Origin of the sequence: Nostoc spongiaeforme FACHB-130 (assembly GCF_014698475.1) — a bacterium.
GTDB lineage: Bacteria > Cyanobacteriota > Cyanobacteriia > Cyanobacteriales > Nostocaceae > Nostoc_B > Nostoc_B spongiaeforme.
Genome location: NZ_JACJTB010000033.1, coordinates 1 through 57,671 on the forward strand (window position 1 = coordinate 1; position 57,671 = coordinate 57,671).

Here is a 57,671-nt window from a genome sequence, read left to right on the forward strand (position 1 = left end):
CAAGTTAATCAAAAGACTTGGATATGGCTTTCGCAACTTTAGTAATTTCCGCTTACGTAGCTTATTAACTTGGCACTTTACTACTAATTCTCCATAAAATTACCGGAAGAACCTTAATTTATTTTTCCAATTTGATAAATTTTTAATAAAAATCAACTTTTTGTATTAACTCTTTGGCAAGATAAAGTAATTTTTATGTATATGTGCAGTAAAATAACAAAAAATAATATTTTTATTTTATAAAACTTAAATTTGTAAACTATAATCTACAAAATGTAAGTTATAGTCTGTAGATTTAAAGCTTTAGTTTATTAAATATATCTAATGTGGATATAAAACTGCGTTTTGGTCGATCTGTAAGAAAGCGAAGACGAGAACTAGATTTGTCTCAAGAAGAATTAGCTGAAAAAGCAGAACTTCATCGTACTTACATTTCAAGTATAGAATCAGGAAAATGTAATGTGTCGTTAGACAATATAGAAAAATTAGCTAAAGCCCTAAATATATCCATACCTGATTTGTTTGCTAACTCAGATACAAATTCATAATTTTAGAGTATGGATGAATACATTAAACAAAAAATTAAGGAAAATCTTAAAAAATCAATTAGAGCTTTTTTCAAAAATAAAGAAGTAAAAAATTATCAAGTATTAGATGATATTTTTCCTGTTGAAAGACGAATACGCTCTTTAATTGGTGGCTTAGAAACAAGTTTAGGAACGACTTGTTGGGAACCGATAGCTAAAAGTTTAGCAGAATTAAATGGATTTGAAATTATAACGAAAAAAATATTACGTCCTGAACCATTTCCTTTAGAATTGCAGACTGAATTTAATAAATTAGTTCATGAACGTGAGAATAAAACAAATAATAAGAGAATTACAACAGAAGAATGTATACAAAGGTTGAAAGAGGCAGCTTTAAAAACTAATCCTCAAGATATAATTCAATACACATCTCCTCCATCTGGAACTGGAGTAGATATTCATTTTTATAAAAATGGTATTGAATATATTTTTGATATAAAAACTACACAGCCTAATCAAGCTAATTTTAAAGGATTTAATCGGCAACTTCTGGAGTGGTACACGTACAGATATGCCGATGATCCTCATGCAAACTTAGAAGCTCGTATTGCTATTCCTTTTAATCCTTTTACAAAACCTTGGTATGAACAACAAAAAAGTATGTTATTTAATTCTCCTTTGGATATGAATAAAGATATTTGGGTTGAAAATGAATTTTGGAATTTCTGTTCTGGAAAAGAAAATACATTTGAGCAACTTAAAGAACTGTTTGTGGAATTAGGTCAAGAGAACTTTGCAGAAGAATTTCATGATATTTTTTATCAAAACCAATTTAATAAAAACATGAACTTAATGATATATTTGATCTTTTTTTTTAGAGGTACAATCTAGACTTCAATAATGTTAAGCAGTTCTTTAGCCACATACTCAACAACAGGTACTGGAACAGCATTACCGAACTGTTTTTTAGCAATATCTTCTTTTTCATGATATTCAAAATTTGTAGGGAAACCTTGTAACTTACAAGCGTGTTTTGCAGTAATAGGGATATATTTTTTCTTTTTATATATTTTTTCTAAAAATAAGCTTTTGTACTCTTCAGGATGACTAGCATGAACGGATATTGTTGCTATATAGTCTTTAGCACCAGTAGCAGTTAATGTTGGTATAATATCAGCAGTCGGTAGAATAATTCGATATATATTATTAATACCAGTCATGTTTTTAGAATTAACAAATTCATACTTACTATCATTTGTTAAACGAAATATTCCTTTATCTACTAGTTTATTTAATTCATTTGCTTGTATATCAGGTATGATGTCTTGAAAATTATTCAAAGACAAGGGATTTCCATCCTTATGTCCGTATTTTTTACTTCTTCTATGCTTCAAAAGAGTTAAACAAATCACTTTTTCTCTATCGGTAGTTTCTATAATATCCCACGAGTGGATTGTTGTATGTCCATTTCTTAAATCAGAAAAAATGAAAAAATCATTTAACTCGTCATCTTTTTGAAATCTAGTCCTTGATGGTGGAATCACACCTTTGAATAAGGTATGTGGATCTAACTTAACTTTCTCAACAATTTTTATGTTTTTAAATTCGTCTAAAATGTCCAAAACCTTTGGATGTACTTTCAACGTATGGGGAAATTTATATTCTTGGCATTTGTCTATATCATTTCTAATTCCCACAATAAAAACTCTATCTCTATTTTGAGGTAAACCGAAATCATAGGCATTAAGAACTTTCCATTTAACACAATATCCTATACTTTCTAATTTTTGCAATATTAACTCTAAATTATCTTTATTTTTAGGGCTTGCTAATCCACTAACATTTTCAAAAATAAAACTTTTAGGTTGACTTTTATTAACAAGCCTAATTACGTCAAACCATAATTTGCCTCTGGGATCTTCAAATCCTCGTAAACAACCTGCAACAGACCAAGGTTGGCATGGAACTCCACCAACTAGTATATCCAAGTTATTAGGCAGTTCAGTAATTTTTGTGACATCTCCCAATTCAATTTCATCTTTATTTAAGTAGCTGATGAAGTTTTTTTGATAAACTTTAATAGCTTGTTTGTCTATTTCAGAATAACCTAAGCACTGTCCACCTAAACTTTCTAAAGCTATTCTAAATCCACCAATACCTGCGAATAAATCTATGAAGGTAAATTTTTTATTATAAGTTACTAGTTGTAGAGGTAATTCTATTTGTCGTGGTATGTTTGAACCTACTAATTTCATGTTTGTTAGCCAAAGCTATTAACTAACTATTTGAGTCTGGTATGGAATTATAACATTTATTATTTAATAAATAAATAGTTAGCTGATGTTTTAATTATAAGGATTAAATGAAATCTGATTAATAACATATATAAATATTAAGCCTGCTTTGGCAGGCTTAGTTACTGAGTTTCACAAATTGTGAAAGAGACTAACTCACCAAATCAGGAAAGACTTCTTGCACAGCAGGATGTACAAGGCGATGATTCTGCACATTTACACCTTTGGCTAAGGATGGATTAACATCTAGGGCTTTGATGCCTAGATTTGCTAACTGCACAACGAATGGTAATGTGCTGTTATTTAGGGCTTGAGCAGATGTCCAAGGTACTGCACCTGGCATATTGGGAACGCCATAATGGACTACGCCTTCTTCAATGTAGACGGGGTTGGTATGGGAGGTGGCGTGTAAGGTTTCCACACAACCGCCTTGGTCAACTGCAACATCTACAATTACTGACCCAGGCTGCATTTGTTTAACTAATTCGCGGGGTACTAAAATTGGCGCTCTGCGTCCCAAGACTAAAACAGCACCGATGAGTAAGTCAGCTTGTTTAACGGCAGCTTCTATATGGGCAGAGTTACTATAAAGTAATTCCACTCTCGAACCAAACAAAGTTTCTAAATAAGATAAACGTTCTACATTTACATCTAAAATCTGCACAATAGCACCCATCCCCACAGCAATTTTCGCTGCTTCTGTGCCGACTACACCGCCACCTAAAATCACAACTTTACCGGGTCTAACACCGGGTACACCACCTAAAAGTACTCCTCTACCGCCTTGCTGACGTTCTAAAAATCTCGCGCCAAACTGCACTGATAGCCGCCCAGCGATGACACTCATGGGTGTGAGTAGGGGTAGTCTGTTGGGGCCTGGTTGTTCGACAGTTTCATAGGCGATCGCACAAGTGCCACAATCAATTAGATGTTCGGTTAATTTGCGATCGGCTGCCAAATGCAAATATGTAAACAATATTTGCCCTTTTTGCAAAAATTTATATTCGCTCGATAATGGTTCTTTGACTTTTACGACTAATTCCCGATTCCATGCGGCTTCATCTGTCGAAACAATCTCTGCCCCCGCATTCATGTAATCTGCATCTGTAAAACCAGCACCATGACCTGCTTGTGTTTGGACAAAGATACTATGACCATTTTCCCTTAGTACTCTGACACTAGAAGGACTTAACCCGACTCGAAACTCTTGATCCTTCGTTTCTTTGGGAACGCCAATTTCCATATAACGCCTCTGATGAATTTTTGGTTTAATTTAGCCTGCCAGTCTCAGACTGACAGTTCCGTATTAGATATAGCTATCTACAACCTTAGTTTTCCCTTTCACGGTAACAAAGCTGAAAACTCTTACCCTTGACTATTGACACAGTTGACTACAATATATAAAGAATAATTACAAAATGTTAACAGAGCCTCTGCACAGCTACATTTAAGAAGCTGCTCCTAGGTTCATCTGGCTCCAACCTGACCAAAGTCCAGATTCAAGGCTATTACTTTTAAGTCCCGTTTGCCGAAAAGAGGTTTATTGAACATGACACAACCACAACCCACAGTTACCCCCAAATTAGAAGAACCCAAATTTGGCTTTAGTGAGTATGCTGAACGCCTCAATGGTCGTGCGGCAATGATTGGCTTTGGCTTGATGGTGATTATTGAATATGTCACCAATCAAGGTGTGCTATCTTGGCTCGGTCTCAAGTAGTACGATTCAAAAGCAAAAGCTTTCTAGATGTAAGCTAGTAAGTAGAACAGGTTTAACCAGCTGGCATAGTCGGCTGGTTAAAACTTTATCAAGAGAACTATCTTGGATAATTTGCTGTCTATATCTTTGTAGGCTTGCAAATCAGCAAGAAGACAAATTGTTACAATCCCTCACCTACTGATCCAAATTATAATATTTAGATGTCTTTTTTATAAAAGACAACTGGCGGTGAGGTATTCTCGGTAAACTGACACAAAGGTGATTTGGATAAACCAAGCTGTGATGAATGCTGCATTACCTCGTTTTTTGAAATCAGCCTACAGAAAAGAGCCAATTATCAGTATCTTGATAACAATGGGCGTAGTAGATGCTGTGATTGGTGGATTTGATGATAGTTGGTCATTGTTAGCCCTTGGGTTGGGAACAGCAGGTATTAGTCTCGCCTTTAAGTTGTGGCGAATGCAGCAGCATCGCCCCATCCCAGAGGAACCTGTGGTACAACATTACTTACCTTCCCGTTCATCGAGTCCCACGCTACCGATATTAACTGTTGCGAAGAAAAAACCACCCCGTTGATAGTGTTGAGTCACAAATGTGAAGTAAATTGACTTAACTATTCAAACAGTGAGGAAAAATTTGTGAGGAGTGAGGGAAAAAAGGGGAACAGCCTTTTGCTGCGCCCGTATATTTTCTTGGCTTTTATAGCAGCCTTGACTCTGCCGCTAACTATTTGGCAAAGTTTAGAGATTTATACTGCTCATGCTGCGATCGCTCAAATACCAGATTCCCCATCTCAACCTAATTTTGCCAATTTCCGCTTAATTTATAGCTTGGTGGGACATTCTGGAACAGTGAAATCTCTGGCTTTTAGTCCCGATGGCAAAATTCTCGCCAGTGGTGGTGCAGAAAATGAAGGTGCAATTCGCCTGTGGAATCCTTTAACTGGTAAAAAGTTGGCGAATAGCAAAGCACACAAAACCTCTGTAGAATCCTTAGTGATTGCGCCAGATGGGCAAACTCTAGTTAGTTGTAGTACTGATCACACCATTAATATTTGGAATCTTAAAAATAATAAATTTCGTCGTTCCTTTGTCGGACACACCAGCAACGTCTTATCTTTAGCGGTATCTCCTGATAGTAAAGTACTGGTTAGTGGTGCTTTAGACGGAATTCGGGTATGGGATTTGTTACAGCAACGTCCATTGACAACTTTAGTCAAAGTCAGTGACTCAATTTATACAGTAGCTATCAGCCCTGATGGCCAAACAGTTGCTAGTGGTGATAATAAAGGTGAAATCAAGCTTTGGGACTTGCAGAGTGGTAAATTAATTCGGTCATTTTCCGCACATTCTCAAGCTGTGAATGCTGTAGCTTTTACACCCGATGGGACAACCTTAATTAGTGCCAGCCGCGATCGCACCATTAAACTTTGGAATCTGGAATCAAAAAGCCTTTCCCGTATCCTCAAAGGACATAATAACTGGGTAAATGCGATCGCAGTTAACCCCAACGGCCAAACATTAGCCAGCGCCGGCAGAGATGGCATTAAACTGTGGGATTTAACTACAGGCGAGTTATTAAGTACACTTTATGGACATAGTGATTGGGTAAATGCGATCGCTTTTAGTCCAGATGGCAGATTGTTAGCTAGTGGCGGTTTTGACGGCAGAGTCAACATTTGGGGAAATATACAACCAAAACGGAAGTAAAGTGACGTGCCGATTATTTTTCAGACCCCTCTCCAAACCTCTCCCCGCAACAGAGAGAGGCTTTGAATCTTGCTCCCCTTCCCTTGTAGGCAAGGGGCTGGGGGTTAGGTTTAAGAGAAAGTTACACACAGTTTTGAACCCGCGTATGCGGGTTTTGTCTGTGTAGCCGAGCCAGTGCGTTGGGCGGGTTCCCCGACTTGAAGCATCTGGCGTGCGACTTCAGTCGCTGGGTGCAAGATGTAAACATACACCCCTACACCCAGTCTCACAGTCTTGTTTGTAACAAAATCTGTAACAGCAATGGTATTTCAGTTTTTACTCGACTAGATTGGTGAAAAATCTACGGGTAATCCCTGAATATATTGGTAATGTTGCTGAAAGATATACGGGACTATCAAATTCTATTTCTCGGTTCATTTTTAGTCTTGGGAATTGGCACCAGAGATTGGACGCTGCACCCAGAATTTATTGGTGTAGTGATTGTCTCTTGTTTATCAACGCAGTGGATATTGTCAAAGCTCAATAGCCAAGAGCCAGAACAAAAGCTAAATCTGCGTAGTGCCTTGATTACTTCCCTCGGACTGAGTTTGCTCTTACGGGCTGACCATTGGACAACAATGATGTTAGCAGGAGTGAGTGCGATCGCCAGTAAATTTTGCTTCAAAGTCGGCGATAAACATTTCTTCAACCCAGGCAATTTTGGCATTATCACCGCTTTAACCCTCACCTCAGATGCGTGGGTATCTCCCGGACAGTGGGGTGAAGAATGGTGGTATGGGCTGTTATTTGCTGGGACTGGCGGTTTGATTTTACAACGCATTGGTCGTTGGGATACAACAGCCGCTTTTTTAGGTTCCTACTCTTTGTTAGAAGCCATACGCAACCTTTGGCTGGGCTGGACTTGGGACGTATATTGGCATCGCTTAATGAGTGGGTCTTTGCTGCTGTTTGCTTTATTTATGGTGACAGATCCGCGCTCAATTCCCAACGCTAAAATCGGGCGGATAGTTTGGGCTATCTGCATTGCCAGCTTAACTTTTATCCTGCGAAATAATTTCTTCATTTCTACAGCAGTATTTTGGTCATTGTTTGCCCTTGCGCCATTGACCATTGTGATTGATTGGCTGTGGTCATCACCCAGGTTTTCTTGGCTAGAAGCCAAGGAAGAAGATAAAACTCAAAATTCAGCACTTCAACAAGAGGTATAAAATGAAGCGATTTAAAATAGTAATTTCATCATTATTAATTACTGTATTGGCTGTACTGTGTTTCGCCCCGACAGCCTGGGCATTTTGTGGATTTTATGTTGCCAAAGCCGATAGTAAATTATACAACCAAGCCTCTCAAGTAATTATGGCGCGGGATGGCGATCGCACCGTCTTAACTATGGCTAATGACTTTCAAGGCGAAGTCAAAGATTTTGCAATGGTTGTACCTGTACCAACCGTCATAAAAAAAGAACAAGTCCGTGTCGCACCACCCAAAATTGTCGAGCGTTTAGATGCTTTTAGCGCACCACGCTTAGTAGAATACTTCGACTCTGACCCTTGCGTTGAATATGACAGGGTACTTAACGAAGCTGTACCCGCACCAGCAGCTAGACCTAGAGCCGGAGCAGCCAGAGGTAGCGCGAGTGATTTAGGCGTAACCGTCGAAGCACGTTTCAACGTTGGCGAATATGACATTGTGATTTTAAGTGCAAAAGAATCCGGTGGACTGGAAACTTGGCTAAATCGCAACGGTTACAAAATTCCCAGAGGAGCGAAACAGCTACTCCAACCTTATGTCCGCTCTGGGATGAAATTTTTTGTTGCGAAAGTCAACCTCGATAAATTTGAAGAATCTGGCTATCAGTTTTTACGTCCGCTACAAATTTCCTACCAATCACGCAAATTCATTCTACCCATTCGTTTGGGTATGATTAATGCCAATGCTGCTCAAGATTTAATTGTCTATGTCCTCTCACCCAAAGGGCAAGCAGAAATCACCAACTACCGCACCGTGAAAGTTCCTTCCGATGCCAATATTCCAGTATTTGTCAAAAATGAATTTAGTGATTTTTACAAGTCGATGTTCCAAACAGCATACCTAAAAGAAGACAGAAAGGTAGCTTTCTTGGAATATGCTTGGGATATGAGTAGTTGCGATCCTTGTTCCGCAGAACCACTGAACCCAGAAGAACTCAAACAAGCGGGTGTATTTTGGCTAGATAATAATTCCAGTAATGACGAGCCATTCCCGTCCAGTTTCCGTCGTCCGCCAATTGTTAGTAGCAGCGTTTTCATCACTCGCTTACATATTCGCTACACCCGCGACAAATTTCCAGAAGACCCAATTTTTCAAGCTACTTCTAACCAAGAATCTTTCCAAGGGCGATACATTTTACAGCATCCCTTTACAGGCGAACTCAAATGTCAAGCTGGTAGAGAATACAAGCGTTCTTTACCCAAGCGGTTTGAACAAGAAGCCCAAACCTTAGCCAAACTCACCAATTGGAATATCCAAGATATTCGCCGCAAAATGAAATTGACTGTGGGTGATTTAAATTCTTCTTGGTGGGGAAACTTCTTCTCGTGGTTGGTGGGAATGTAAATAGGAAGTACGCACAAAGATTATCGGTTAAGACTGGATGTAATACCAATTCTCCTAGAAACTATAGCGGTTCTTACTTGCTTTTAATACAGTCGGAACCCCACCCCGCATTTGCTGACGCAAACGCTCCCCGCAAGCGGGGAGGGGTTGGGGGTGGGGTTGAAATGTACCTCATCCAACCGAAAACCGCTATATATTCTATAAAATCCTGTAGAGACGTTATATATAACGTCTCTACAACAACCGATTAATTGCATCTTGATCAATAAATAATGTATGGACAAAATCAAATCAAATTTTCAAATATCCTCTAAAGCTATACTTATAATAGTGCCAGTATTTGATGTAAACTTCTAAAAATTTAGCAATTGGTATGACTGTACAATCTCAGACAGAGAAAGATAAATTACAAGCAAACACTAATTTAGCGATAAATCAAGAAATTTCAGCAGAAAAAATTCTCTGTCCTCATTGTTTGCGTACTGCTAAAAATGGGATTAAATGTAAAGGCATTTGTGTCGCTGACAGTGATTATTAAGGTATACCGCCTATTCCTATTGTAGTGAGCATTTCCCAAAAAGACCGATAACGTTTAACTCCAGGAATATGATTACTAAATAACCAAGCTTCCCATTCTTGATTATGAGTCACTTGGGGGTTGAGTAAAATAACTTCACCATCCAATACATCACTAATTTGTAGGGTTGTTTGTAGATACTCTACACGTATATCTTGCTCTAAATTTTTTCCATATATCAAGTATTGCTCATCAGATATGGGCGGTAAACTTCTCAAGCTTTCTGTCCAGATGTCAATCCAGTTCTGATGCTCAACATAAAACCAGTCAATTTCTTCCGTCATCTTTAACCTTAAAACTCCTGGATATCCAGGCCAGCCATTTGTAACCTTTAAAAATTCCCGGTAAGATGAGGGTAATTTTGTCCTCAAACGAGCTTCAGTAGCAGTAATTTCTTTTTCTGATGCTCTTGGTAAACCTAACCATTCTGATTGAATTGCTTCATCTGGAAAATCTACAACTGTCCAATATATTTCCCCATTTTCGTAATTATCAAGCACTTTTTTACTTTCCTTTTTAAGAAAAGAATACCAATTAAAATTATTCATAATTGAACTACCCATCTCCCTTGCAACCTGCACCACTGCGGCCTCAATGTGCAGAATAAATACTGAACAGCTTATATTACCCGACACATCAATAAAATCAATCAACCAATACCCTAAATCCTGTATTTAAAATTTTTGGTTGACAAATCCGATATATCGCAATATATTTAATTTAACGATAATGATATATCGTGATACTTCAAATAAACACAAGGAGTTACATTAATGTTTGGACAATTTTATTCACATTTTCCTGTACCAGCCCATGCTGGAGAAGGAATTGGCCATCAATTTTCGAGAGGTAGACGGCGACGTGGATACAGAAATTCATCAGGTGATGACTGGCAAGATGAGCCATGCACCCGTCGCGGTGACATCAAATTTAGACTGTTGGGACTTTTATCTGAGCATCATCAATTTTCGATGAGTGGGCGACATGGACATGGACACCGGGGTTCATTTGGTGGTGGCTGGGGAGAGGAGCCACGCACCCGTCGCGGTGACATCAAATTTATGTTGCTGGGGCTTTTATCGGAGCGTCCCCAGCATGGTTATGAACTGATTAAAGAGCTAGAAAATCGCCGTGGAGGCTTTCGCAAGCTGAGTCCAGGTTCAGTTTATCCAACGCTACAAATGTTGGAAGAAGGCGGTTATTTGACTAGTGAACAAGTCGAAGGTAAGCGTGTCTACACAATTACAGATAGTGGTAGACAATTATTGAGCGATCGCCAACAGCAATCTCATTCACAAAATCCTCAAGATAGTTGTACAGAAAACAAGTCTTCGGAATTGATGGAGTTGCGCCAGACTTTAACACAGTTAAATGATGCAGTTGCACAAATTGCTCGCAGTGGCAATTTAGAACAAGCAAATCGAATCCGCGAATTGCTTGTTCAAGTAAAGCGTGAGATTTACAAATTGCTCGCGGAACAGTAGCCTACTTTGCTAATGTTAACGATATTGCTGGGCTTGAGTTTCATATAGGTAGGCGTAGCGATTACCCATCTGGATCAGTTCATTATGAGTCCCACTTTCAATAATAGTGCCGTTTTCCATCACATAAATGCGATCGGCCATTTTGACAGTAGACAAGCGATGGCTAATTAAAATCGCCGCCTGATTTTGGATAAGTTGGCGGAATTTTTCAAACACTTCATATTCCGCTTTCGGATCCATTGCACTGGTAGGTTCATCTAAAACTATCAACTGGGAATCTCTTAAGAACGCCCGCGCCAAAGCTATTTTTTGCCATTGACCAATACTTAATTCTTCTCCTTGGTCAAACAATTTACCCAAAATTGTGTCATAACCTTTGGGTAAACTGCTAATTACATCATCTGCACCAGAACGACGCGCTGCCGCTATAATACTATCTCGATTAGCTGGCAAGTCAATATTAGCTAACCAAATATTTTCCTGGGCGGTAAAGTTGTATTTAGCATAGTCTTGAAAAATTATGCTGATGTCGCGGCGTAATTCAGAGATTTGATAATCTTTAATATCAACACCATCAATTGTGATGTAGCCAGAGGAGGGGTCATACAAGCGACATAACAATTTAATTAAAGTCGTTTTTCCCGAACCATTCTCACCAACCAGTGCTACTACTTCTCCTGGTTTAATGCTCAAATTAATATTATGTAGTGCCTGACGAGTGGTAGTAGAATATTGAAAACTCACATCATGAAATATAATACCAGACTGCATTGGTCTTGGTATTGGTTTGGGATTTATCGGCTCAACTAATCTGGGTTGGAGGTCAAGAAATTCGTAGAGATTACCTAAAAATAAATTATCTTCGTACAGTGCTGAAACGTTGGCTAATAAACTTTTAATATCGTTTTGTCCTCGTTGGAGTGCTTGGTAATAAAGAACTAAATCACCCAAACGTAGAACACCATTGATCGCTTGATAAATAATTAAAGCATAAATCGCAAATATGAGAACCCCGGCGATCGCTTCGGCGAAAAAGTTAGCAATAAAGCGCCTTGTGAAAATTTTTAGGCTTTCTTTATAGATTTGTCTGCGGATACGAAGATACCAATTACTAAAGTAGTGACCTAAATCAAATAAGCGAATTTCTTTGGCAAATTGGTCTGATGTCAACATCCAAGCTAAATAAAAGCCTTGGCGTTGCATTGGTGTCCATTTGCGCTGCCAATCATACATCACGCGGCTATATTTGATCCGCACTAACATAGCAGGCAAAGCAGCTACAAATAAAACCCCAAGAATTCCCCAATGTAGTGTTAGCAACAAACCAATCATTGCTACTAACGAAATACTATTTTGACCAATTTGTGCTAGACGATTGAGAATTTGCGGTGGTCGATACGGTGCTTCTTGTTGCGCTCTTTGTAAGGTATCGTAATATAAGGGATTTTCGTAATACTCCAGATCAGCCGCAATCGATTTGGCATTAATAATTCCTTGCATATAGTCAGTTACCCGTTGAGAATGGGCAGTGGTGACTAGTTCTGTTAAGGAGTTAGCCAAGGTAGTTAATAAAGTAACTCCACCAGCCAGCGCAATTAATACTAAGACATTACGAAATGCTACGGTCTTATCAGCTAGGCTCAAGTTAGCAGCGACCGCATCGATAATCAGTTTTGAGAGATAAATTGAGACTACAGGTAAGATACCTTGAATCGTTAGTAAGACAACACGGGCGATCGTCCAACGGGGGCTACTTTGCCATACTAGACGCAATGCCGGCAAAAGTCGCAGAGTATTTTGTAGTTTATCTCGAATTTTTTTGCCTAGTTGCATATTTAAAATGGCGATCGCACTAAATTTAATTTCTTAAACCTTGATTGTAACTGGGGACAAGTTTCTTTCAGCCAAATCATTTTCCACTAACTTCACCAACTCAGGTAGTGCAGCTAAAGAACGTTGCCGTCGTAAACTACAAATCGGCACCTGTTGAACTACACTCATACATTGCTGGAAATGTGCTTTGAGAAATTCTGGTGCTGTCAATGCTTGCATTTCTCTAGAATGTCGGACTAATTCACCAAAGCTTGGTTTCGCCTCTAAAGGAACGATTTCTGGGTGGGTTCCGCCAGCTAACACATAAATCTTTTTCAGGGGTACAGATTCTTGAAAGAACCCATCTTGCAGTCGGTGAACCCGCTTGATAGTTTGGGAATTTAGTAAAGGTAAACTATCTGGGACATGACCAAAAGAAGCTGCCGCATCAGGCCACAGCTTAATTTGCGGAAAGCCCGGAATTACTAGCGGCTGTTGTTTACCAACTTGAATTGCCAAAACATCATCTGTCAAAATGCTATATCCGTGAGTGTGAAAACATTCTGCTAAGGTTGACTTGCCAAAACCTGAGTCTGCCATAAAGGCAACTGCACTACCATTAATGACTACACTACTAGCATGAAGTACCAGCAAGCCCCTCTGTCTGAGCAATACGCAAATAATCACACCCAAGAGAAAAGTCCGAATTAATGCTTCATCAACACCAGGGTTGGGATCAAGAACAATTTCTTTACCATCTTTCACCAGCACCATACCGAATTCGTCAATTCTCGCGAATAAGTAATTGCCCCCATCACTACGCTTTTGTTGTGGATCATTGAGCTTACCAAAACGGATCACTACATCTGCTGGTTTGTCACTGGGGATGAGTTCAGGTAAGGGTAGTTCAGAGTGAATGCCTAAGTTGTATGCGGTGTAAACGTGCATCGGAAATATTGTTGGATGAGGAGTGAATAATTATTTTACTTACGCAAAACTCAGTTCGACTAACACTTTTGAGTTGACAAAACCCTGACAATCTGTAATAAAGGAAGCCATCAGGAAATAGCGTTCCTGATGTTTCCAAACATCTCATTTAGATTTTGCAGTAATCCTAAAAAAGCTAGTTTTTAGGATTACTTTATTTACTAGCTCTAGACTTGATTTAGGGATAATAGTATTCAGTGATGCTATTACACCTAGAACTTTGCTAAAGCTATTATTGGGGAATAAGTACCCCATTTTGAGAACCATCTAGTCCTAGTACTTCGCCAGGAATCTGAGTAGGATTGGTACCGATTTGGAAAGTATCTTTTGGGCCTGGTCTACCAAAAGCATGGGTAATGTTTTCAACACTACCGTAGTTTGTTAATTTGGGTGCTTCATAAGTTTTTTTCATTGTTTGAGTCTCCTGTTGGTTTTTTGATTTCTTAACTAAACTAGTGGCTTTGATACATTCACCAACTCAGTCTAGGTAGGAGCAGGTTAAAAATAAACTGCCCCTAGTCAGACTTATGGTTTTAATGGGGATATAATTCAGACCAAAAGCAAGTGTTAAATATTTATCTTCCTCGATTGTTACCTACGGGAATGAGTATTCCATCTGGACAACCATCTAGCCCTAGTACATCACCAGGAATAAGAGTAGGATTATTTCCGATTTGGAAAGTATCTTTTTCACCTGTTCCGCCAAAGGCATTAGTAATATCTTGAACATTACCGTAGTTTGTTATTTGAGGAGTTTCGTAAACTTTTTTCATATTTTCTGTCTTTTGCTGGCTGCGTTTATCTCTAACTGGAACATCTAGCCGTAGTCACTTAGGGTAGGTCAATCTTAATTACTCACAGCCTTATTGGCTTGGAGAGCCTACCAAATTCAGTCTAGGTAGGAGCAGGCTATAAATGCACTGCCCCTAGTCAGACCTATGGTTTGTTTTAGTTATGATTTAGCCAAAGAACGAGGGTAACAAATTACCAAATTGGTATTGTTTCGCTGTTCTTGGTCTTAGCGATTGGGAATAAGTACTCCATTTTGGGAACCACTGAGTCCAATGGTTGAACCAGGAACAGGAGTAGGATTACTTCCAATTAAGAAAGTGTCTCTTCCACCTGCTCTACCAAAAGCATTAGTAACGCTTTGAACACTACCGTAGTTTGTGAGTTGAGGAGCTGCGTAAGCTTTTTTCATTGTTAAGTCTCCTGTTTGTTTTGTTGGTTTTTGACTGGACTAGATATTGGCTTTGAGATTTCACCAAATCAGTCTAGGTAGGAGCAGGCTGAAACTGCACTGCCCCTAGTCCGACTTATGGTTTTTTGGGTATGATTCAGCCACAGAGAAAGTGTTAAAGCTTTCCAAACTGGTAATGTTGAATCATCGTTTATCTCCTCTGTTGTCGATATCAGGTTGTTGTAGAATCTGTGTAGGGATTTGAGATCCACAAATTCTTGAATATTACTGGCATCACTAGTCATCACCTCATCTAGTAGCTTGCGATCAAGATGTAATAACCCGCGTTGGAAGTTTGGTGTCATATCTGTTTTGCCACCACGCCATTGCACTTCTTGGGGAAGAATATTATCTAAGGCTCTCCGCATAATGAAGCGAGACCATCCTTGATGGAGTTTTTGCTCTGGTGGTAAAGATAGGCAAAATTCAATCAAGCGTTTATCCATAAAGGGATGGCGCGACTCTAGAGAAAATGCCGCAGCACATAAATCTCCCAGTTCTAGTACTGTGGTAAACAAGGCGGAATTTAGGGTACGACATTGTTCTTCTCTAACTGTGACGGCTTGTTCCTCGGATGGTGTGAGGGGATTTATGCCGACTTGTTTAGCGAATTGCGGGTTGATTAAAGAAGTGACTTGGGGTTGATTTTGTTTATAACCCCGGAGCGATCGCCAAATCTTCAAGATATACTCAGGAACTAAGGGTTTAATTCCATATCTGACAAACAATCTCCGCCGCGAAACTCGAAAGTGTTGTCCAATTTGCCAAGCAGTCTTCCCAAAGGTGAGATATTTTCTCTGTTTGACTAATTCTTGTAAGTAGGTAATGACATATTGATAAAAAAGGGCTGCTAGTGATGTATTAAAGTGTTGAGATATGGCTTTAGCTTCTTGGATAAATTGCTGCCATTTGCCTTGACGTGCTAATTCTGCAAAGTATGTCACGCCATGAGATACGGTGGTATCACCATCAAAACCATCCAAAGAAATCCGAATACCTGCTTGTTGGGTGGCACGATTTAATCCCCACACAAGAAAATGGCTAGGCCCAATAAAGGGTTCTTCCATATATTTATAGTAGTTCTGCCATTCTGATAAGGGGCCTGATTGATCAGCATGGACGTAATGAGGGACAAATCCACCTTGATTCAATACAGGGTTAATGTATTGACGTTCGTCGCATTCTGGAACTTCTTCAAAAATGTTGGAGAAAGTGTGCAGTTTGATACCTTTAGCTTGCAAGATATCCTTAGCTACACAGGCGATTGCAGAAGAATCTAAGCCACCACTCAAATGACAGCTGACAGGAAATGCACTGCGTAAACGACAACGCACTGCCTCGGTAAATATCTCACGAAAAGCGGCGGCATATTCGGCATCAGAGTTGAGTTTTAACTCTTCACCGATTTCTAAAGACCAGTAGGAGCGAGTTTTTAATTTACCTGTGGCACTCACTGTCATTGTGTGCGCCGGAGGCAATCGATGTATATGTTTGTAGGAGGTAATCGATTTATCTTCCGTGAATGGATGCAGGTGATTAGCGATCGCAATTTCATTCACCTTTTTCGGCACTTCTGGTAAACACAACAGTGCCTTCATTTCTGAAGCAAAGTAAAATTTCTTGCCTGGTTGATAGCAGTAATATAAGGGTTTGATCCCAAAATGATCTCTCGCACAGAATAATTTCTGTTGATTTTGATCCCAAATCACAAATGCAAAGTCACCAAGCAATTTGGTTGGGCATTGTTCACCCCATTTGTCGTAAGCCGCTAGTACTAACTGGCTGTCTGTGATTTTTTCGGGTGGGCAGTGGTTAATTGATAATGCAGAGATTAGTTCATCACGGTTATCTATGCGTAAATCGGCTGTAATGACTAACTTAGCGGTGTGATCAACAAAAGGTAATTTTTCTAGCAGTGATTCTGGTGTTGTCCACAGCATCCGATGTCCTAAGCCAACTGCACCAGCACACCAGATATCTGCACCATCTGGCCCCCGATGAGCGATCGCATCTACCATCAAGACCAGCTTTTTCTGTTCAATTGTCTGATTATCTAGATTGTAAATGCCAACTATACCGCTCATGTTTTATATCCTTGCCAAAGACGGTAATGGAGTAAAGCGCGAGAGATCAGGTAGGTAGCCAATGACAACATACCCTTGAGTTTCAATCCAAGCATGAGCTTCTAAATTGCCAGCTTCACTTTTAACAACTCCGATTCGCAATTCTGGTTTGTAACCATAACGAGTCATTAATACTTGGCAAGTCAAAGCCCGTGCTAGGCACTTGGCTCCCCCTGGTGTGTAGCGCGTGCTAACATTTATTGCCCAAACAATTTTGTGCAGAGAAATTGGTTCTAACTGGAAATTTGGTTTACTGATTTTGTTGATCAGTTTTCTTAAAGTATTAAACGATAGTAACCACATTCCTAGCCGAACTAACCCCAGCAAAACGAACGTCCTCAATAAAAATTGGCGATCGCTGTTGCTTAGTTGCAATAATTTAAGCAGACGCTTCATTGTTTATTTCTATCAATCCTTTAGTTGCTAAATCTTCTAGCAAAGCGGATATATCACGTTTGCATACCTCTGCATCTACTTCATATTCCGCTAGGATGGCATCTTCAATTTCTGGGACAGTCTTTGGTGATTGGATGAAGTTCCATATACTGGCTCCTACTTGATTCAATCCATAGTAAGCACCAGATTTAATATCAAGGATTACTACCTCTCCTTGCAAGTCTGAACAGATTTGCTCTCTAGAGGCTACTACACTTAAACTTTCTGATGAACTTAGTTTTGTTGGCATTTTTATAGTATAATCACTGATTCTTAACTGTTTATACTAAAGACAATTTATATCACCCTTGTGGAAATTACTGTTACGCAAGTTGGATATCTTCATCCTTTGTTTTAAAAATCGCTAACTTTATAAAGCAATTGTGAAGTAATATAAATACTCAAGTAGTATGACTGTCAATAATCAATTACTCTCTTCATTGATCACTACCAGATTGTGAGAGTAATTCAAGAGCATATTCAAGTAATCAATACATCAAATTACCAATACAGCTATTTGCATCACAGATAATTAACATCTCTCAAATAGAACGGCTCTAGTCAAAAATTAACTCCACGTATGTAAACAGCAAAAAATATTCTTGGTAATAATTCAGCACTGAGTAAAAGACAGTGACATAGGCGAATTTTCGGACATTCGCGTAACTATTGTTCAGCAGTCAGACTTAAAAAATCAGCCTGATTAATCTATTAATTGAGAAGAGCTTGGCTCAGTTTCCCCACATTCTGACTCCTGAATTTTGACTATACTTGTAATCTTATCTATCAATAAAAATGGTGTAAATTGATTGGCTTTGAGTCAATATATCTTTTGAATGATATTTAAATTTGACAACAAGACAATTTAGCTTTGTAGACCGAATAATCCACAAAAAGTTCCCTTGTAAGTATAAGGGCGTAAATAATTGTACTTAGGAAAAGGCAGGCGGTAGTGGTTTGGCTAGGCTGAGGACAAGCTCATCAACCGGAAACAGAAAGCAGGAGGGAAGAGGGTTGTAGCTTAATTAACCTTTCTTAATATAGTTTTGTTTTTTCCCACCGACTTAGTTGCTTACAATCAACAGTCACATTTTATCTCGCGCAGAAGCGCAAAGAAGAGTTTTAGAGCAATACAGTTCAGTTAAGCATTTCTTCCTTCTCTTTGCGTCCTTGGCGTTCTTGGCGGTTCGTTAAAAAATCTGACTTTGATCAAGAGTTTTAGCCTTAAGTGAACCGTATTGAGTTTTAGAGGTGTTGCCATTGTCTTTGGGAAATGCGATCACTGCATCATTTCTCAGCATTTCTTATTCCATAATTAAAATACAAGAGACAGTGGAGGCGGTCATGACTGTGCAGTTATTAAGACGTAAATTCACAGTGCAGCAATATCATAAAATGATTGAGTCGGGTATTCTTACAGAAGATGACCGGGTGCAACTGATCCGAGGAGAAATTGTTGAGATGTCGCCTATTGGGACAAAACACGCTGCTTGTGTAAAGTGTTTAAATAAACTCTTGTCTAGTAAGTTAAGGGATAGAGTTCTCATTGCTATTCAAGACCCTGTGGAACTGAGTGATAATTCACAACCACAGCCAGATGTGGCTTTACTCAAACCACGTGATGATTTTTATGCAGATGCACATCCCCAACCACAGGATATTTTCTTACTCATTGAAGTTGCTGATTCGACAATAATTTATGACAGGGAAGAAAAGATTCCTTTATATGCAGAAGCTAATATAATTACAGTTTGGTTAATAGATATTAACGAGCAAGTCGTGGAAGTTTATCAGCAACCAACCGCCACAGGATATCAGTATATACAAAAGTTTGCTGGTGGTGAAACTTTATCAATTCCAGGGTTTGCTGATGTCACAATTACGGTTAATGAAATCTTCGGCAGATAAATCACTGCTTAATAATATTACTGCGATCGCTCTTTTCTCTCCCTCTGTGTCGCGCCAGTTGCTTCAAGTATAAATTACCTCCTGCCTCCTGCCTCCTGCCTTTGATTACTGTGCTATTCGCCAAATTTTGATGGTATTATCCTCGCTGCCACTGACAATTGTCCTACCATCAGCCGTAAAACCAACAGATGTCACGGTATCTGCATGACCTGTCAAGGTATTCATCACTTCCCCTGTGGCTAAATTCCAAAGTTTGATGGTACGATCGCGGCTGGCACTGGCTAAGGTCATCCCATCTGGGCTAAAGGCGACACAAGTCACGGTGTTAGCATGTCCTGTAAAGCTGCGAAGCACTTCGCCGGATGCAACATCCCAAAGTTTAATGGTGCGATCGCGGCTGGTACTGGCTAAAGTTGTACTATCAGGACTAAAGGCTACTGATGTGATGGTATTTGTATTACCCTTGAGGGTGCGGGCTGGGTCATCTTGGTAAAGATGCCAAAGTTTAATGGTTTTATCAAAACTCCCACTAGCTAAGTTACGCCCATCGGGACTAATCGCCACTGAACGCACCCAAAATTTATGTCCTTTCAGGGTGCGGATGAGTTTTCCTGTGCCTAAATTCCAAACTTTGAGGGTGTTATCATCGCTACCACTGACCAAAGTTTTGCCATTGGGACTAATAGCTAAAGTTTGAATTGAATCTGTATGTCCTTCTAAGGTGTAAACGATTTTACCTGTTGTCAAATTCCAAACTTTAATAGTTTTGTCATCACTCCCACTCACTAAAGTTTTGCCATTAGGACTAATAGCCACAGCATTGACTTTTTGCGAATGTCCATTCAGGGTTAAGATTTCTTTTCCTGTGGCAATATTCCACATATTAATTATCCTCTCCCCTTCGCCACTGCTGGCAATTGTTTTGCCATCGGGACTAATGGCAACAGAAACTACAGATTTTGCAGCACCTTGGAGGGTAGTAGCTAAAGCAATATTTTTAACTGGAATATTCGGTGATTGACCAAAAACAACTTCATTTTGAGAATGACTGTAATTTGTTGGCTTGAGTTTTGATAACAAAATTGCTTGAATTTGGCGATATTGTTGATACCAAGTATCACTAAATCCAAATAACAAAACAAAAGCTGCTGCTAAAACTAAGATTTTTACAAAAGCGTATTGAAATGAAAAAGTTGATTTTGGTTGAGTTACCGTAAATGTGCCTGATGATTGACCTGCGGCTGGTAAGGCGCGTGGTAAGGCAGGAATTAAATCTTTAATCACTTCATCGGCTGACTGATAGCGTTGACTTAAGTCTTTTTGCAACAACTTATTCATGACGTTATCTAATTCTGGCGACAAGGGACTCCGCAAATATTGTCGCCAACTGTTTGCCCAGCCATAGCCATGTTCCATCCACAATTGAAAGGGGGATGTTCCTGTTAGCAAATGAAAACAAGTAGCTCCCAAACTAAACAAATCACTAGCTGGATAAGCTTTGCCATCTCGAATTTGTTCCAGTGGAGAATAACCATGCGAACCAATGGATGTGCCACTTTTGTTCTTGACTTTTTCGGTTAATTGTTTAGAAGAACCAAAATCAATCAAACTGAGTCGCCCATCATACCGACAGCGAATTAAATTTTCTGGTTTAATGTCACGGTGAATTACACCGCGATCGTGAATGAATTTAAGTACAGGCAATAAATCAAATAAAATAGCTTGAATTTCATTGGCTTTATAAACTCGGCGCTGTTGTAATTCTTTTAACAAGTTCTGCCCATTTATAAATTGTTGGACTAAATACAGGCATTTATCTTGCTCAAAGTAAGCAATTAGTGTGGGAATTTGGGGATGTTCGCCAAGTTCTTGCAGCCGTTTTGCTTCTTCTGCAAACAACTCCATTGCTTTTTTTTGTGACCAAGTTCCTTGAAATTTCGGTGCTAATTGCTTAATTACACAAAGTTCATTGAGTTTATCGGTATCTTCTGATAAATAAGTTCTGCCAAATCCTCCTTCATCGGAAAGCACCCGAATCACCCGGAAGCGATTTCTTAACAGTGGTACTAAGGGAGTACCACAAGTTTGGCATAACTGCTTGCCTTTGGGATTTAGGGGATTTGGGCAATCGGGATTTAAGCAGCAGATCATTTATCTGACGGGCGCGACTGCATATTTTTACTAAGTTAACCCCGATATTTCCCTTAATTAGAATTGATGCTCTCGTATTGATGGTAGACCCCTGTGATTGTGGGGAGTGGGGAATTAATTATATAGTCAATTTTGGTAAATGCTCATAAGTTTTCCACAATGCTGGAAAACCACGAGAGTCATGAGATGAGTTTCATCGATTATATATTAACTTGCTCTACCACCAAACGACATTCGTTATTCATCGCATCGTGTTGGTAGCAACTTTAGCAGAAGGAAGATTTAGGATGTCATTAGCCATTTGTAGTGACAAAGAACAAATGACCAATGACCAAAATTTTAGCTAAGGTTTTTGAGTGGCGATCGCTAATTTTGCCCCCTGGACTTGTCTGACTTGATCCATTACTGCCACCACCTTACCATGTGTGACTGTTTCATCTGCATTCACAATCACCAATGCTTCTTGGTTATTGCCAACCAAAGTCCGCAATTGTCCAGCTAAAGCATCAACGGTGGTGGGTTGACGGTTGACACTCACTACTCCATCTTTATCAACTGTCACGGTTATTTTGGCGGGAACTTGCTGCTGTCTGGCTGTTGCAGCTTTAGGTAAGTTGACTGGCAAACCTTCTGAGCGAGTTAAAAATAAAGTTGACATAATAAAAAATGTCAAAATCGCAAATATCACATCAATCATCGGTACGATGTTGATTTGCGGTGGTAAATCTGGCTCATCTTGTAGACGCATAGGTTCTGTCTCCTCGTTCATAGCGGCGGCGATAGAGCAGTTCTAATTGTCCACCATATTCTTGCATAGCCGCAATTTGGCGTTGATATAACCCTCGAAAGGTGTTAGCAAATAATAGCGTAAAAATAGCTACAATTAATCCCGAAGCCGTGGAAACCAGCGCCTCACTAATACCTGCGGTCACTCCGGCGGTTTTAGTACCTCCCACATCACCCAGGTTTAATGATGCAAAAGATACAATTAACCCTAATACAGTACCTAATAAACCTAAAAGTGGCGCTAAACCAATAATTGTGTCAAAAATATTTTGAAACCGTTTGAGAACCGGAATTTCGGCTTGGGCTTCACTTTCTAAGGCCAGACGAAATTCTTCGGGTGTGGGTTCTTCTAGTTGCAGTGCAGCTAAAAAAATGCGGGCTACAGGTAAGTCTGCATTCTTTTGCAACTTATCTAACGCACTCACCACATTATCCAGGCGGTAAAGATTCAAAACTTCGCGGACTACACGATTTTGCCGAGTATTAATCCGATACCAAAAGCGTACTCGCTCGATAATTAGTGCGATCGCCACCACACTAAACGCCAGCAGCGGCCACATCACTACGCCGCCTGCTCGAAACAGTTGATTGATGAACATGCAATATCTCTAAAGAACTAAATGGACAACGTTACAGTTAGATTAATAGTTTACAGCACTAAATGATATATCTTATCAATAAGTACCCAAAAAAATCAAAAGTTCTGTCAAGTTAAATTTTCTTTCGATGACATAATTATTGACACTGCCTTCCATCTGGATTATTTCAAACCCTGATGAATCAAGGGCTTGCTCAAGGATGCTGTAGACAACAGTGAATTCAGGGAGTTTGGCAATTGATTGCTTGACTTTGGCGACAGCTAGTTTTAACTGGGATCAATAACTAATAAGAAATTGCAACAAGTTGTGAGATTACCTATAAATCTATTCCTTACTCCTCATGACCTACTTCTACAGGTAGTTTATAAATCAAATTTGTTGACGTACTTTATTACTCTTGAGCATCTATGGCTAAACTATTTGACTCGATAACCGAAGAACTGCAAGAGTTTATTGCAGCCCAAAACCTGTTTTTTGTTGGGACTGCACCCCTGAGTCCTACGGGTCACGTTAATTTATCTCCTAAAGGTCTTGATTGCTTGCGAATCTTGTCACCTCATCGAGTAGCATACCTCGACCTGACAGGTAGTGGTAACGAAACTTCCGCCCATCTGCAAGAAAACGGTCGCATTACGTTTATGTTTTGCGCCTTTGTGGAACCACCACGCATTTTGCGACTTTATGGTAATGGTTACGTAGTTTTACCGAATTCTTCTGAATGGGACTCGTTATCTTCGGTGTTTCCTCAGATACCAGGGACTAGACAAATTATTGTCGCTGATATTGAGATTGTGCAAAGTTCATGTGGGCTTGGCGTTCCTCTTTATGAATATCAAGGTCAACGCCAAACCCTAGTCAATTGGGCGATTCAAAAAGGAGAACAAGGAGTGAGAGAATATCAACAACAAAAAAACAGCATCAGCATTGATGGTTTATCAACACCATTGAGTCAATTATAGCAGAATGCAGGAGTCAGAAGTCAGAATACAGAATGAAAACAGGCTATATACTTAATTTTGGTCTGAAATGCTGTATTTCAATTGGTTGAAATCTGTTGTATGTTTAGGCAAAATTGGCATTTCATCGATTTCTATTTAACCTACGCCAAAAAATCCCAAATCAAAAATTTATTGTCAATTGTCCATAGTCTAAAAAAGCTGGATTTTTAACTATTGATTGTGGACTTTTGACAAAAATAACCTTTATCAAGAGAATTTTTGATCTCTTTCCCAGAATACTGCAAATTATCCAAAATATCGACAAAAATCTCTATCTATTAGTTCCTTATCTTGCTGATATTCATGATTAAATTTATGGTGAAGGAACTATTCTGTGGTTTGCGTGTCTTGACGTAATGATTTGCTACGAATTATGATTCGAGTTTATTCCGGATCAACCGGTACGGTCTCGAAAATTAGTGCAAGTAAATTCAACTGTCGCTCTCAATAATCACACGCATGAGATTACGCTTATTTCTGCTTAGCGTTGTCAGTATTGTCCTGCTTTCTTCTCCAGCAAAAGCCTCTCGCTTAGAATCTTGGAGTTTTGACACCGCCCAAAATCAACTTAACATTACTACTGTCTCTGGTGTAAAACCCAGAGCATTTTTAATTCAAAATCCCACGCGGTTAGTTATTGATCTTCCGGGTACAAAACTGAATACAAATACAATTCGGAAAAACTATGGTGCGACAGTCCGCGAAATCCGTGTTGGTAAGGTTAACGATAACACCACAAGACTAGTAGTTGAACTAGCACCAGGATACACTGTAGACCCTGCTAAGTTATTGGTTCAAGGTGATTCTTCAACTCATTGGATAGTTAAATTTCCCTCAGTGCAACGGATTCAAAATCCTACTGATGATAATGTTTCTCCGTCCAGCGAAGAGCAAATTCCTGTTTCTGTTAGTGATGTTTCTTTGTTTGCGGGAGTTGTACCTTTAGGTAAGGAAATACCACAATTGCGATCGCGGGTACAAGCATTAGCAACTAAGTATCGTTCCCTTGACCCAGGATTGTTTTTTTTAGATTTAGATACAGGGAACTATCTCGATTTCAACGGTGAGAAAGTGTTTCCCGCCGCTAGTACAATTAAGTTTCCAATTTTGGTTGCTTTATTTCAAGAAATTGATGCAGGTAGAATCAAACTGAATGAAACCTTGGTGATGCGGCGTGACTTAATCACTGGTGGTTCAGGAGAATTTCAATATAAACGTGCTGGAACTCGTTTTAGTCTGTTAGAAACCGCGACTAAGATGATTACCATCAGCGATAACACTGCTACCAACATGATTATTGACCGCTTAGGTGGTAAGGCTAGATTAAATCCGCGTTTTCGTAGTTGGGGATTGCAAAATACAGTCGTGCGGAATTTACTTGGCGACTTCAAGGGGACGAATACAACCAGCGCCAAAGATTTAGTTAGGCTGTCAGCGTTGGTTGCTAATAATCGCTTGTTGAGTGATTCTAGTCGTGGCCGTGTCTTAAATATTATGCAGCGTGTTCATAACACCAAATTATTACCGGCTGGTCTAGGGAAGGGTGCGGTGATTGCTCATAAAACTGGCACTTTAGGCATTGTACTGGGTGATGCGGGGATTATTCAAATGCCCTCTGGTAAGCGTTACTTAGCCGGAATTTTTGTCAGAAGACCTTTTAATGATTTGAAAGCGAGAGATTTTATTAATCAAGTTTCTCGTATGGTTTATGGCTATTTAGACCAACCCAGAGTAGCCACTACCGATAAACCTGAATCACTGTGATATTAGGATTCAGAATCATTAGTCAATCAAAAATCTGCTAGATAGAAATTTGAATAGTCTAATTAAGATTAGTTATCCAACTCTGAGTAGTTGTGACTTCTGAATTTTGACAATTTTATTTGACGTAAGCCCCTAAGATTAATATCTAGGGGTTTTCACATATTAATTTATGGTATGTTTCTTTGGCGATCGCTACATTCTACCATCATACCAATTCACAATTCGCAAGTCGCAATTCGCAATTAAAAAAATTAGATACAGTAAACCTTTCAGGGTTTACATCTGTATCAGATTTTTCGTGAAATGGTATCAGCCAAATTTAAAATTATGACTGCTGAATTCTTTCTTCATTATTTCCATTCGCCTTGTAATGTAAACGCAGCCCAATAATAAGGTGCAGCATAATTTTGATTACGAGACATTTCTATTTGTGCTGCCCTTAACGCTGCCGCAGGTTTTAAATTTTTGCGTAACATATTGGCATAAAATAGCTTCATCAATTCTGATGTGGCTTCGTCATCCACACTCCACAAACTCACAACAACACGCGGACTTCCTGCATACATAAATCCTCTAGTTAATCCGACTAATCCTTCTCCCTTGACTTCTTCACCTAATCCTGTTTGGCAAGCACTGAGAACTACTAACTCTGCTGGCAAATTCAAGTTAAAAATATCATGGAGGCGCAAAAAGCCATTTTGGGGCTTTCCGTTGCTATCAAACAGCGACAGCACAACTCCAGATAATTCAGGATTTTGGCTGTTGAGGATGCCGTGAGTAGCAAAATGGATGATTTGATATTGGCTTAACTCTGGGCTGGTGGCTAAATTCCGACTAGCAGTAAAGTCTAAAGCTTGCTTACGTCGTTCTTTATTAGATACCAGAGAGAGAATTTCCTCGGCTTCTTGGCGGGTAAAGCGCAACCTTTCAAAGTCAATGTCTACTTCTCTGGCTGAACGTACTAATTGTTGCTGGTCAAAGGTTGTTAAATTTTGAGTCATAGATTGACCAGTTGATGTTTGACCTATACGCTCATCTTTAGCAGAAAAGACGGGATCTGCCAATACAGCTAGGGTTTTTGGGGCTTTTTTACGCCCTTTGACTTCCTGACGCAGTAAAGCGATGGTTGAGGCTGAGGGGAGGGAGATAATTTCGTTGGTTGTGATTAGTGGTTGATAAGTTTGAGTGTTTGGTACTGCTAATGCTGTGATGGGGACATACTGCAAAGCGCCATCACTAACTACGACTAAGCGTTTTTTGCCGAGTTGCTGGGCGACTGGGGCGAGGATTATTTGAGACAATTCCATTGCGGCTTTGCTGCTTCTGGCGATACTCGTTCTTTGGGATGGGGCGGTTAAAGCATCGCGGAATTTCTGCACGGCTGAGGCAAGATCAGCGCGTTTGGGTAGTTCGTAGCTGGTGATGCTGTTTTTACTCACAGCCCAAAGATAACTGCGTTCTTCTCCCAAGGAATATTCTAAAAGCAAGGTATTATCATCTAATACTTGCTGCTGAATTTGCTTTAATGATAAGGGTTGTGGTTGGGTCAAGGCAGCGTAACGTGGACTGCTATTTCTAATTTCTGCTTGGACTTGCTGATACTGTTGCAGCAGTTCTGCGGTTTTTTTGTCTAAATTTTGAATTTGAGTTTCTGTGTATTGACCGCTTAAAAGTTGGATGCGTAATTTTTCTCTGGCATTGAGTTGTTGTTGTAAGTCGCGTTCTGTTTGCAGTAGCTTGGGGTTTACGCCTTGACGGATATCTGCGTTGGCTTCTTGGAGTAAGTCTAAAAGACTCCGCGCTCTGGCACGTTCGCTGACTTGCAATGCTAAAGCATTATAACCTTGGGATGGTTGCTGTTTATGTAGTTGCATGAGCAAGTCGATGTAAAACTGATAATATTTCTGCACAGATGCAAAGTAAGATGTCCGCAAATCTTGACTGGTAACGTTGGTGCGGATATCTTCAACAATTTTAATGGTGTTTTCGATGTGGGTGCGGGCGGCGGTGAGATTGCCTTGATCGCGCTCTGTCTGAGCTATATAATATAGTGTTTCTGCTTCCCCGGTACGATCGCCTATCATCTGCCGCAATTTTAATTCTTGATTGTAAGTGGCGATCGCTTGTTGTGGTTGTTTTAAAGCATTATAAGTTCTACCCAAATTCCCAATAACATTGGCTTGGGCAGTTTTTAGCCCTAGTTTTTGCCAGCCAGCAGCAGCTTTTTGGGAAAATTCTAAAGCTTTTTGATAGTCACCAGCCGCTAAATAAACTCTGCCAAAAAAACCATCAGCACTGGTTTGGGCAAAGCTATTTTTTGTTTGCTGCGCCAATGCCAAAATTTGGTTAGTCGCTTCCAAAGCTTTGGGATAATCTTTTAATGATTCGTAAACTCGGACAATACCGCTAATAGCACTAACTTGGCCAATCACGTTTCCTTGTTCACGCCTTACCTGCTGTGCTTGGTTGTAATATTCTATGGCTTTGGGATAATTTTCTAAAGCCCGATAGGCGCTGCCAATGTTATCTAAAGTTAAAGCTAGTTTATCGCGATCGCCTGTGCTTTTAAATTTTTCTAGGGCTTGATTATAAGTGTCAATACTTGTTTTATGATCACCAAGTAAACTATACACTAAACCAATATTTTTTAGTGTATTGCCTTCCCCGCTAACATCTTTTACTTCACGTTCAATAGTTAGGGCTTGGTTGTAAGTATTAATGGCTTTTTGATAATCACCTAATGAAGCATAAATTCCCCCAATTGTATCTAGAGTAAAAGCTTCCCGCGCCCGATTTTTAGTGAGACGTTGTAATGCAATTGCTTCATTTAAAGTATCAAGTGCTTTTTGCTTTTCACCCAATCTATCGTATACAAAAGCCACTTGACCTAATAGTTCCGCTTCCGAGTGGGGATTACCTGCTTTTTGTAACAGCGATCGCGCTTGGTTATAGTATTCTATAGCTGTTTGTGGTTCACTAAAAGAATAGCTACCTGCAAGTCCACTCAGCGTTACAGCTTGCCTAGTGAGGTTAAATGCCAAAGCTACACCGGACAGATTAGCTGCAATTTGTTGCTGTAGTTTTAATGATTGATTGAGAGCTTCCCTAGATTTCTGCTCATCACCAATGGATAAATAAACTACACCGATGTAGCTGAGTGCATCGGCTTGTCCACCCAAGTCATTTTTGGCACGCTGAATTTCTAATGACTGTTGAAAAGCTTCCAAGGCTTTTTGTGTTTCACCCAAATTAGTATAGGTAATCCCAATAGTTTGTAAAATATCAGCTTGCCCATCTAAATCTTTTTGCTGACGTTGAATTACCAGGGCTTGATTATAAGCTTGTAGTGCTTGTTTTGTTTCACCTGCATTGAAATAAACGCCCCCAATACCTAATAAAGTTTTAGCGACAAAATCAGGTTTTTTTTCAGCACGAAATAATCGCAATGCTTGGCTATAAAATTCCAAGGCTTTTTGTGGTTCACCCAAGTTAGCGTAAGCATTAGCTACAGAATTCAGCATCACCGCTTCACCAAAACGGTCTTTAAGTTGCCGGCGAATGGTTAACCCTTGCTGAAAATATCCCAACGCCCTTTGGTTATCATTTTGTGTGTAGTAAAGTGTGCCGATCGCTAATAATGTGGTAGCTTCGTAACTGCGATCGCCAATTTGTCGCCAAATTTTCAATGCTTCTTCATATTTAGAGATCGCCACTTGCCGTTCTATGGCTGTACCTTGTTCATATAACTGCTGTGCTTCTTTTAGCAGTTGCTGTCCTTGGGTTGCGGCTCTTTGCCTTTCAGGACTAGTATTTTGCGGTTTTTGAGCTATGTAGAGATAATTTGCCCTAGCCGCCGTAATCATTAGCTCCGATGACATCAGCATAGTGACAAAGATAACCAGTGTGCGATGTGCAAACGCTGACAGATGTTTCTTTGTCATAATTGCTCCTAAGTGGGAGAAGTAATGTTTCTTAACTAGACAACTGTAAGAATACAGTTCTAGAGGCATCATATTGTATCACTTATATGATGGTTGTAAAATTGCGATCGCTGTCTCAGTCTCCTTCTGTTTTAGTCATTCAACTCAAACACTTGAAAAATCAATATTTTCGTAAAGTTCGGCAATTGAAATTTGCAACTCCAAAGTACTCAAAGAAAGGGTAACATTGGGGTCGTCGTATTCCGAAAATAGCCACTGATGAGCGGCTGTTTTGAGATGATGCTCAACGTGTATACGGTATTGATCAATCAGCAAATATTCTTGAAAATTAGAAATTGTCCGATAAGCAACAAATTTCTCACCGCGTTCGCGCAGCGTCTCCATAGGAGAATCGTAGTTTTGGGTGGATTTAGACAATACTTCGGCGATAAAGCAGGGGTTAACTACAGTATCTTTGCGTCCCGTTTGCATTTCTATGGGTTTGGGTAGAACCATCACATCAGGGTAAGTATAGAGATTTACATTGGGAACCCAGAGTCGCTGATCAACATAGAAAGTCCGGTAGTTTTTGTTTTTTAGGGCAGATTTCAGCAAAATATACAAATTTCCAGCAATATCGTTATGGTTGGGTGTCCCACCAGTCATAGGAATAATTTCTCCATCACAATATTCGTTGCGTGTTTCTGAGGTGATTTCTAGTTCTAAATACTCTTCAACGGTGTAGTGTTTTGTCTCAGATTGAGCAATCATATCAGTTCTACCTCTGCTGGTTTATCCAAGTTGTGGCTGTCGCTTCATCAGTCTCTATCGCCCGTTCTACTACTGTTTTAGCAATTTCTAGCAATTGTCTTAAATATCGTCTTGCTCGGTAAGCGCCCGTTGCTCATAGTCTGTAATGATGCTCTGAATGTCATCTGCGGCAATATCGACTTGTTCAGATTTTGTATAAATGGTTAATAAAATGATTCCTGTTGCTGTTTTGACGTAGTAAATTAAACGATAGCCACCACTTTTACCTTTTTGAATGTCGCTATTTCGGACTCTCAACTTAAAGACTGTATAACCAACACCAGGTATTTGATCTCCTGGTAACTCTCCCTGCTGAAGTTGTTCGATAACAGGTTGTATGTCATTCCGAATACTGCGATATTTCTTGGCAAGAGTGCGTATATTTCGGTTGAACGTTGGCGAAGCTTCAACTTGAATCAAAGGCTGATCAACCATCTTCAAGCCCTTCCCAAAGTTGAGCCACCGGGATAGTTTGCCCAGTCATGGCTTCTTGCCAAGCTTGCCGGAAATCTGCTAAGACTTCTGCTTGAGATTGATCATCCAGAACTTCTTCCTCTTCAGGGATTAGTACAATGACTTCTACTCGGCTGTTTTTATCAGTTAAAAGCGGATGATCTAAAGTTAGTTGTCCCTCCTCATTAATCGTTGCCATGACTTTAAGTGCTTTCATGATTACTCCCAGATGCTTTAAGTGGTCGCAGTTATAGTGATGCCTAATGCTTCAAGTTGCTGGTTAATCCAAGTGTGGCTGTTGCTTCATCAGTTTCAATCGCCCGTTCTACTCCTGTTTTAGCAATTTCTACTATGGCTCAAATTCAACACTTTCATAGATATCTGCTAAACGAATTTCAAAGGGAATTGATGAGAGTGAAATATACGATTCTGGATCGTCATATTCAGTAAAGATCCATTTGTGAGAGTCTGTTTTAGAGTATTGCTCGACATGAGCAGTATATTGATCAATTAATAAATATTCTTGAAATGTTGGAATGGTGCGATACGCTGAAAATTTTTCGTCCCTATCGTAGCTTTTGGTTGATTTTGAAAGCACTTCGGCGATCATCACTGGGTTAGTAATCGTATCAGTTCGTCCCTGTTGTCGTTCAAGTGGACGGGGGACAACCATGACATCCGGGTAGGTATAAAGCTTGCGTTCAGGAATCCAAAGCCGTTGATCCGCTACAAAAATACTGTAGGGTTTACCTTTCAAACTGACTCTTAAGGCGGCATTAAGAATACTGGCAATTTCATTATGTTCGGGAGTACCACCAGTCATAGGAATGATTTCTCCATCACAATATTCGTTGCGCGTTTCTGAGGCGATTTCCAGTTCTAAATACTCATCAATGGTGTACCGTTTAGTTTCAGGTTGAGCAATCATGATCGGTTGACCTCCAAGGCGTTTAGTTGCTGGTCTATCCAAATTATTGCTGTTGCTGTATCAGTCTCAATTGCCCGTTCTACTCCTGGTTTAGCAATTTCTATCTATTGTCTTAAATATCTTCTTGCTCGGTAAGCTTTCGTTGCTCATAGTCTGTAATTATCCTCTGAATGTCATCTGCGGCAATATCAACTTGTTCAGATTTTGTGTAAATAGTCAGTAAAATGATTCCTGTTGCTGTTTTGACATAGTAAATTAAACGATAGCCACCACTTTTACCTTTTTTTTGTCATTAGCGATCAAATCTTCCAAGGTGAACTTGATCTGGAGAATATCTGCCAAGGTTTGATTCGCGTTAGGTAGCCCCGGAATATCTTCAAAATAATTGGGGTCTTTGCGCTGGTAGTAGGAAATTTGATCGCCATTCGTCCAGACTGCGAGCGGCGCACCTGTGGCGTTGCAGTAAGAGCGCAACTGGTCTTTGCCATCCTTGAGTTTTGGCTTTTTTAGCTCCACGAGCATGTAAACCGTGTTGGGACGGTCTTTATCCATAACTACGATGTCTGCCCGTTTCACCTCGCGCCCAAAGTTCACCCCATACTCAACCTGAATGCGATTGAGGGGATAGTGCAAGCGATCGCGCAAAACCTGTAAATATAATTGCCGAATTGCCTCCTCTGGCGTGAGTTTAATCGCTTTTTGGCGCACCAAACAAACAGTATAAGGAACCTCACCGTTTTTGGTTGCCTTGAGGGTATTTGTTTGCTCTAACTGCTCAATTTCAGCGATCGTAAACTGCGACAGCTTGTAATTTGAGTCTTTGAGGATATCGGCTAACTTCATCAGGGGCTATCAAATTGACTTTCAGGGCTTCTTCGTCATAAGAGTTTAGCGTCATTGTAGCCACTGCCTGATAAATTTTTTTTAATTCCTAAATTGCGATCGCCTCTCTGATTTCTTCCCTAACTCTGAGCTACATAAAAGGAAGAGAAAGGGATAATAAAGAATGAGAAATTTTTGAGCATGGACTCTGAGTCTAAAATTCTGCTCAAAATTTCCTCTCAAACACTGAAAATTACACTTTTAAGCATTAGACTGAGCATGACAGAGAATTTAAAGGCTATAGGTAATGATATTGCGTTAAATAAATATTCTCCCGCCGCCATTGAGGAAAAATGGCAAAAAACCTGGGCGGAACTGAATTTAGATAATACCCCTACAGAAAACAATCAGCCAAAATTCTACGCTCTATCCATGTTTCCCTATCCATCGGGTAGCTTACACATGGGTCACGTCCGTAATTACACAATTACAGATGTGATTGCTCGTCTCAAGCGAATGCAAGGTTATCGAGTCTTGCACCCAATGGGTTGGGATGCTTTTGGCTTACCCGCAGAAAACGCAGCCATCGACCGTGGAGTTCCCCCCGCCAAGTGGACTTATCAAAATATTGCTCAAATGCGCCAACAGTTACAGCGTTTGGGTTTATCTATCGACTGGGAAAGTGAAGTTGCTACCTGTTCACCAGATTATTACAAGTGGACACAATGGATTTTCTTGCAGTTTTTACAAGCAGGGTTAGCTTACCAAAAAGAAGCGGCGGTGAACTGGGACCCTATCGACCAAACTGTGTTAGCTAACGAACAAGTTGATAGCGAAGGCCGTTCTTGGCGCAGTGGTGCAAAGGTCGAGCGCAAATTATTACGCCAATGGTTTTTCAAAATTACCGACTACGCCGAAGAATTACTCAACGACTTGGATAAATTGACAGGTTGGCCGGAACGTGTCAAGTTAATGCAGGCAAACTGGATTGGTAAATCTTCTGGTGCTTATTTAGAATTTCCCATTGTGGGGATGGAGGAAAAAATCGGCGTGTACACCACTCGCCCCGATACTGTGTTTGGTGTTAGCTATGTGGTTTTAGCCCCAGAACATCCCTTAACCAAGCGCGTCACCACCAAAGACCAACAAGCCGCAGTGGAAGCTTTTATTACTGAAGTTTCCAATCAAAGTGAGTTGGAACGCACCGCCGAAGATAAACCAAAGCGCGGTATCCCCACAGGTGGTAAAGCCATTAACCCCTTCACCGGGGATGAAGTGCAAATCTTAATTGCTGATTATGTCTTGTATGAATACGGTACTGGGGCGGTGATGGGTGTACCAGCCCATGATGTGCGGGACTTTAAGTTTGCCAAAGCTTATGATTTGCCGATTGATGTTGTCATTGCTGCACCAGAAGACGTGGATGGGTTTGATTTAACTCCCGCATCCGAAACTGAGGAAGTCACTCAACTCATCCAAATTGAATATAACGAAGCATATACTGAACCAGGAATTTTAATTAATTCTGGGCAGTTTACGGGGATGAATTCAGTTGAAGCGAAAGCAGCGATAGTGAAATATGCCGAAGAACAAGGTTTTGGTAAAGAACGCATTCAATACCGCTTACGAGATTGGTTAATTTCTCGACAACGTTATTGGGGCGCACCTATCCCAGTGATTCACTGTCCCAACTGCGGAATTGTGCCAGTCCCAGATAAGGATTTGCCAGTACAGTTACCGGAAGAAGTAGAATTTACAGGACGTGGTGGTTCACCATTGGCGCAGTTGGAAAGCTGGGTAAATGTACCTTGTCCAACTTGCGGTACACCGGCGAAACGAGAAACCGACACGATGGATACTTTTATTGATTCTTCGTGGTATTTCTTGCGGTTTACCGACGCAAAGAATGAACAACAGGTGTTTGACCCCAGCAAAACTAACAACTGGATGCCAGTAGACCAGTATGTAGGCGGTATTGAACACGCAATTCTGCACTTGTTATATTCTCGGTTCTTTACTAAAGTATTGCGCGATCACGGCTTATTAAACTTTGATGAACCTTTTGCCCGGTTGTTAACTCAAGGGATGGTGCAGGGTTTAACTTACATGAATCCCAACAAGGGCGGCAAAGATAAATGGGTTCCCTCCCATTTGGTTAACCCCGCCGACCCCCGCGACCCCCAAACCGGAGAACCATTACAACGCCTGTACGCTACCATGTCCAAATCTAAGGGTAATGGTGTCGCACCAGAAGATGTAATTGCTAAATATGGTATAGACACAGCGCGGATGTTCATCTTATTCAAAGCGCCACCAGAAAAAGATTTGGAATGGGATGAAGCTGATGTGGAAGGGCAATTCCGCTTTTTAAATCGCGTGTGGCGGTTGGTAACAGATTATGCGGCCGCTGGGGTATCACGCAAGCAAGCGCAACTCGCTGATTTAAGTAAACCAGAAAAAGATTTACGTCGGGTAATTCACACAGCAATTAAATCAATCACTGAAGATTTAGAAGATCAATATCAATTCAATACCGCTATTTCGGAATTGATGAAGTTGAGTAATTCTTTAACTGATAGTGACTGTAAAAATTCGCCAATTTATGCAGAAGGTATTAAAGCTTTAGTGGCTTTACTGGCTCCTTTTGCACCACATATTGCTGATGAATTGTGGCATTTATTGGGTAATCAAAATTCAATTCACACCCAAACTTGGCCATCGTATGATGCGGCTGCTTTAATAGCCGATGAAATTACTTTGGTAATTCAAATTAACGGCAAAAAGCGGGCTGATATTCAAGTTCCATCACAAGCAGATAAAGCTGAGTTGGAAAAATACGCCCGTGAATCAGAAGTTGTGCAGCGTCACTTAGAAGGTAAGGAGATAAAAAAGGTGATTGTTGTACCTGGTAAGTTGGTGAACTTTGTTGTTGGTTAAAGACAAAGTTGAAGGAGGCAGTGGACTGCGCTCACCAACCGGAGGCAAGAGGTAAAGTAATACCAATTCGCAATTCGCAATTCGCAGGTGATAAATCCTGACCTGACAGGGGTTTCTGGGTTTGAATCTGTATCAGAACTTTAGTGAATTGGTATTAGAATAGTGCTTCTAAAAATTAGCGATCGCATAAATAACAAATGCGATCGCTAATTTTGTAACTTGTTTTATAGCACCGCCATTATCCTGTACCGTGCTGTTTTTGTTTATCCAGTTTCTCTTGAATTGCTTCACGACAAAATTCAGGCGGATCATCTTGTTGTTGTATCGCTTCCTTCATCTCTTTCGTGACACGTAAATTGACTTGTTCAGTCAATGGTTTATCACCTTTTCTTTTTCCTGGTTCTAAATTTTCCGGCGTTCCTTTAGGGTTCGGCATTCATGTAGAAATATAAATATACCTTGAATCGATTGATAGCAATCGAATAGATTGTTTAATCGGTAGGTAATTGAGCCTGGAAAACTTGTTACCTACCGAACCACTTTATGAAATGGCAATTTCTATTCTATGTTCACAAGAACAGAACTTGAACTGTTGACGCTGACTCAACTGAAAATTTTGTGTAACCGCTATGGTTTACGTCCAACTGGGAACCCAGGCTATAAAGTCAGCCACATCACGACACTGATGGCGTTTCCTGCATTAGCGATAAGTCAGATGAAAGACAACCGAGGCTTGAGAATACCGTCATTCGAGAGTTATCAACATCTCAGCGTGGCGTTGGATGAAATGAATCAACCAACCTTAGAACAGATAGCATTAATTAGAATTTCAATGGAAGGTAGGCGAATGGCATATCCGGCAAGATATGACCAAGAACAATTACTCAATCGCTATCATGCCAAGAATTATCTAGAACAAGCGATCGCTTTGCTGGAAATCAAGTAATATCAAGTTCATCGAAATTCGCAGAAATAGATTTTGCGATCGCAAAAATTACAAATGCGATCGCATTTTCTATAGATGAAGTCACAGAAATAGATTTTGCAGAGACAGAACTGGAAAACAATAAGGTAGTATCTGGGTAATTTGAACTATTTGATAGACAAAGGCGGACTCATGTTTCAAGATATTATTGCTCAAATTGCTTATTCTGAAACATTTCCTTATCTCGCTACAGCCCTGGGTTTTACTAGTGTAGTGGGAACAATTGGGTGGCGCAGGTGGAAACAAAAAAACACATATAAACCCCTAGAATTGCTGCCTTCACCGCCTAAACATTGGTTGTTAGGAAATATTCCCCAAGTATTAGCAGCAGTCAAACAGAAGAAATTATTTTGGCAATTTTTTGTTTGGAGTCAACAGCTAGGGCCGATGTATGTGATCTGGAGTGGCAATATCCCTGTTGTTATATTAAGTAAACCGAAAGTTATTGAAGATACCATTATCAATGGAATGAAAGATGGTAGCTTAATTAGAGCTACGCGATCGCGCCAAGCTTGGAATGATATTACAGGCCCGATTATGATCGGCGAAACTGGGACTGAGTGGCAATGGCGACGCAAAGCTTGGAACCCAGAATTCAGTTCTAGCAATCTCTCGAAATATGTAGAAATTATCAGCCAAGCTTGTGAACAAGTAATTGAAACAATCAAGAAAGCCGCACCAGCAAAAGAAATTCCAGTAGATCCTTTGTTTGTCGAACTCACAATGAGAGTTATTTCTTGTCTAGTACTGGGAATTCCTGTAGATAGAAACAGTACCAGTCAAGAAGGGCCACCCCTCGACGTTGCCAAAGTATACGATGCGATGTCGGTTGTCGGCTATCGCTTCCTGAGACAAGCTACAGGCGAAAAAATCTGGATGAAATATTTGCCGACTCAAAACTCCCGCGATTATTGGGCAGCAAGACGATATTTAGAGGAATTTCTGACTCCCCGTGTAGACTTAGCTTTACAGATGCGAGAAGCAAACCAAACAGATTTACTAAATGTAAGTCCTTTGTTTCGGGAATCAATGTTAGTCAAAATCGCCGCTAAAGAACCACAATACAATCGTGAAACATTAATAGCAGAATCAGTAGAATTTTTAATAGCTGGTACTGATACAACAGCCCATACTTTATCTTTTGCAGTCGCTGAGTTGAGTCTAAATCCCAAAGTATTTCAACAAGCACGAGACATAGTTGATCAAGTTTGGCAGAAATTTGGCGGCATTACTTCCGAAAGTTTCAAAGAATTAGCTTATATTCGCGCCATTCTCAAAGAAACTTTGCGCCTTTATACTATAGCCTCTGGCTCAACATCATTAGAAGCTCATCGGGATACTGTCATTGAAGGTCAAGTAATTCCTCGCGGTACTAGAATATCTTGGTCAATATTGGCTGCTGGCAGAGATCCAGAATTTTATCCTCATCCAGAGGAATTTATGCCAGAACGTTGGTTAGACAAAAGTAAAGAAACTAGTTCTCTACCAATGCTAGACTTTGGCTCAGGGCCTCATCGTTGCTTGGGTGAGCATCTATCAATGCTGGAAGGAAGTATGATGTTAGCATTATTGATCCGCTACTTTGATTGGGAATTAGTCAACGGTCGTTCTTCTGTGGAAGAATTACAGCAAAACCTGTTAATTTATCCGGCTGATAAAATGCCAGTGCGCTTTCAATTGCGAAATTTGCCCAGTTAGTTACCCAAAGTTTAAAATTCCTCTGCCTTCTGCCATATATCATCTGCTAGATTCGTCAGGCTAAAAAATTTCAGATAATATACCCATCCATGCAGAAGAAAGACAAATAACTAAATGACAGTGAGTATTCAAAATACAGCAGATTTCTTGGAACAAGTTCGTCAGTCAGAGTCGAAAGGGCTAAAAAACGAAGCTTGTCGTTCTAGATTTTTGGTTCATCCTCACTCCACATCGAAAGTTTGTCTTTTTTTGCATGGCTTCACAGCCGCACCCTACCAATTTGAACCACTGGGGAAAGCTTTATTCCAGAAAGGATATAACGTTTTAATTCCTCGACAACCTGGTCACGGACTGGCTGGTGAGTGGAACAGTCAAACGCCGCCACCACTCCCGACAGATATTCAAACTTATCAAAAATTTGTGCTGGAGTGGTTGGAAATTGCTCAGACTTTAGGTGAAAAAGTTGTAGTTGGTGGTTTATCAACAGGTGGAACCTTAGCCGCTTGGTTAGCGTTAGAACATCCCCAGGTAATTGAACGGGTTTTATTGTTCACGCCTTTTTTGGGAAGCAGTAATTCATTATTTGATCAGCTAATCAAGATTTTGCCAATTTACTTTGAATGGTTCAACAAAGATGCACCAGGAAATTTTGGCTATAAAGGCTTTCGCATTCCCGCCCTAAGAATATTTTTAGAATTAGGTGAGAAAATTATAGAACAGGCTCAAAATAAAGTTGCTGCGCCTATGTTAATGGTTTGTAGTGAAGGCGATCGCGCTGTTAACCGCACTCAGCAGCGAGAACTGTTTAAAATGATTCTCAAGCACCAGCCCAAATCTTGGTATTACTGCTTTGATGATTCACTGCACATTGAACATCGGATGATGACCAAGCTGGAAGATAATGATTACGAAGAACTGGTGATTACCCTGGCTAAAGCTTTTGTGAATAGTGATTTAACTTGGGTAGAGTTTCAGCAAATAGCAAACCGCATCGCCCAAGGTGAGACTTACGAGCAAATCCAGTGTGAACTGCACCTTGATACTCAAGCTTCCCAACAGTTATCTGCTATGATGACTGAAAATTTTGGTTGCGATCGCCTCAAGTGCATCAACCCATCTCAAGCATAGATGAGAAAGTAGGATGTGTTTAATTATTATTGGTTTGTGACAAAATTCCTACTAGAATTTGCATTAATATTTCCAAATCAGTCGGGACTCGATAAAGCATTAGGTCTTGAGTTACAACCCGACTAACTCTTTGAAAGCTACCAAACTGCCAAATATCTCCTGTTGTCACTGCACCATATAATACAGGTTCATTAGATTCTACCCATGAATCTAGCGCGATTAACTCAACAGCGAGTTGTGTAAATCCTCTTGTCAAATCTGCTTGTTTTGCTTCAACTACTAATATTTGATGTTGAGATTGCAAGTAATAATCTAAATCACCGCGCAGATATTGGTTAATTTCTATAGTGTACTCAATGTTAATTAATGCTTCAGTAATATGGGCAACTTCTAATAAAACGGGAGCAATTAAAACTTCCCGTCTTGCAGCTTCACTTGTCAAACTAACACGAGTTATTGCTTCCTCCAATCGTTCTTGAAGGCTGGCTAATCTGGTGATTGCTTGTGTATTTATTGGTAAGTTAATTGGAGCTTTGGTTAAACTTGCTCCTAACTCACGCAGAATATCTGCTGGGGCAAATTTTAAATCAAAGTATTTGCGAAAAGTATAAGTTTCATCTGGCTTTAGAATTGAGGGACGGTGTGGTGTGACCATAAGTATTAATTAACCGCAGATGGACGCGGATGGACGCGGATGAATTACTTACACCATCTCAAAGTCTAACTGATGACTTTGGCGAAAATCATGGGTGAAATGATCTACCACATTTGTATCCGCCAGTTCTAAATTATAAAAATCCACAACCTCATGATCAAAATAAGGGCCAGCGTGCCAAGTTCCCTCGTTTAATTTAATAAAACAATTCCCTGGAATCCGAAAAGCAGCTATTTCTGCTAACACTGGTTCATCTAATTCATTATGGGGAGGACACACAGCAATGAACCAATCTTTGCCTTCTAAGGAACCTAAACATTGAGTACATTTTATATGACGAGTAATTTTATTAAACTTGCGTCCGCGCTTTTCTAAACGCATAATATAAAATCTCGGAGTGCCATTTTGCAGATTTAATTGAGCATCTTCCGCATCAAAAGCTTTACCATCTTTACTAGCAAAAATTACCTGTCCATAACGCTGAAAATTTTCGGAGGTAATTAATTCTGCTTTTAATTGTTGGACTGTTTGTGATGTACTCATAATATTAATCAATTACCAGTTTAATTCTTTAGGAATAAGTGATTTAGGTATTAACGAAGCTTGGATTTCTTTATCTGAAGGTCTTGTATACCACCAAGCCCAAGCGATTAAAACTGCTTGTAATGGCAATCTAATTGCTTGAAGCCAAGGGGAATCTGAGTATGGTATGGTTTCAATTTTAATATGATTAACTGCCATGTTGATATTAGCAGGGAAAACAGCAATAAATAGCAGTACTAGTCCCCAAGCTGCTGCTTGACTCACAGGCGGGACTAATAACCCAATACCACCTAAAATCTCATAAAAGCCACTCAGATAAACTAATTCTAAAGGATAGGGCAGTTGTGGCGGCATGATTTTAACGTAAGGCTGCGGCATTGCAAAATGTGTAATACCGACGATGATGATTGATATTGCCAAGGTGACACGAAAGAGTTCCTTACGTCTGTTCATGGTTTCGCCTGATTTTGTCCTTGCGCTTACCACTTCAGTTTGCTGATCTGAGGTGAATTTGTCTTCAATCGTCAGAAAGAAACGGATTAGTTAGATTTTAAAACTTGCGATCTCTCCCTGATCCAATCCTGTAAAGTTCCAGTGACTAACGATAAAGCTCAATGGAGGCAGACATCCTTTAAATCCTCACTAGGATATCGGTTCAGTTCGGCGCAGCGCAGTTTTAGGTGGCGCGTTCACAACTCCTAAAACGAGATTATTCCAATCTGGTTTACCATCAACTAATAGACGCAGACCAATTTTTTCTGCAACTTCTTGATATTTGCTAAAATTTTCTCTGACAGCACCTATTTTTTGAAAATCCCCTTTTTCTAACAAGCCAGCATGTGCAACTTGACTACGATAATTGTAAATATCTCTAAGTATTTCGTAGTTTTCTAGACGTTCAGCTTCATTATTTGAGATTAACCAACTACCTCTAAGCCGAAAAGATAGGGATAGCTGATCATTATTTTTATTATCCTCTAGAAGCATCATTTCCAAAGAAATACCCAGGTCTAATATTTTGTCTTCTATTTGCTCTCTGCGTTTTGCTTGACTTAATCGGCTTAAAATTCTCCTCCATCTATTTTTTTCCTTCTCAATTAACCCAGAAAAAGCTTTGTATAAATCCTTAAATTTCTGAGTGCTATCATTTGAGAACTGAGTGCTGCCAAAGCCTAAAACATCATATAGCCCCCTTCCACCACCTGAACAAGAAAATGGCCCAAAAGGAACTGAGTCGTCTGCGTATGATGTTGAATAAAATGGCAAACACGATATGCCAGATAAAAGATTCATCAATAAAGCAATATCATATAATTTTTCGCTTGTCTTAAAAAAGTCGCTTTTAGTAAAATTACAATCTTCTGGATTACTTGACTCAGTTTTTTCTATATTGCATGGATATATTAGGGCGGACTTTGGAAGATGGCTGTGATTGTACATATCAAAGCCCTTCTGAAGGAATTTTTCTTTGTCTCTAGAGTCAACCATTCGCTCAATGGGACATAATTTCACATCTTCACATAAATCCACTTCTTGATCTACTGTTACACCAAGTACCCACAAGCAGTTTACAACTTGAATGATTTGATTATTCAAGAAATTATTGAGGGCTTCTTCAGCTTTCTCTAATCCAACTCTATTTGCAAACCATATAAACCACATTCCAAGAGTTTTAATTTCAAACGTCTGAGCGCCACTTCCACGAGATATCATTTTCCCAGTAAGTTCTTCTACTCTAGGATCGGCAGATAAGATTTTGACAATTTCTCTTCCTATTTCTGTGTTTTCAATGATTTCTGCATATTGAACGAAAAGTTTGGTCTGATAGTCATGTATAAAGACGAATCTCTCCAATTCAATCTCAGGAAGATTCAACTCACCAAGTCTCATAAACTTATTCCAGAAGTGTTCACACAAACAGTTTAGCTAGATTCTAAATTTGTAGTACTGTTCTTCCTAACAGAAATGCTCACGTACCATCCAAACCAGAAGCTCATCTCCTTGTCGAATTGCTCGTCCGTAAGCAAGTACCTCTTCAAAAGCAGGTTCATCCTTGAAAGAACCTGTAATTTGTTGCAGCCAATTCGTCGGTTGAGGAACCGCAATTTGCTTCTGCAATTCAGCGATTGCCGCTTCTATTACTGCAAGCCGCTCTTCTAAAGAAGTGTTAGCTGCCATTTGGGTTTCCTAATGGTTACTGATTATAAGGATAATGAGTTAGAAAGGCTTTGACAATCTTTCGGATAGCGATCGCCTGTTAGTTAGATTGTAAAGCTTGCGATCGCTCTTGCATCCAATCTGATAAAGTTCCATCGACTAACGGTTCACTTGAGCAGCTACAATGAATGTCAAACTCAGCATCAAAATCTTGTGTTAGTTTGCTTGCAGCGAATTGTTATGCGGCTGAGTGTTTACTTTACTATGACTTTCAATGTATTGACGCAAGATTGAGTTGATTAACGTTTTGTATTCACTATCTTGAGATTGAAACCACTTCAAAATATCAGGTTCAATCTGAACTAACTGCTGTGCTTGAGTTGCAGGAATTCGTAGAGTTGCTTTCTCAAAAAACTCCTCTGTCAATGGTGGGATATCGGAGTAATCAATACTCTCATCGTCCATTGCCTCTAATGCTGCCCAATTAGTACGAGAGGTACTGCTCAAGTCTTCGCCGCTCATATCTATTTGCCCTTCGTGCTGAAATGATCCGAATTACGTCATTCTGTCGTTCTGTCCAAACCACAACCGCTACACCGTTACCGAGGAAACCGATACCGAACCAACGGTCTTCGCCATAATCAAACCGATTGTCTAGCTCAATTAGCATTGGATTCTCAAACATTTCAGGAACATCGGCAAAATCAATCTCATGCTTGCGAATATTCTCTAAATTCTTTGCCTCATCCCACTCGAACTGCATGAAGGACTAGAAATACTAATTGAACTATCTCTATTATCCTGCACCTGTCAACGTTGCACAAATGCAACTCAGGTTAGTTGGATTTTAAAATGTGCGATCGCTCCCCTATCCAATCCTGTAAAATTCCATTGACTAAAGGTGTCCGTCAGGGTTGAGACAGAATTTAGAGAAACTCAACTAGCAGATTGAATTAAACATCCCTTGCATGGATTTGTTAGATTTAAATTGATTTAAGGTCGTCCCCATTCTATTTCTTGAATCAAATAATTGCCAGATTCATTTGCAACGACTACTATCACAGCTTCAGTATTTCCTTCTCCAATAACTGAGACGTAAACCATAGCACTATCTGAGTCATTATCTGGTAAATCTGTTTCGACTGAATCTATAGACATTGCACTTGCAGGTATTTCAAAATAGTCAACCATTCCTTCATAAGTCTCTTTAAGGAGAGAGGGAGGCCATTCATCACAAATTGCAGATCCTAAATAAGAATGAGCCTTTTCATATTGATGATTCAGAAGAGCTAATGAAAATTTTAAGGCAACTTGCCCATATAGTGTCTCTAGCTCTTCTTGACTGACTCCGTGTATCATCTCAATCACTCAGCTTAAATAGAGAATTTAATTATTTTAGGGCTTACGGAATAACTCTCTCAAACTCTTTTAACTTCGTGTCTTAGCATCTTTGGTGGTTTATTGTTTCATTATTTGGTGAAGGAATTGCTTGAGCAAATACAGTATTTATAATTCATCAATTGTCACCAACCCGCCTTCTGTAAACTGAATCACAAGTTCCTGCTCATCCAGCAAAGCAGTACCAAGCAAAGGTCGCCTTCCTGTAGCTATGACAAGGACTTCTCGTTCTTCACCATTCCAAAGGATAGTTGCCTCATAAATTGGAAGCAAAACTTCAGTGTTATCTGCCAAATTTGCAGATGTATCGTGTCTAAATGTTAAACCCATCAATGAAACAGCTTCCGAAGGAAGACAGAGTTCTCCAGTGAAACCTGTATCGATGACAAACTCAATTGGTATGCTTGAAGCGTTCCGAAGCAAAAAGGTAAGTGCGACAGTGGCGTGTCTATCTGTCACAATTCCAGTAATCACTTCTGAACCCGCTCCATGACCCCACCAAATGAGACAGCCACGTTGTAGCCAATGCGAATACCAAAGAGTCGGGCGTTTGGGTGTTTCTTGCTGAGATTCCGGGATGCTTGCAACCCAGTTTTATCAACTTCATAATCCCCTGTTTCAATATCGATGATGACCATCTTACCGATGTTTTCTTCAGTTTCGACTTTTTGACGGATTCCACTCTCGTACAGTTGCTTTGCCCGACGTGCAACTTCTTCGCGGCTTAAAAGAATGGCTTGCATACGCTGGTTCTAAGTCGTTACGTTAACTCTTTGAACCCCTCCATAATACCTTACAAAAAATCGCCTGTTAGTTAGATTTTAAAACTTGCGATCGCTCTTCTATCCAATCTTGTAAAATTGGGTTGACTAACTCTGGTGCTTCATCTTGAGGGCAATGTCCTACTCCTTCTAAGGGAATGAATTTCTGTACTGACGGGTAGTTAGCTAACTCTCGACCTAAATGTATTGGTTCCCAAGGGTCGGCGGTTCCCCATAAAATAATTGCTGGACAAGGTAGTTGTGGAAGTAAGTCTTCTGGTAATGGCCCTGTGGAGTATGAGGTAAATGCCAAAAACACAGCTACAGCACCAGGATCTTTGGCGGGTGCGGTGAGAATATCGACTAGTTCATCTGTGACTGTCTCTGCATTGATGTAAGCTTGCAGCAAGATTTTCCGCACGGTTTTGGGTTTGGCGACTTGATTAAAAAAGAATTGCCCAATTGGTTTAATAGATAATACCCTTTGTAAAATTGGCGCACCCACACGCCGAGTCCAAGGTAAAGTGGCGCGTTTGCGATCGTGTAATAATCGCAAAGAACAGTTAATTAATGCTACTCCCAAGGCAATGTCTGGGGAACTGACTGCGGCTTGCATCGCTACAATACAGCCAATGGAATTTCCCACTAAAAAAGCTGGTTCACCTACCACTTCCCGACAAAAATCTGCTACTTGCTGTCCCCACATTTCTAAGGTGTAGGCAATTTTTTCACCAGGTTGAGGTTTGGCTGAAGCACCGAAGCCAAGCAAATCTATGGCATAAACTCGACAAGTTTGAGCTAGTACTGGTATGTTTTTACGCCAATGCCATCCAGAAGCGCCAAAGCCATGCACTAAAATAACGGCAGGCCCGGTTGTGCCTTGAGTTTGGTAGCAAATTGAGAACCCTTGCCATGTCCAAGTTTTTGCGGCAAAAGCAGTTGTCGAAGTCTTCATAGAAAATCTGTATTTTTATTTACTAATTTTAATATTTCGTAATGATTTTGGTGATTTATCTTAAATTGTAGAAGTAACTTGTAAAGATTTTACAATTAGAAAAATAAAAACCAAGATAAAATAGTAACTATCTTTACTTTAAAATAAGTATAAAGGCTGAATTAAATTTATTTGGAATTGAGTCAAAGTTTTGATAAATCTGAGTTGTGACAATTACTCACTAATATCTATCCTGTAATATTTTTACCAACGGTTTTATATTCAGTAGTTTTACAATTTACGCTTTCTCGGTTGATCTCTACAATCATTTGGTATCGAGCATCGGCATCAGGTGGTTGGCTGCCAGAAAAATGACGCTAAATTTCACCTAGACTTTTGTTCCTAGTTCCTTCTGGTTCACGAAGATGACAATACTAGAAACAATTTATACTCCTGTTGGGGGTTATGCCCCGGATTTTGAACTGCCTGGAATTGACGAAAAAGTGCATCACCTCAGCCGTTATTTAGACAAATTTCAGGCGGTTGGCGTTGTTTTTATGTGCAACTACTGTCCTTATGTCAGTCTATATTTAGACAAGCTCAGAAAAATTCAAAGGGAATTTGCTGGCAGTGGCTTTACCCTGATTGGGATGAACGGCTGTGATACTCATAATTACCCGACAGAAAGCTTTGAGATGATGAAAGCTTTTGCCGAACGTCACCGTCTAAATTTTCCTTACCTATGGGATTCAACTCAAGATGTTACCCGGAGTTTTGGCGCGATTAAAACTCCGATGGCTTTTTTAATCGATAGTCATGGGATGGTGCGATATAAAGGGAAAATTGACAGTGATCCGCAAGCACCATCATCTTTTAGAGAAGATTATTTGCGAAATGCGATCGCGGCTTTATTTAAAAATCAAGCAATTAACCCTCAAGAAACAGAACCGGCAGGAACTACATTGATTTGGCGCAACTAGACAGAGATAGTCATTGTGCTGCTATCTTAAATTGGAGGCAATTGCAACTTTTTCGATAAAGCGTAACTTCATGGGAACGAATTACCGACGGGTTTTACTCAAACTAAGCGGTGAAGCCTTAATGGGCAACATGGGCTATGGTATTGATCCAGAAGTGGTCAAAGAGATAGCACAAGAAGTAGCAGAGGTGATAGCCACTGGCGTTCAAATCGCCATAGTCGTTGGCGGCGGCAATATTTTTCGTGGCGTAAAAGCGGCATCGGCGGGGATGGATAGGGCAACGGCTGACTACATCGGTATGATTGCCACGGTAATGAATGCTATGACGCTACAAGATTCGCTAGAACGAATAGGTGTACAGACGCGCGTACAAACTGCGATCGCCATGCAAGAGTTAGCAGAACCTTATATTCGTCGTCGCGCCATCCGTCATCTTGAAAAAGGGCGGGTGGTAATTTTTGGCGCTGGTTCTGGAAATCCCTTCTTTACTACTGATACGGCTGCGGCATTGAGAGCCGCAGAAATTGATGCAGAAGCGATTTTTAAAGCTACCAAAGTAGATGGAATATATGATGCTGACCCCCAAATACATCCTAATGCCAAACGTTTTACTAGCCTTACTTATGCACACGTTTTGACACATGATTTGCGAGTCATGGATAGTACGGCGATTGCCTTGTGTAAAGAAAACAACATCCCAATTCTGGTATTTGACTTAACGGTGCGAGGTAACATCCGCCGCGCAGTCATGGGAGAATCAATCGGCACCCTTGTGGGAGGTTCTTGTGAAATTAGCTGAAGCTGAGAGTACAATGCAAAAAACTGTTGAGTCAACTCAACGGGCATTTAATACAATTCGCACTGGTCGCGCCAATGCCAGTTTATTAGATAAAGTGACGGTGGATTATTACGGTTCACCAACACCCTTAAAATCACTGGCGAATATTAGCACGCCAGATGCGACGACAATTTTGATTCAGCCTTACGATAAAAGCAGTTTGAACACTGTTGAGAAGGCAATTTCTCTTTCTGATGTAGGTTTAACACCTAGTAACGATGGTTCTGTGATTCGGCTGAATATTCCGCCGTTAACTAGCGATCGCCGTAAAGAACTGGTTAAAATTGCTGCCAAGTATGCTGAAGAAGGTCGTGTGGCGATTCGGAACATCCGCCGTGATGCGATCGATTCAATTCGGAAGCAGGAAAAAGCCTCAGAAATTTCTGAGGACGAAGCCAAAGACCAACAAGATAAACTGCAAAAACTCACAGACAAATACACTGCTAAAATCAGCGAATTGTTAGCAGAAAAAGAAAAAGACATCACAACTGTCTAAAGTATGCAATGTGAAGTCTGAAGTATGAATTCTATAAATTGATAATTCATACTTTGGTTTTATTTAGCTTGATTTAGAGAAATCGATAAGCTCAGATCCCCGATTTTTTAAAAATCGGGGATATTGTAGTTAAAGCTTCATCTCAATTGATATTTATGTTTGTTACTCTAGGGCTATTGGGGTTTATGGTCAGTCCAAGAGGTTAACATGGCTCATTTAGATTTACGTCGTCCCCAAAATACTAACGGCGATTTTTATGTAGACACTACCTGTATTGATTGTGATACTTGTCGCTGGATGAGTCCAGAAGTTTTTTCGCGTGTTGATGAACAATCAGCAGTTTATCATCAACCAAGTAATGAAGCAGAAAGATTAACAGCACTGCAAGCACTTTTAGCTTGTCCGACAAGTTCTATTGGGACAGTTGATAAACCCAAAGATATCAAAGATACTCAAGAAACTTTGCCTATTTTGATAGCAGAAAATGTCTATCATTGTGGCTATCATTCCGAAAAATCTTATGGTGCTGCGAGTTATTTGATTCAACTAGAAGACGGTAATAGTAATATTTTGGTGGATTCTCCTCGATTTACACCGCCTTTAGTTAAGCAACTAGAAGATATGGGGGGAATTCGTTATATGTATTTAACTCATCAAGATGATGTTGCAGATCATCAAAAGTATGCTGAACATTTTGGGTGCGATCGCATCCTCCATGCGGATGATATTTCTGCAAATACTCGCAATGTGGAAATTCAGTTAACAGGTTTAGAACCATTTGCCCTGACTTCAGATATATTAATTATTCCGGTTCCTGGACATACCAAAGGACACACAGTTTTACTCTACAAAAATCAGTTTTTATTCACAGGCGACCATCTTGCTTGGTCAGAAAATAGACATCAATTAGCAGCATTTCGTGACCACTGTTGGTATTCTTGGTCAGAACAAATTAAATCAATGCGGAATTTAGCTAATTATACTTTTGAGTGGGTTTTGCCTGGTCATGGGCGGAGATTCCACGCCGATGTTGCAACTATGAATCAGCAAATGCACAAGTGTATTGAGTTGATGGAAAAGCTTGCATAATTTCCTAAAAAATAAACACTATTCGTAAATCCCATTTTTTATCTTCACGGATAATTTCAATTTGGCGAATAAATTCTCGGAGGTAAAAGCGTCGTTCTGCTTCTGACAAATCTAACCAAAATTGCGGAATAGATACAGCTTGGGCGACAGAACGCAGATTGACAGGAGGGAGTGTAGCTAACTTGGCTTGGAGTGTAGAGATTTCTGTACGGAGTTTGTATTCTCTGAATTTTGCTGTTTCTACATCTAAAATGCCAGTTTCAATTAAAGCAGGTAACTGAGCTAAGATTTCTTGTTGATGAGCGATCGCATCCCCTAAACTATTCTTGACAGTATCCAATTCAGGAGAATTAATCCCGGCTACTGCTAATGGTAAATCACGACAAACTTTAGCGATCGTCAATTCTAAAATGTCTTGGTAGGGAATGGCGCGACACTTGGGACTGCGAGGACAACTAATCGGACGTAAATAAAGATACTCTTGGTCTTGGTAGCGTCGAGTAACACGAGTGACTGTTGTATGAGACTGACATTCGCCACAGACAACTAACCCAGCTAAAGAACGCGGCGCACTTGCAGTTCGGGATGGTAAACGGCTATTACGGCGTAACAGTCGATCAATTTGGGCTGCTTCTTCTTTAGATAGAATTGCCGTATGGGTATCTGAGATAATTTCACCGTTGAGATAAGCTGTGTCTCCCCGATAAACAGGATTTGTTAACCAGCGTCGCCCAGTAGTAACGGAAATTTTCTTCCCATACTTTTTCGCTAAGTAACGCACTGCGCCCCGCAAGGAACCGTAGAGTAAAAAGTGATCAAAAAAGTCTTTCACTACGGGGGAGGTGCTGCGGTCAATAATATATTTTCCTTGACCACGGCGATAACCATAAGGTGCTTTTCCGGGTGGGGGTGCGGCTTCTAGGCGGTTGCGGGCGTGTCCTTGACGGATACGCCGACTTCTTTGTTGATATTGAATTTCTTGGATGAGTTTTAGTAATTCAGCGCGAAACTGGGATGTTTCTGATGTATAAGATTGTTCAGTAGCAATCACAGCTACACCCATCGCTTCTAGTTCATTTAAGCGATCGCTGACTTCCTCTACCGTATCACCTAATTCTTCCAGGCGACGAACCAGCAAATATTCTACTGGTTCATTTTGACAGTCTATGAGTAATTGTTGTAATTGCGATCGTACAGTATACCCATCAGTATCTCTCTTGGACAAATCTTCATAAACTCGTTCTACCTCCCATTGCCAATTAACACTTTGCGGCACAGAGTCGAGGAGAGGATCACAATAAATGTAGGCAATAACTTTCATCAATTAATCATTCAATCACTGCTGGCTGATCTCAATTACATTTCCATCAGGATCTTGAGTAAAGATGGCGGGGCGACCAGAGGCGCTGGCTTGAATAGGATAATTTTGACTTAGCAGTTCTTGTTTAGCTTGTTCTAAATCACTTACTGCAAAAGCAATGTGGGGATTACGTCCCCATTTTTCGTTGGGGTTATCGGTTGGTACTGTGGATGCGACTATGAGATGAACTTGATAGTCGCCGACTTGATACCATGCACCAGGATATTTGAGGGAACGGTCAATTTTAGATAATCCCAACACTTGAGTGTAAAAGTTTTCAGCACGTTCTAAGTCGGTAACGAGAATGGCTGTATGAAGGCTTTGGGTAATCTGCATGGTTGGTAAAGTTCGCTTTTATTTAGATTTTGACGTATTAGCTGTACAACTAGATTAAATCCTAGAATTTGAGATGAGATCATCTGTCTACAAGGGTTTGATAGCTTGATACTCATTTAAATCATGAAATCTTGACAATGCTAAGGAGTGTAAAAGCTTAAATGTCAAAAAATCATGACAATGTGATCCCGTCAAAGCTATTAAATTCGTGAAAGCCTGAAAAAAGTGCCTTTAGACCCCTTGATCAATACCGAGGGTTACTGGTTAGTATTTACTTAACAAAACGACTCCTCCGATCCCGAAAAATGCTTACCAAGCATTCAAGGAAATTGAAAGGGAGTGACCCTCATTTTAAAAGCGAATTAAAAAACTTTAAAAACTGGGCAAAACCAGGAGTCAGGAATAAGAAATTCATCTGAGAAGAATGACTTTTTTATTAAACATTCTCTAACTCAGAGAGATAATTACCTTTCAAACTACTGGAGGCCAAATTAATGGCAAAAGAACGCCCACCGCTAGAGGAGATGACACTGAGACAACTACGTAAAGTTGCCAGTGAATATAGTGTCTCCCGCTATAGCCGAATGCGTAAATCACAGTTGTTGGCAGCAATTCAAGAGGTGCAGCGCAGCAAAGCGTCCCTTAGTCCATCTCGTTCACTTGAGGCACAGGAAACCGTGGAAGCAGCAAAATTTGAACTGGGTCAAGAAGACCGTACAGGTGGATCTCTGGCTGATGTTGATGAAGGACTCGCCGATCTACCGGGTGGTTATGGTGAAAGTCGGATTGTGCTTTTACCCCGCGATCCCCAATGGGCTTACACTTATTGGGATATTCCCAACGAGCATAAAGAAGAACTGCGTCGTCAGGGCGGACAGCAATTAGCACTGCGGATTTATGATGTTACCGACATCAACATTGATTATCAAAGCCCCCACAGCATCCAAGAGTATCCTGTTGATGAACTAGCCAGAGAATGGTATTTGCCTATTCCTGTGAGCGATCGCGATTATGTCATCGATATTGGTTATCGGACTTTTGATGGTCGTTGGTTAGTTTTGGCTCGTTCTGCTCAAGTACACATTCCTCCTGTGTATCCCTCTGACTGGATTGAAGATGTCTTCATCACCGTCAACTTTGAAGAAGACCTGCGCGGTAGAACTCTGTACGAACTAGTACCACCTGCTAAGAAACTGCCAACAGCCGCAGGAGTTAATGGTGGTAACCCCATCTATGACCAAATCTTTGGTTTAGCTGAATCTGCCGAAGCACAACGGGTTGCAGGTTCTCTGTTTGGTTCTATGCAGCATGTACCTGGTTCTGTACGTCCCGAACAGGCTATCAGTTCCTACGTCTTCCCATCTGGTGTCGGTATGTGGGCAGTTCCCACCGTGTCTGGTTTAACCATGTCTGGTGCAGGAATGTCTGGTGTTGGCTTCTCAGCTTCCGCCGCACCAATTCGTCCCCGCCAGTTCTGGTTAATTGCTGATGCTGAATTGATTGTTTACGGTGCAACCGAACCCGATGCTACCGTAACAATTGGCGGTCGTGAAATTAAACTGAATCCCGATGGCACATTCCGCTTCCAGATGTCCTTCCAAGATGGTTTAATTGACTACCCAATTTTGGCTGTGGCTGCTGATGGTGAGCAAACACGCTCAATTCACATGAAGTTCAATCGTGAAACGCCATCTCGCAATACCAATACCAAAGAAGAAGCTATTCCCGAATGGATTTTCTAAATAATCCACCGAAATTGGAATTTTGAATTATTACCCGCTATAGTCGTTCTGTAGCGGGTTTTTATTATCTGAGTATGTGGATTAAAAAAATATTTCTCTTATCTATATTGAGCATTACCATCAATTTGTTATTTGCTTGTAAAGAAGATACAGCCAATTCATCAACCAAAGCTGCAAAAACTTGCCCTGGTGAAAATCCTCAATTCAGTCTGGAATTTTTTAAAACTAATAATCAAGGTATAAAATCCACTAAGGGTATTAATCATGTGATTATTTTTAATCCTAAATCACCCAAGTTAGATTTCAAGGTGAATGTGGGTTTAGCTCACAAGCTTTATGCTAAAAATCAACAGGGAAAATTTATCAGAAATTATGTACCGAAGCAATTTAATGAAATTATTAGCGATCGCAATTCCCTGTTAAATGGACAAAGACCGCTAGTAGCGATTAACGCCGACTATATAGGCACTGATGATCAACCACAAGGCTTAAATATTTCTCGCGGTGTTGAGTATTCAGGCGCATTTAAAAATAGACGTTCTTCCTTTGGTATTTCTGGAGGTAAACCACAAGAGCGAATCGCTACAATTCAAGCAGGGAGAAGAAGTAATAATCTTTTGAATTACAATTTAGTTGGTGGTAATGGCAGATTTTATCGCCAAGGTAAGTTTAAAGATATTTGTCAAGATTTAGGAGAACTTGCTTGTAAAGAAGCAATTAATCGCTCTATGGTGGCGACGACTAGTAAAGGTTATGTAATTTTATTAGTGAATGATATAAAAGCTAATTCAGTTATTGAATCTTCTCAAGTTAATCAGGAATTAATGCCAGATATGTTTGATGATGTTTTATCGGGTATTGCCCGAAATAATTGTTTAGGCACAATTCAAGAAGGAATGTTATTTGATGGCGGTGGGTCGCCGGGATTATATTATAACGGTAAAATTTATGTTGAAAATGGCGGTGCAATTGGTTCGGTGTTTTTGATTTATAAAATAGCTAATTAAATTAATTCATTCACAAAATATATAAAATCGCCTTGACTCATATACCCGACTTCTTGAGGAAGTCGGGTATCTAGCTGTGTATGAATAATTGAGGTCAAATCACCGATGAGTTACCCTTACTTAGATGCCGTATCACCAGGGCCAGCAGTGACAATCACCACATTTTCTGGTTGAATTAAATCTTTGATGACTTGTTGAATTTGAGTCATATTTACAGCTTGAATGCGTCGCGGAAATTCACGAATTTCTGCGGGGGAAAGACCCAAAACAGCATTATTTAAAATGATGCTGGTAACTTCGCTAGGGTTAGCTAATTCCACAGGGTAGCTATTAGTAATGGAACGTTTGGCAGTATTTAATTCTGATTCTGTAATGCCTTGTTCCCGTAGCTGTTTGAGTAAAGCGATGGTGCTGGCGATCGCTTTTTGGGCATCTGTAGGGGCAGTTTGCATTTCAATTAAGAAGGGGCCGGGATTGATCCCCGCAGCAAAACCACTGTAGATACCATAAGTCAAACCGAGGCGATCGCGCACTTCTGTACCTAAACGGCTAGATAAAGTATCACCACCTAAAATTTGATTCAGTACCAAAGCTGCATAGAAACGGGGGTCTTTGCGAGAAATGCCGTTGTAACCAATGTAAGTTACAGCCTCCGCTTTACCGGGAATTACTTTATTCAAGCGAGTGGAAGTTTTTGGTAGGGGTACTTTCGGCAAATTCAACGCAGGTGGTTTACCTTCAGCTTGCCATTTCCCAAAAGCTTGATTGAATAAATCTTTCACCTTCACTGGGTCAAAATCTCCCACTAAAGCGAGTGTGGTTGTATCTGGACGGTAATGTTGACGATAAAAGTTCAACACATCATCCCGCGTGATACTTTTTAAACTGGCTTCTGTGGAAAAACTGTGGAAAGGATGATTTTCTGGGTAAATTGCTTGTTGAAATACGCGCCTTGCTAAAGTACTGGGGTCATCTAACTGTACTTGCAAACTAGTTAACGCCCGTTGACGACTCAGTTCTAATTGGTCATCGGGGAAATTAGCATTTTGTAATACATCTGCCAAAGTTTGCACTAAAACTGGCAAGTTAGCCGAAAGTCCTTCACCACTAATACTGACTCCTTCGCGGCTGGGGCTAAACTCTAGACTGGTTCCCCTATCTTCTAAAGTTTGGGCTAAAGCCAAAGCATTTTTCGTTTGGGTTCCATTCATTAAGTTGTCTGCTGTCAGAAGGGCGAGTCCAGCTTTTTGATTTCCATCAAACTCAGTTCCCGCATCAACTTGACCACTAATGTTAATTGTGGGCAGACTGCGGTCAGGTAACAGTAAGACTCGCAAACCATTGGCTAAAGAAAACTGTTGTGGTAGAGGTTGTTGATTAGATACTGTAGATGAACTTGCAGGGGGTAAATATTTCGCCAGTTCGGCCGGGTCTACAGGTTGACCAGGACTAAAGTTTTCCACAGTCCGACCAGAACCAGAACCAGAAGTTCCGGCTTGACCATCTGGTTGAGTTGGTTCAAAAAAGCCGATGGTTTGTTTAGCTGGAACAAGGTAAGTTTTTGCTACTCGTTGGACATCTTCTGGTGTTACTTTGGCGATCGCCGCTAAATAGCGTTCAATATATTTATAATCTCCCGCCACAGTTTGGTTATATCCCAACTGACTAGCTTGGCTGCTGATATCTTGATTCCCTAAAACAAAGGAAGCTTGCAATATTGTCTTGGCGCGGTTTAACTCTGCTGCACTCACTCCTTTTTGTTGTAATTCTGATAGGGATGTTTGCAGAACTTGAGCAATTTTCTCTACCTTTTGACCGGGGGCGGCTGTCGCCTCAATTTCATACCAACCCGGTTCGATTAATTCCGCCGCACTTCCACCCACAGAACTTGCTAAACCAGATTCCACCAAAGCTTGATAAAGTCTCGAACTCCGTCCCCCGGTCAAAATTGCATCCATGACATCAATTGCTGGTACATCAGGATGTTTAATATCTGGTAAAGGATAGACAACATGCAGCAAAGCGGCGCTTCCCGGTTCTTTGAGAATTATGGGAGTGGGGAGTTGGGAGTTGGGAGTTGAGGGTTGGGAGTTGGGAGTGGGGGGTGTGGGTTTTTGACTATCGACAGTTGACTTTTGATTCTTCGTCAACTTACCAAAACTTTCTTTCACCGCTTTGAGTACAGGTTCTGTGGCAAAATCCCCTGTGATTACCAAAGTCGCATTGTCAGGACTGTAATAAGTTTGGTAATAATTCCGCACCTGTTCGACAGTAAATTTTTCCACATCGGCTTTTGTACCACCTACAGATAAACCATAAGCCCGATTGGGAAAAGCCGCTTTCATCACCGCCCGATTTAAACGGTAACTGGGTGAATTTTCATAGCCTTGTAACTCAGAAATCACGACACGCTTTTCACTGGTGAGTTGTTCAGCCCCAATCAAAGCATTTTTCATCCGGTCTGCTTCTAAAATTAGCAGTGCTTCGAGTTTATCTCGCTGCACTGTGCCGAAGTAAGCTGTTTCGTCGTAACTTGTAAAAGCATTAAACTGACTACCCAAGGCACTAAACAAACGTCCGAACTGTACGGGGCGGTCTTTTGTACCTTTAAACATCAAATGTTCTAACTGGTGAGAAATACCACTTTCACCTTTACCTTCGTTGCGTGAACCAACTTTATACCATACTTGCACACTCACCACCGGGGCAGTGTGGACTTCTTTTGTTAATACTGTTAAACCGTTTTCTAATACAGTTTTTTTAACTCCTTGGGTAAAAGATAATCCCGATACTGGCGTGACTGCGGTTGGTGTAGCCGCATTAATCACATTGCCATAAAAAGGTATAAAACTGAGAAAAAAACTAAGTAAAAATGCTATTACCATCGTTGAGCGTCGCTGCATAAGCAAATCAAAATGTGAATTTTTAATTCATAAAGGCGATTCTAGCGAATCATTTGCTGAGATATGGGGATCAATTTCTGTAATCATGCCAGAATGACATGATTTACAAAAGAAATTAAAGACGAAAATCTTATCTTGGAACAAACAGATCCCTGAATTCTTAAAGAATTTGGGGATATTCTGCAATAAATAGCTCAAATTTAAGTAATTGCACTGAACCACTCTGTATATTGCGATGTTCAAATAAGTAAATTAGACAGCCAAATTCCCGTTAAATTTCGCAAAACAAGTAATTACGCGGAAATTTTTGTCTAATTACAGAGTTGCAATGAAACATCTGCATGTATTTTCGCTAAAACTTAAGTTTTATTACACACAGAGAAGGATGGCAGTTATGCAGTTTATTAAAACTATATTCACGACATTGATGTATCTGGCAATTTTTACATTGTTCAGCATCTTTGTTCAACCAGTAAACCAAGCAGTTGCTTTAAGTCAGTCAAGTAACATTAAACTTGACCCCAGCAAAGGTAAAGAAATTGGTTTTGTCTACGAAGCTTTTTTAAGTCCACTGCAAGAACCAGATGATGAGGAAAATACACCAAAAATTGCCCCACCATCTTTGAAATCTACCGCACCTTCTATACCCAGAAATCAGCGTAAGTCACATGGACATGGAATAGTCAAATTCACCAAAGACTTGAGTAAAGCATTTGTCGATGTTCAAGTCGCAGGTGTAAATCTCAAAGATATAGTTATGTTTCATATCCATTGCGGTAAACCAGATGTACTTGGCCCTATTCAAGTTGATTTTGCTTTGACTGGCGATATTAAACAAAACTTTGCTGATGGTCATTTTTCCGCAGAAGTAACAGATGAAATTATTGAAAAGACAGCTAATTCTGCCAAAGATTTATTAGGACTTTACACTTTAGGTTGTCCCATTGAATCAGGAAAACCAGATAAAGTTAAAACAATTGCTGGTATGGCACATTATGGCAGACGTAGTGAACTTTATTTTAATTTACATACTAAAGGTCAAACTTTTTATGGCGATATTCGCGGTCAATTACATCCGGTAGAAA

At 40.2% G+C, this 57,671-nt stretch carries 58 protein-coding genes (1 of these 58 running past the window's edge); 23 read left to right on the forward strand and 35 right to left on the reverse strand.

From position 1 onward, the window contains the following. The first annotated feature begins 326 nt into the window (after positions 1–326). Together H6G74_RS21070 and H6G74_RS21075 are read left to right on the forward strand one after the other, a co-directional pair. Positions 327–548 carry a helix-turn-helix domain-containing protein gene (locus H6G74_RS21070; protein WP_313888504.1) on the forward strand — a complete coding sequence of 74 codons (222 nt, stop codon included), beginning with the start codon at positions 327–329 and terminating at the stop codon, positions 546–548. A gap of 9 nt (positions 549–557) precedes the next feature. Beyond that, a complete protein-coding gene (locus tag H6G74_RS21075) occupies positions 558–1,418 on the forward strand; it encodes a TdeIII family type II restriction endonuclease (protein WP_190969530.1) in 861 nt (286 codons plus the stop codon). Here H6G74_RS21075 and H6G74_RS21080 read toward each other — a convergent pair. Then, positions 1,415–2,782: a DNA cytosine methyltransferase gene (locus tag H6G74_RS21080; RefSeq protein ID WP_190969531.1), complete on the reverse strand. Its 1,368-nt coding sequence runs from the start codon at positions 2,780–2,782 to the stop codon at positions 1,415–1,417. The genes H6G74_RS21075 and H6G74_RS21080 overlap by 4 nt on opposite strands. 190 nt (positions 2,783–2,972) lie before the next feature. After that, entirely contained in the window at positions 2,973–4,064 is a 1,092-nt protein-coding gene (gene ald / locus H6G74_RS21085) for an alanine dehydrogenase (protein ID WP_190969532.1), read from the reverse strand. Between the two features lie 306 nt (positions 4,065–4,370). Between ald and H6G74_RS21090 the strand changes: the two genes are divergently transcribed. The 6 genes from H6G74_RS21090 to H6G74_RS21115 all read left to right on the forward strand — a co-directional run bounded on the left by H6G74_RS21090 (position 4,371) and on the right by H6G74_RS21115 (position 9,380). Then, entirely contained in the window at positions 4,371–4,541 is a 171-nt protein-coding gene (locus H6G74_RS21090) for a hypothetical protein (protein ID WP_190590106.1), read from the forward strand. A gap of 282 nt (positions 4,542–4,823) precedes the next feature. Beyond that, on the forward strand, positions 4,824–5,117 hold the full coding sequence (locus H6G74_RS21095; RefSeq protein ID WP_190590220.1) for a hypothetical protein: 294 nt from the start codon (positions 4,824–4,826) through the stop codon (positions 5,115–5,117). Positions 5,118–5,212: 95 nt separating this feature from the next. Then, positions 5,213–6,250 (forward strand): WD40 repeat domain-containing protein, encoded by a 1,038-nt coding sequence (locus H6G74_RS21100; RefSeq protein WP_242051299.1) that lies wholly within the window; start codon positions 5,213–5,215, stop codon positions 6,248–6,250. 368 nt (positions 6,251–6,618) lie between these two features. Then, on the forward strand, positions 6,619–7,458 hold the full coding sequence (locus H6G74_RS21105; protein ID WP_190969534.1) for an RnfABCDGE type electron transport complex subunit D: 840 nt from the start codon (positions 6,619–6,621) through the stop codon (positions 7,456–7,458). A 1-nt stretch (position 7,459) separates the two neighbouring features. Next, entirely contained in the window at positions 7,460–8,842 is a 1,383-nt protein-coding gene (locus H6G74_RS21110; protein WP_190969535.1) for a DUF2330 domain-containing protein, read from the forward strand. A 373-nt stretch (positions 8,843–9,215) separates the two neighbouring features. Further along, positions 9,216–9,380, forward strand: coding sequence for a hypothetical protein (locus H6G74_RS21115; RefSeq protein WP_190969536.1), 165 nt, complete (start codon positions 9,216–9,218; stop codon positions 9,378–9,380). On the opposite strand, the gene H6G74_RS21120 is transcribed toward H6G74_RS21115, so the two are convergent. Next, positions 9,377–9,919, reverse strand: a complete 543-nt coding sequence (locus H6G74_RS21120; RefSeq protein WP_190969537.1) for an SMI1/KNR4 family protein — start codon at positions 9,917–9,919, stop codon at positions 9,377–9,379. The two genes, H6G74_RS21115 and H6G74_RS21120, sit on opposite strands and share 4 nt — an antisense overlap. Positions 9,920–10,192: 273 nt before the next feature. Here H6G74_RS21120 and H6G74_RS21125 point away from each other — a divergent pair, with 273 nt between their 5' ends. Then, on the forward strand, positions 10,193–10,903 hold the full coding sequence (locus tag H6G74_RS21125; protein WP_242051301.1) for a PadR family transcriptional regulator: 711 nt from the start codon (positions 10,193–10,195) through the stop codon (positions 10,901–10,903). 15 nt (positions 10,904–10,918) lie between these two features. Here H6G74_RS21125 and H6G74_RS21130 read toward each other — a convergent pair whose 3' ends face one another. The 8 genes from H6G74_RS21130 to H6G74_RS21165 form a co-directional block, all read right to left on the reverse strand. Beyond that, complete coding sequence (locus tag H6G74_RS21130; RefSeq protein WP_190969538.1) at positions 10,919–12,736, reverse strand: ABC transporter ATP-binding protein; 1,818 nt, start codon at positions 12,734–12,736, stop codon at positions 10,919–10,921. A 33-nt stretch (positions 12,737–12,769) separates the two neighbouring features. Continuing rightward, positions 12,770–13,663 carry a serine kinase gene (locus H6G74_RS21135; RefSeq protein WP_190969539.1) on the reverse strand — a complete coding sequence of 298 codons (894 nt, stop codon included), beginning with the start codon at positions 13,661–13,663 and terminating at the stop codon, positions 12,770–12,772. 271 nt (positions 13,664–13,934) lie between these two features. Continuing rightward, complete coding sequence (locus H6G74_RS21140; protein ID WP_190969540.1) at positions 13,935–14,114, reverse strand: lasso peptide; 180 nt, start codon at positions 14,112–14,114, stop codon at positions 13,935–13,937. 163 nt (positions 14,115–14,277) lie between these two features. Beyond that, positions 14,278–14,475, reverse strand: coding sequence for a lasso peptide (locus tag H6G74_RS21145; protein WP_190969541.1), 198 nt, complete (start codon positions 14,473–14,475; stop codon positions 14,278–14,280). 245 nt (positions 14,476–14,720) lie between these two features. Continuing rightward, positions 14,721–14,903 carry a lasso peptide gene (locus tag H6G74_RS21150; protein WP_062289676.1) on the reverse strand — a complete coding sequence of 61 codons (183 nt, stop codon included), beginning with the start codon at positions 14,901–14,903 and terminating at the stop codon, positions 14,721–14,723. A gap of 68 nt (positions 14,904–14,971) precedes the next feature. Beyond that, on the reverse strand, positions 14,972–17,026 hold the full coding sequence (locus H6G74_RS21155) for a lasso peptide isopeptide bond-forming cyclase (RefSeq protein WP_190969542.1): 2,055 nt from the start codon (positions 17,024–17,026) through the stop codon (positions 14,972–14,974). Positions 17,027–17,029: 3 nt separating this feature from the next. Beyond that, entirely contained in the window at positions 17,030–17,461 is a 432-nt protein-coding gene (locus H6G74_RS21160) for a lasso peptide biosynthesis B2 protein (RefSeq protein WP_190969543.1), read from the reverse strand. After that, a complete protein-coding gene (locus H6G74_RS21165; protein WP_190969544.1) occupies positions 17,445–17,750 on the reverse strand; it encodes a lasso peptide biosynthesis PqqD family chaperone in 306 nt (101 codons plus the stop codon). The genes H6G74_RS21160 and H6G74_RS21165 overlap by 17 nt, the downstream gene beginning before the upstream one ends. A 1,094-nt stretch (positions 17,751–18,844) precedes the next feature. Between H6G74_RS21165 and H6G74_RS21170 the strand changes: the two genes are divergently transcribed. Next, on the forward strand, positions 18,845–19,408 hold the full coding sequence (locus H6G74_RS21170) for a Uma2 family endonuclease (protein WP_190969545.1): 564 nt from the start codon (positions 18,845–18,847) through the stop codon (positions 19,406–19,408). Positions 19,409–19,513: 105 nt separating this feature from the next. On the opposite strand, the gene H6G74_RS21175 is transcribed toward H6G74_RS21170, so the two are convergent. From H6G74_RS21175 to H6G74_RS21185, 3 genes are all read right to left on the reverse strand, one after another. Next, on the reverse strand, positions 19,514–21,559 hold the full coding sequence (locus tag H6G74_RS21175) for a serine/threonine-protein kinase (RefSeq protein ID WP_190969546.1): 2,046 nt from the start codon (positions 21,557–21,559) through the stop codon (positions 19,514–19,516). Between the two features lie 343 nt (positions 21,560–21,902). Continuing rightward, entirely contained in the window at positions 21,903–22,307 is a 405-nt protein-coding gene (locus H6G74_RS21180; RefSeq protein ID WP_190969547.1) for an ExbD/TolR family protein, read from the reverse strand. Continuing rightward, the gene (locus H6G74_RS21185) at positions 22,291–22,944 is read right to left on the reverse strand and encodes a MotA/TolQ/ExbB proton channel family protein (protein WP_190969548.1); all 654 of its coding nucleotides are present in this window, start codon (positions 22,942–22,944) and stop codon (positions 22,291–22,293) included. Before H6G74_RS21185 ends, H6G74_RS21180 begins: the two co-directional genes overlap by 17 nt. A 407-nt stretch (positions 22,945–23,351) precedes the next feature. Between H6G74_RS21185 and H6G74_RS21190 the strand changes: the two genes are divergently transcribed. After that, positions 23,352–23,903 (forward strand): pyridoxamine 5'-phosphate oxidase family protein, encoded by a 552-nt coding sequence (locus H6G74_RS21190; RefSeq protein WP_190969549.1) that lies wholly within the window; start codon positions 23,352–23,354, stop codon positions 23,901–23,903. A gap of 498 nt (positions 23,904–24,401) precedes the next feature. Beyond that, positions 24,402–25,706, forward strand: a complete 1,305-nt coding sequence (locus H6G74_RS21195) for a serine hydrolase (protein ID WP_190969550.1) — start codon at positions 24,402–24,404, stop codon at positions 25,704–25,706. A 350-nt stretch (positions 25,707–26,056) separates the two neighbouring features. On the opposite strand, the gene H6G74_RS21200 is transcribed toward H6G74_RS21195, so the two are convergent. The 6 genes from H6G74_RS21200 to H6G74_RS21225 form a co-directional block, all read right to left on the reverse strand. Further along, positions 26,057–29,647 (reverse strand): CHAT domain-containing tetratricopeptide repeat protein, encoded by a 3,591-nt coding sequence (locus H6G74_RS21200; RefSeq protein WP_190969551.1) that lies wholly within the window; start codon positions 29,645–29,647, stop codon positions 26,057–26,059. A gap of 144 nt (positions 29,648–29,791) precedes the next feature. Next, positions 29,792–30,397: a Uma2 family endonuclease gene (locus tag H6G74_RS21205; protein ID WP_190969552.1), complete on the reverse strand. Its 606-nt coding sequence runs from the start codon at positions 30,395–30,397 to the stop codon at positions 29,792–29,794. 99 nt (positions 30,398–30,496) lie between these two features. After that, positions 30,497–30,871 (reverse strand): type II toxin-antitoxin system RelE family toxin, encoded by a 375-nt coding sequence (locus H6G74_RS21210; RefSeq protein WP_190969553.1) that lies wholly within the window; start codon positions 30,869–30,871, stop codon positions 30,497–30,499. Continuing rightward, positions 30,864–31,106, reverse strand: a complete 243-nt coding sequence (locus H6G74_RS21215; RefSeq protein ID WP_190969554.1) for a type II toxin-antitoxin system RelN family antitoxin — start codon at positions 31,104–31,106, stop codon at positions 30,864–30,866. The genes H6G74_RS21210 and H6G74_RS21215 overlap by 8 nt, the downstream gene beginning before the upstream one ends. Positions 31,107–31,238: 132 nt before the next feature. Next, complete coding sequence (locus H6G74_RS21220) at positions 31,239–31,817, reverse strand: Uma2 family endonuclease (RefSeq protein WP_190969555.1); 579 nt, start codon at positions 31,815–31,817, stop codon at positions 31,239–31,241. 255 nt (positions 31,818–32,072) lie between these two features. Beyond that, on the reverse strand, positions 32,073–32,525 hold the full coding sequence (locus H6G74_RS21225; RefSeq protein WP_313888506.1) for a type I restriction enzyme HsdR N-terminal domain-containing protein: 453 nt from the start codon (positions 32,523–32,525) through the stop codon (positions 32,073–32,075). 393 nt (positions 32,526–32,918) lie between these two features. Between H6G74_RS21225 and leuS the strand changes: the two genes are divergently transcribed. Next, complete coding sequence (gene leuS / locus H6G74_RS21230) at positions 32,919–35,576, forward strand: leucine--tRNA ligase (protein WP_190969557.1); 2,658 nt, start codon at positions 32,919–32,921, stop codon at positions 35,574–35,576. Positions 35,577–35,814: 238 nt separating this feature from the next. Here the strand turns inward: leuS and H6G74_RS21235 are convergent, their stop codons facing one another. After that, positions 35,815–36,012: a hypothetical protein gene (locus H6G74_RS21235; RefSeq protein ID WP_190969558.1), complete on the reverse strand. Its 198-nt coding sequence runs from the start codon at positions 36,010–36,012 to the stop codon at positions 35,815–35,817. 129 nt (positions 36,013–36,141) lie between these two features. Here H6G74_RS21235 and H6G74_RS21240 point away from each other — a divergent pair, with 129 nt between their 5' ends. From H6G74_RS21240 to H6G74_RS21250, 3 genes are all read left to right on the forward strand, one after another. After that, on the forward strand, positions 36,142–36,522 hold the full coding sequence (locus H6G74_RS21240; protein ID WP_190969559.1) for a hypothetical protein: 381 nt from the start codon (positions 36,142–36,144) through the stop codon (positions 36,520–36,522). A 171-nt stretch (positions 36,523–36,693) separates the two neighbouring features. Beyond that, positions 36,694–38,259: a cytochrome P450 gene (locus tag H6G74_RS21245; RefSeq protein ID WP_190969560.1), complete on the forward strand. Its 1,566-nt coding sequence runs from the start codon at positions 36,694–36,696 to the stop codon at positions 38,257–38,259. Between the two features lie 114 nt (positions 38,260–38,373). Next, positions 38,374–39,387 (forward strand): alpha/beta hydrolase, encoded by a 1,014-nt coding sequence (locus tag H6G74_RS21250; RefSeq protein ID WP_190969561.1) that lies wholly within the window; start codon positions 38,374–38,376, stop codon positions 39,385–39,387. A gap of 19 nt (positions 39,388–39,406) precedes the next feature. Here H6G74_RS21250 and H6G74_RS21255 read toward each other — a convergent pair whose 3' ends face one another. From H6G74_RS21255 to H6G74_RS21305, 11 genes are all read right to left on the reverse strand, one after another. Continuing rightward, a complete protein-coding gene (locus H6G74_RS21255) occupies positions 39,407–40,042 on the reverse strand; it encodes a hypothetical protein (RefSeq protein ID WP_190969562.1) in 636 nt (211 codons plus the stop codon). Between the two features lie 48 nt (positions 40,043–40,090). Further along, complete coding sequence (locus tag H6G74_RS21260; RefSeq protein ID WP_190969563.1) at positions 40,091–40,585, reverse strand: ureidoglycolate lyase; 495 nt, start codon at positions 40,583–40,585, stop codon at positions 40,091–40,093. A gap of 12 nt (positions 40,586–40,597) precedes the next feature. Then, complete coding sequence (locus H6G74_RS21265; protein WP_190969564.1) at positions 40,598–41,038, reverse strand: DoxX family protein; 441 nt, start codon at positions 41,036–41,038, stop codon at positions 40,598–40,600. Between the two features lie 189 nt (positions 41,039–41,227). After that, positions 41,228–42,475 (reverse strand): HEPN domain-containing protein, encoded by a 1,248-nt coding sequence (locus H6G74_RS21270; RefSeq protein WP_190969565.1) that lies wholly within the window; start codon positions 42,473–42,475, stop codon positions 41,228–41,230. Between the two features lie 66 nt (positions 42,476–42,541). Beyond that, complete coding sequence (locus H6G74_RS21275) at positions 42,542–42,763, reverse strand: hypothetical protein (protein ID WP_190969566.1); 222 nt, start codon at positions 42,761–42,763, stop codon at positions 42,542–42,544. Between the two features lie 195 nt (positions 42,764–42,958). Beyond that, positions 42,959–43,264 carry a BrnA antitoxin family protein gene (locus H6G74_RS21280; protein ID WP_190969567.1) on the reverse strand — a complete coding sequence of 102 codons (306 nt, stop codon included), beginning with the start codon at positions 43,262–43,264 and terminating at the stop codon, positions 42,959–42,961. Further along, positions 43,227–43,505 (reverse strand): BrnT family toxin, encoded by a 279-nt coding sequence (locus H6G74_RS21285; RefSeq protein ID WP_190969568.1) that lies wholly within the window; start codon positions 43,503–43,505, stop codon positions 43,227–43,229. Before H6G74_RS21285 ends, H6G74_RS21280 begins: the two co-directional genes overlap by 38 nt. A gap of 230 nt (positions 43,506–43,735) precedes the next feature. Beyond that, a complete protein-coding gene (locus tag H6G74_RS21290; RefSeq protein ID WP_190969569.1) occupies positions 43,736–44,101 on the reverse strand; it encodes a hypothetical protein in 366 nt (121 codons plus the stop codon). Between the two features lie 147 nt (positions 44,102–44,248). Beyond that, positions 44,249–44,614: a clan AA aspartic protease gene (locus H6G74_RS21295; RefSeq protein WP_190969570.1), complete on the reverse strand. Its 366-nt coding sequence runs from the start codon at positions 44,612–44,614 to the stop codon at positions 44,249–44,251. Further along, complete coding sequence (locus H6G74_RS21300; RefSeq protein ID WP_190969571.1) at positions 44,611–44,883, reverse strand: hypothetical protein; 273 nt, start codon at positions 44,881–44,883, stop codon at positions 44,611–44,613. Before H6G74_RS21300 ends, H6G74_RS21295 begins: the two co-directional genes overlap by 4 nt. Before the next feature lie 67 nt (positions 44,884–44,950). Beyond that, complete coding sequence (locus H6G74_RS21305; RefSeq protein ID WP_190969572.1) at positions 44,951–45,856, reverse strand: alpha/beta fold hydrolase; 906 nt, start codon at positions 45,854–45,856, stop codon at positions 44,951–44,953. Between the two features lie 404 nt (positions 45,857–46,260). Between H6G74_RS21305 and H6G74_RS21310 the strand changes: the two genes are divergently transcribed. The 4 genes from H6G74_RS21310 to H6G74_RS21325 all read left to right on the forward strand — a co-directional run bounded on the left by H6G74_RS21310 (position 46,261) and on the right by H6G74_RS21325 (position 49,238). Beyond that, the gene (locus tag H6G74_RS21310; protein WP_190969573.1) at positions 46,261–46,815 is read left to right on the forward strand and encodes a thioredoxin family protein; all 555 of its coding nucleotides are present in this window, start codon (positions 46,261–46,263) and stop codon (positions 46,813–46,815) included. A 70-nt stretch (positions 46,816–46,885) separates the two neighbouring features. Beyond that, complete coding sequence (pyrH, locus tag H6G74_RS21315) at positions 46,886–47,614, forward strand: UMP kinase (RefSeq protein WP_062297013.1); 729 nt, start codon at positions 46,886–46,888, stop codon at positions 47,612–47,614. Continuing rightward, on the forward strand, positions 47,601–48,149 hold the full coding sequence (gene frr / locus H6G74_RS21320; protein WP_190969574.1) for a ribosome recycling factor: 549 nt from the start codon (positions 47,601–47,603) through the stop codon (positions 48,147–48,149). The genes pyrH and frr overlap by 14 nt, the downstream gene beginning before the upstream one ends. Before the next feature lie 207 nt (positions 48,150–48,356). Beyond that, positions 48,357–49,238: an MBL fold metallo-hydrolase gene (locus H6G74_RS21325; protein ID WP_190969575.1), complete on the forward strand. Its 882-nt coding sequence runs from the start codon at positions 48,357–48,359 to the stop codon at positions 49,236–49,238. 4 nt (positions 49,239–49,242) lie between these two features. On the opposite strand, the gene H6G74_RS21330 is transcribed toward H6G74_RS21325, so the two are convergent. Both H6G74_RS21330 and H6G74_RS21335 read right to left on the reverse strand, forming a co-directional pair. Continuing rightward, positions 49,243–50,559, reverse strand: a complete 1,317-nt coding sequence (locus H6G74_RS21330) for a recombinase family protein (RefSeq protein WP_190969576.1) — start codon at positions 50,557–50,559, stop codon at positions 49,243–49,245. 15 nt (positions 50,560–50,574) lie between these two features. After that, positions 50,575–50,934 (reverse strand): VOC family protein, encoded by a 360-nt coding sequence (locus H6G74_RS21335; RefSeq protein WP_190969577.1) that lies wholly within the window; start codon positions 50,932–50,934, stop codon positions 50,575–50,577. A 494-nt stretch (positions 50,935–51,428) separates the two neighbouring features. Between H6G74_RS21335 and H6G74_RS21340 the strand changes: the two genes are divergently transcribed. Then, a complete protein-coding gene (locus H6G74_RS21340; RefSeq protein WP_190969578.1) occupies positions 51,429–52,676 on the forward strand; it encodes a DUF4912 domain-containing protein in 1,248 nt (415 codons plus the stop codon). Positions 52,677–52,750: 74 nt separating this feature from the next. Further along, positions 52,751–53,683 (forward strand): phosphodiester glycosidase family protein, encoded by a 933-nt coding sequence (locus H6G74_RS21345; protein WP_190969579.1) that lies wholly within the window; start codon positions 52,751–52,753, stop codon positions 53,681–53,683. A gap of 116 nt (positions 53,684–53,799) precedes the next feature. On the opposite strand, the gene H6G74_RS21350 is transcribed toward H6G74_RS21345, so the two are convergent. Continuing rightward, positions 53,800–56,586, reverse strand: a complete 2,787-nt coding sequence (locus H6G74_RS21350; protein ID WP_190969580.1) for a M16 family metallopeptidase — start codon at positions 56,584–56,586, stop codon at positions 53,800–53,802. A gap of 394 nt (positions 56,587–56,980) precedes the next feature. Between H6G74_RS21350 and H6G74_RS21355 the strand changes: the two genes are divergently transcribed. Then, on the forward strand, positions 56,981–57,671 hold the 5' portion of the coding sequence (locus H6G74_RS21355; protein WP_242051302.1) for a CHRD domain-containing protein. 5 nt of this gene lie beyond the right edge of the window; only the first 691 of its 696 coding nucleotides appear in the window; its start codon is at positions 56,981–56,983; its stop codon lies off the right edge, out of view.

Bases quoted from the DNA above. Each gene is read 5' to 3' on its own strand.
- H6G74_RS21200 (WP_190969551.1), bottom strand. From the start codon at position 29,647: ATGACAAAGAAACATCTGTCAGCGTTTGCACATCGCACACTGGTTATC.
- H6G74_RS21190 (WP_190969549.1), top strand. From the start codon at position 23,352: ATGGCTAAACTATTTGACTCGATAACCGAAGAACTGCAAGAGTTTATT.
- H6G74_RS21345 (WP_190969579.1), top strand. From the start codon at position 52,751: ATGTGGATTAAAAAAATATTTCTCTTATCTATATTGAGCATTACCATC.
- H6G74_RS21290 (WP_190969569.1), bottom strand. From the start codon at position 44,101: ATGATACACGGAGTCAGTCAAGAAGAGCTAGAGACACTATATGGGCAA.
- H6G74_RS21285 (WP_190969568.1), bottom strand. From the start codon at position 43,505: ATGCAGTTCGAGTGGGATGAGGCAAAGAATTTAGAGAATATTCGCAAG.
- H6G74_RS21140 (WP_190969540.1), bottom strand. From the start codon at position 14,114: ATGAAAAAAACTTATGAAGCACCCAAATTAACAAACTACGGTAGTGTT.
- H6G74_RS21195 (WP_190969550.1), top strand. From the start codon at position 24,402: ATGAGATTACGCTTATTTCTGCTTAGCGTTGTCAGTATTGTCCTGCTT.
- H6G74_RS21255 (WP_190969562.1), bottom strand. From the start codon at position 40,042: ATGGTCACACCACACCGTCCCTCAATTCTAAAGCCAGATGAAACTTAT.
- H6G74_RS21305 (WP_190969572.1), bottom strand. From the start codon at position 45,856: ATGAAGACTTCGACAACTGCTTTTGCCGCAAAAACTTGGACATGGCAA.
- H6G74_RS21185 (WP_190969548.1), bottom strand. From the start codon at position 22,944: ATGTTCATCAATCAACTGTTTCGAGCAGGCGGCGTAGTGATGTGGCCG.
- H6G74_RS21220 (WP_190969555.1), bottom strand. From the start codon at position 31,817: ATGATTGCTCAACCTGAAACTAAACGGTACACCATTGATGAGTATTTA.
- H6G74_RS21300 (WP_190969571.1), bottom strand. From the start codon at position 44,883: ATGCAAGCCATTCTTTTAAGCCGCGAAGAAGTTGCACGTCGGGCAAAG.
- H6G74_RS21340 (WP_190969578.1), top strand. From the start codon at position 51,429: ATGGCAAAAGAACGCCCACCGCTAGAGGAGATGACACTGAGACAACTA.
- H6G74_RS21135 (WP_190969539.1), bottom strand. From the start codon at position 13,663: ATGCACGTTTACACCGCATACAACTTAGGCATTCACTCTGAACTACCC.
- H6G74_RS21090 (WP_190590106.1), top strand. From the start codon at position 4,371: ATGACACAACCACAACCCACAGTTACCCCCAAATTAGAAGAACCCAAA.
- leuS (WP_190969557.1), top strand. From the start codon at position 32,919: ATGACAGAGAATTTAAAGGCTATAGGTAATGATATTGCGTTAAATAAA.
- H6G74_RS21080 (WP_190969531.1), bottom strand. From the start codon at position 2,782: ATGAAATTAGTAGGTTCAAACATACCACGACAAATAGAATTACCTCTA.
- H6G74_RS21260 (WP_190969563.1), bottom strand. From the start codon at position 40,585: ATGAGTACATCACAAACAGTCCAACAATTAAAAGCAGAATTAATTACC.
- ald (WP_190969532.1), bottom strand. From the start codon at position 4,064: ATGGAAATTGGCGTTCCCAAAGAAACGAAGGATCAAGAGTTTCGAGTC.
- H6G74_RS21145 (WP_190969541.1), bottom strand. From the start codon at position 14,475: ATGAAAAAAGTTTACGAAACTCCTCAAATAACAAACTACGGTAATGTT.
- pyrH (WP_062297013.1), top strand. From the start codon at position 46,886: ATGGGAACGAATTACCGACGGGTTTTACTCAAACTAAGCGGTGAAGCC.
- H6G74_RS21115 (WP_190969536.1), top strand. From the start codon at position 9,216: ATGACTGTACAATCTCAGACAGAGAAAGATAAATTACAAGCAAACACT.
- H6G74_RS21155 (WP_190969542.1), bottom strand. From the start codon at position 17,026: ATGAGCGGTATAGTTGGCATTTACAATCTAGATAATCAGACAATTGAA.
- H6G74_RS21075 (WP_190969530.1), top strand. From the start codon at position 558: ATGGATGAATACATTAAACAAAAAATTAAGGAAAATCTTAAAAAATCA.
- H6G74_RS21110 (WP_190969535.1), top strand. From the start codon at position 7,460: ATGAAGCGATTTAAAATAGTAATTTCATCATTATTAATTACTGTATTG.
- H6G74_RS21250 (WP_190969561.1), top strand. From the start codon at position 38,374: ATGACAGTGAGTATTCAAAATACAGCAGATTTCTTGGAACAAGTTCGT.
- H6G74_RS21170 (WP_190969545.1), top strand. From the start codon at position 18,845: ATGACTGTGCAGTTATTAAGACGTAAATTCACAGTGCAGCAATATCAT.
- H6G74_RS21130 (WP_190969538.1), bottom strand. From the start codon at position 12,736: ATGCAACTAGGCAAAAAAATTCGAGATAAACTACAAAATACTCTGCGA.
- H6G74_RS21150 (WP_062289676.1), bottom strand. From the start codon at position 14,903: ATGAAAAAAGCTTACGCAGCTCCTCAACTCACAAACTACGGTAGTGTT.
- H6G74_RS21105 (WP_190969534.1), top strand. From the start codon at position 6,619: ATGTTGCTGAAAGATATACGGGACTATCAAATTCTATTTCTCGGTTCA.
- H6G74_RS21205 (WP_190969552.1), bottom strand. From the start codon at position 30,397: ATGATTGCTCAATCTGAGACAAAACACTACACCGTTGAAGAGTATTTA.
- H6G74_RS21245 (WP_190969560.1), top strand. From the start codon at position 36,694: ATGTTTCAAGATATTATTGCTCAAATTGCTTATTCTGAAACATTTCCT.
- H6G74_RS21240 (WP_190969559.1), top strand. From the start codon at position 36,142: ATGTTCACAAGAACAGAACTTGAACTGTTGACGCTGACTCAACTGAAA.
- H6G74_RS21215 (WP_190969554.1), bottom strand. From the start codon at position 31,106: ATGAAAGCACTTAAAGTCATGGCAACGATTAATGAGGAGGGACAACTA.
- H6G74_RS21165 (WP_190969544.1), bottom strand. From the start codon at position 17,750: ATGCCAACAAAACTAAGTTCATCAGAAAGTTTAAGTGTAGTAGCCTCT.
- H6G74_RS21275 (WP_190969566.1), bottom strand. From the start codon at position 42,763: ATGGCAGCTAACACTTCTTTAGAAGAGCGGCTTGCAGTAATAGAAGCG.
- H6G74_RS21280 (WP_190969567.1), bottom strand. From the start codon at position 43,264: ATGAGCGGCGAAGACTTGAGCAGTACCTCTCGTACTAATTGGGCAGCA.
- H6G74_RS21270 (WP_190969565.1), bottom strand. From the start codon at position 42,475: ATGAGACTTGGTGAGTTGAATCTTCCTGAGATTGAATTGGAGAGATTC.
- H6G74_RS21160 (WP_190969543.1), bottom strand. From the start codon at position 17,461: ATGAAGCGTCTGCTTAAATTATTGCAACTAAGCAACAGCGATCGCCAA.
- H6G74_RS21325 (WP_190969575.1), top strand. From the start codon at position 48,357: ATGGCTCATTTAGATTTACGTCGTCCCCAAAATACTAACGGCGATTTT.
- H6G74_RS21330 (WP_190969576.1), bottom strand. From the start codon at position 50,559: ATGAAAGTTATTGCCTACATTTATTGTGATCCTCTCCTCGACTCTGTG.
- H6G74_RS21335 (WP_190969577.1), bottom strand. From the start codon at position 50,934: ATGCAGATTACCCAAAGCCTTCATACAGCCATTCTCGTTACCGACTTA.
- H6G74_RS21125 (WP_242051301.1), top strand. From the start codon at position 10,193: ATGTTTGGACAATTTTATTCACATTTTCCTGTACCAGCCCATGCTGGA.
- H6G74_RS21175 (WP_190969546.1), bottom strand. From the start codon at position 21,559: ATGATCTGCTGCTTAAATCCCGATTGCCCAAATCCCCTAAATCCCAAA.
- H6G74_RS21265 (WP_190969564.1), bottom strand. From the start codon at position 41,038: ATGAACAGACGTAAGGAACTCTTTCGTGTCACCTTGGCAATATCAATC.
- H6G74_RS21310 (WP_190969573.1), top strand. From the start codon at position 46,261: ATGACAATACTAGAAACAATTTATACTCCTGTTGGGGGTTATGCCCCG.
- H6G74_RS21180 (WP_190969547.1), bottom strand. From the start codon at position 22,307: ATGCGTCTACAAGATGAGCCAGATTTACCACCGCAAATCAACATCGTA.
- H6G74_RS21350 (WP_190969580.1), bottom strand. From the start codon at position 56,586: ATGCAGCGACGCTCAACGATGGTAATAGCATTTTTACTTAGTTTTTTT.
- H6G74_RS21095 (WP_190590220.1), top strand. From the start codon at position 4,824: ATGAATGCTGCATTACCTCGTTTTTTGAAATCAGCCTACAGAAAAGAG.
- H6G74_RS21210 (WP_190969553.1), bottom strand. From the start codon at position 30,871: ATGGTTGATCAGCCTTTGATTCAAGTTGAAGCTTCGCCAACGTTCAAC.
- H6G74_RS21235 (WP_190969558.1), bottom strand. From the start codon at position 36,012: ATGCCGAACCCTAAAGGAACGCCGGAAAATTTAGAACCAGGAAAAAGA.